54 protein-coding genes and 6 pseudogenes are annotated in these 54,849 nt (G+C 67.1%); 38 read left to right on the forward strand and 22 right to left on the reverse strand.

Annotated elements, in window-relative coordinates:
• Positions 1-81 precede the first annotated feature (81 nt).
• On the reverse strand, positions 82-708 hold the full coding sequence (locus tag ACZJYS_RS04225) for a hypothetical protein (protein ID WP_493176024.1): 627 nt from the start codon (positions 706-708) through the stop codon (positions 82-84).
• 233 nt (positions 709-941) lie between these two features.
• Between ACZJYS_RS04225 and ACZJYS_RS04230 the strand changes: the two genes are divergently transcribed.
• The 3 genes from ACZJYS_RS04230 to ACZJYS_RS04240 are packed head-to-tail and all read left to right on the forward strand — an operon-like array spanning position 942 to position 2,584.
• Positions 942-2,012: a hypothetical protein gene (locus tag ACZJYS_RS04230; protein ID WP_493176026.1), complete on the forward strand. Its 1,071-nt coding sequence runs from the start codon at positions 942-944 to the stop codon at positions 2,010-2,012.
• Positions 2,013-2,042: 30 nt separating this feature from the next.
• Positions 2,043-2,216: a hypothetical protein gene (locus ACZJYS_RS04235; RefSeq protein WP_493176028.1), complete on the forward strand. Its 174-nt coding sequence runs from the start codon at positions 2,043-2,045 to the stop codon at positions 2,214-2,216.
• A complete protein-coding gene (locus tag ACZJYS_RS04240) occupies positions 2,177-2,584 on the forward strand; it encodes a hypothetical protein (protein ID WP_493176030.1) in 408 nt (135 codons plus the stop codon). Before ACZJYS_RS04235 ends, ACZJYS_RS04240 begins: the two co-directional genes overlap by 40 nt.
• 37 nt (positions 2,585-2,621) lie before the next feature.
• Here the strand turns inward: ACZJYS_RS04240 and ACZJYS_RS04245 are convergent, their stop codons facing one another.
• Positions 2,622-2,774, reverse strand: coding sequence for a DUF4113 domain-containing protein (locus ACZJYS_RS04245; RefSeq protein WP_493176111.1), 153 nt, complete (start codon positions 2,772-2,774; stop codon positions 2,622-2,624).
• Positions 2,775-2,912: 138 nt separating this feature from the next.
• Between ACZJYS_RS04245 and ACZJYS_RS04250 the strand changes: the two genes are divergently transcribed.
• Positions 2,913-3,383, forward strand: a complete 471-nt coding sequence (locus tag ACZJYS_RS04250) for a hypothetical protein (protein ID WP_493176032.1) — start codon at positions 2,913-2,915, stop codon at positions 3,381-3,383.
• 104 nt (positions 3,384-3,487) lie between these two features.
• On the opposite strand, the gene ACZJYS_RS04255 is transcribed toward ACZJYS_RS04250, so the two are convergent.
• Positions 3,488-3,679: a helix-turn-helix domain-containing protein gene (locus ACZJYS_RS04255; RefSeq protein WP_493176034.1), complete on the reverse strand. Its 192-nt coding sequence runs from the start codon at positions 3,677-3,679 to the stop codon at positions 3,488-3,490.
• Positions 3,680-3,881: 202 nt separating this feature from the next.
• On the opposite strand from ACZJYS_RS04255, the gene ACZJYS_RS04260 reads away from it, so the two are divergent.
• The 3 genes from ACZJYS_RS04260 to ACZJYS_RS04270 all read left to right on the forward strand — a co-directional run bounded on the left by ACZJYS_RS04260 (position 3,882) and on the right by ACZJYS_RS04270 (position 5,459).
• Positions 3,882-4,517, forward strand: a complete 636-nt coding sequence (locus ACZJYS_RS04260) for a hypothetical protein (RefSeq protein ID WP_493176036.1) — start codon at positions 3,882-3,884, stop codon at positions 4,515-4,517.
• Between the two features lie 268 nt (positions 4,518-4,785).
• A complete protein-coding gene (locus ACZJYS_RS04265; protein ID WP_493176038.1) occupies positions 4,786-5,076 on the forward strand; it encodes a hypothetical protein in 291 nt (96 codons plus the stop codon).
• A complete protein-coding gene (locus ACZJYS_RS04270) occupies positions 5,076-5,459 on the forward strand; it encodes an HNH endonuclease (RefSeq protein WP_493176040.1) in 384 nt (127 codons plus the stop codon). The genes ACZJYS_RS04265 and ACZJYS_RS04270 overlap by 1 nt, the downstream gene beginning before the upstream one ends.
• 651 nt (positions 5,460-6,110) lie before the next feature.
• On the opposite strand, the gene ACZJYS_RS04275 is transcribed toward ACZJYS_RS04270, so the two are convergent.
• A complete protein-coding gene (locus tag ACZJYS_RS04275; RefSeq protein ID WP_493176042.1) occupies positions 6,111-6,686 on the reverse strand; it encodes a hypothetical protein in 576 nt (191 codons plus the stop codon).
• A 331-nt stretch (positions 6,687-7,017) separates the two neighbouring features.
• Here ACZJYS_RS04275 and ACZJYS_RS04280 point away from each other — a divergent pair, with 331 nt between their 5' ends.
• The 6 genes and pseudogenes from ACZJYS_RS04280 (at position 7,018) to ACZJYS_RS04305 (ending at position 12,203) form a co-directional block, all read left to right on the forward strand.
• Positions 7,018-7,455 carry a DUF488 domain-containing protein gene (locus ACZJYS_RS04280; RefSeq protein WP_493176044.1) on the forward strand — a complete coding sequence of 146 codons (438 nt, stop codon included), beginning with the start codon at positions 7,018-7,020 and terminating at the stop codon, positions 7,453-7,455.
• On the forward strand, positions 7,427-8,233 hold the full coding sequence (locus ACZJYS_RS04285) for a DUF8758 domain-containing protein (protein ID WP_493176046.1): 807 nt from the start codon (positions 7,427-7,429) through the stop codon (positions 8,231-8,233). The genes ACZJYS_RS04280 and ACZJYS_RS04285 overlap by 29 nt, the downstream gene beginning before the upstream one ends.
• A gap of 295 nt (positions 8,234-8,528) precedes the next feature.
• Complete coding sequence (locus ACZJYS_RS04290) at positions 8,529-9,254, forward strand: transposase (protein WP_493176048.1); 726 nt, start codon at positions 8,529-8,531, stop codon at positions 9,252-9,254.
• Between the two features lie 515 nt (positions 9,255-9,769).
• Positions 9,770-10,639, forward strand: coding sequence for an ABC transporter substrate-binding protein (locus ACZJYS_RS04295; RefSeq protein ID WP_493176050.1), 870 nt, complete (start codon positions 9,770-9,772; stop codon positions 10,637-10,639).
• A gap of 636 nt (positions 10,640-11,275) precedes the next feature.
• Positions 11,276-12,008: pseudogene (locus ACZJYS_RS04300) on the forward strand (IS5 family transposase).
• Between the two features lie 18 nt (positions 12,009-12,026).
• Positions 12,027-12,203, forward strand: a complete 177-nt coding sequence (locus ACZJYS_RS04305; RefSeq protein WP_493176052.1) for a hypothetical protein — start codon at positions 12,027-12,029, stop codon at positions 12,201-12,203.
• Positions 12,204-12,226: 23 nt separating this feature from the next.
• Here ACZJYS_RS04305 and ACZJYS_RS04310 read toward each other — a convergent pair whose 3' ends face one another.
• Positions 12,227-12,709, reverse strand: coding sequence for a CreA family protein (locus ACZJYS_RS04310; RefSeq protein WP_109519176.1), 483 nt, complete (start codon positions 12,707-12,709; stop codon positions 12,227-12,229).
• Positions 12,710-12,841: 132 nt separating this feature from the next.
• Between ACZJYS_RS04310 and ACZJYS_RS04315 the strand changes: the two are divergent.
• A pseudogene (locus ACZJYS_RS04315) lies at positions 12,842-13,018 on the forward strand (transposase); the annotation flags it as partial.
• Here ACZJYS_RS04315 and ACZJYS_RS04320 read toward each other — a convergent pair.
• The 5 genes from ACZJYS_RS04320 to ACZJYS_RS04340 form a co-directional block, all read right to left on the reverse strand.
• Positions 12,962-13,258, reverse strand: coding sequence for a hypothetical protein (locus ACZJYS_RS04320; RefSeq protein ID WP_493176113.1), 297 nt, complete (start codon positions 13,256-13,258; stop codon positions 12,962-12,964). The pseudogene ACZJYS_RS04315 and the gene ACZJYS_RS04320 sit on opposite strands and share 57 nt — an antisense overlap.
• On the reverse strand, positions 13,242-13,463 hold the full coding sequence (locus ACZJYS_RS04325) for a hypothetical protein (protein WP_493176115.1): 222 nt from the start codon (positions 13,461-13,463) through the stop codon (positions 13,242-13,244). Before ACZJYS_RS04325 ends, ACZJYS_RS04320 begins: the two co-directional genes overlap by 17 nt.
• A 327-nt stretch (positions 13,464-13,790) precedes the next feature.
• A complete protein-coding gene (locus tag ACZJYS_RS04330) occupies positions 13,791-13,979 on the reverse strand; it encodes a CsbD family protein (protein ID WP_493176054.1) in 189 nt (62 codons plus the stop codon).
• 190 nt (positions 13,980-14,169) lie between these two features.
• Positions 14,170-14,613: a transposase domain-containing protein gene (locus ACZJYS_RS04335; RefSeq protein WP_493176056.1), complete on the reverse strand. Its 444-nt coding sequence runs from the start codon at positions 14,611-14,613 to the stop codon at positions 14,170-14,172.
• Positions 14,507-14,752 carry an IS66 family transposase gene (locus tag ACZJYS_RS04340; protein ID WP_493176057.1) on the reverse strand — a complete coding sequence of 82 codons (246 nt, stop codon included), beginning with the start codon at positions 14,750-14,752 and terminating at the stop codon, positions 14,507-14,509. The genes ACZJYS_RS04335 and ACZJYS_RS04340 overlap by 107 nt, the downstream gene beginning before the upstream one ends.
• Positions 14,753-15,037: 285 nt before the next feature.
• On the opposite strand from ACZJYS_RS04340, the gene ACZJYS_RS04345 reads away from it, so the two are divergent.
• The 13 genes from ACZJYS_RS04345 to ACZJYS_RS04405 all read left to right on the forward strand — a co-directional run bounded on the left by ACZJYS_RS04345 (position 15,038) and on the right by ACZJYS_RS04405 (position 27,416).
• Positions 15,038-15,736 carry a DUF2064 domain-containing protein gene (locus ACZJYS_RS04345; RefSeq protein ID WP_493176059.1) on the forward strand — a complete coding sequence of 233 codons (699 nt, stop codon included), beginning with the start codon at positions 15,038-15,040 and terminating at the stop codon, positions 15,734-15,736.
• The gene (locus ACZJYS_RS04350; protein WP_493176060.1) at positions 15,733-16,677 is read left to right on the forward strand and encodes a radical SAM protein; all 945 of its coding nucleotides are present in this window, start codon (positions 15,733-15,735) and stop codon (positions 16,675-16,677) included. The genes ACZJYS_RS04345 and ACZJYS_RS04350 overlap by 4 nt, the downstream gene beginning before the upstream one ends.
• A 34-nt stretch (positions 16,678-16,711) precedes the next feature.
• On the forward strand, positions 16,712-16,933 hold the full coding sequence (locus ACZJYS_RS04355; RefSeq protein ID WP_493176061.1) for a hypothetical protein: 222 nt from the start codon (positions 16,712-16,714) through the stop codon (positions 16,931-16,933).
• 14 nt (positions 16,934-16,947) lie between these two features.
• Positions 16,948-17,466, forward strand: coding sequence for a redoxin domain-containing protein (locus ACZJYS_RS04360; RefSeq protein ID WP_379639173.1), 519 nt, complete (start codon positions 16,948-16,950; stop codon positions 17,464-17,466).
• Between the two features lie 17 nt (positions 17,467-17,483).
• On the forward strand, positions 17,484-18,611 hold the full coding sequence (locus ACZJYS_RS04365) for an FAD-dependent oxidoreductase (protein WP_493176062.1): 1,128 nt from the start codon (positions 17,484-17,486) through the stop codon (positions 18,609-18,611).
• On the forward strand, positions 18,608-19,321 hold the full coding sequence (locus ACZJYS_RS04370) for a glycosyltransferase (RefSeq protein WP_493176064.1): 714 nt from the start codon (positions 18,608-18,610) through the stop codon (positions 19,319-19,321). The genes ACZJYS_RS04365 and ACZJYS_RS04370 overlap by 4 nt, the downstream gene beginning before the upstream one ends.
• Before the next feature lie 229 nt (positions 19,322-19,550).
• On the forward strand, positions 19,551-20,162 hold the full coding sequence (locus tag ACZJYS_RS04375; RefSeq protein WP_493176066.1) for an RNA polymerase sigma factor: 612 nt from the start codon (positions 19,551-19,553) through the stop codon (positions 20,160-20,162).
• Between the two features lie 6 nt (positions 20,163-20,168).
• Positions 20,169-20,831 (forward strand): NrsF family protein, encoded by a 663-nt coding sequence (locus tag ACZJYS_RS04380; protein ID WP_493176068.1) that lies wholly within the window; start codon positions 20,169-20,171, stop codon positions 20,829-20,831.
• Between the two features lie 53 nt (positions 20,832-20,884).
• On the forward strand, positions 20,885-22,345 hold the full coding sequence (locus ACZJYS_RS04385) for a dihydrolipoyl dehydrogenase family protein (RefSeq protein ID WP_493176070.1): 1,461 nt from the start codon (positions 20,885-20,887) through the stop codon (positions 22,343-22,345).
• Positions 22,342-23,064: a TVP38/TMEM64 family protein gene (locus ACZJYS_RS04390; protein ID WP_493176071.1), complete on the forward strand. Its 723-nt coding sequence runs from the start codon at positions 22,342-22,344 to the stop codon at positions 23,062-23,064. The genes ACZJYS_RS04385 and ACZJYS_RS04390 overlap by 4 nt, the downstream gene beginning before the upstream one ends.
• A 202-nt stretch (positions 23,065-23,266) precedes the next feature.
• On the forward strand, positions 23,267-23,686 hold the full coding sequence (locus ACZJYS_RS04395; protein WP_146202014.1) for a hypothetical protein: 420 nt from the start codon (positions 23,267-23,269) through the stop codon (positions 23,684-23,686).
• Between the two features lie 499 nt (positions 23,687-24,185).
• Positions 24,186-25,865, forward strand: a complete 1,680-nt coding sequence (locus tag ACZJYS_RS04400) for a sensor histidine kinase (RefSeq protein WP_181378323.1) — start codon at positions 24,186-24,188, stop codon at positions 25,863-25,865.
• Positions 25,866-26,165: 300 nt separating this feature from the next.
• The gene (locus ACZJYS_RS04405; RefSeq protein ID WP_493176073.1) at positions 26,166-27,416 is read left to right on the forward strand and encodes a methyltransferase; all 1,251 of its coding nucleotides are present in this window, start codon (positions 26,166-26,168) and stop codon (positions 27,414-27,416) included.
• A gap of 126 nt (positions 27,417-27,542) precedes the next feature.
• Here the strand turns inward: ACZJYS_RS04405 and rsgA are convergent, their stop codons facing one another.
• From rsgA to ACZJYS_RS04420, 3 genes are all read right to left on the reverse strand, one after another.
• Positions 27,543-28,607, reverse strand: coding sequence for a ribosome small subunit-dependent GTPase A (rsgA, locus tag ACZJYS_RS04410; RefSeq protein ID WP_493176075.1), 1,065 nt, complete (start codon positions 28,605-28,607; stop codon positions 27,543-27,545).
• Positions 28,608-29,336: 729 nt separating this feature from the next.
• Positions 29,337-30,758 (reverse strand): amidase, encoded by a 1,422-nt coding sequence (locus ACZJYS_RS04415; protein WP_493176077.1) that lies wholly within the window; start codon positions 30,756-30,758, stop codon positions 29,337-29,339.
• Between the two features lie 70 nt (positions 30,759-30,828).
• On the reverse strand, positions 30,829-32,415 hold the full coding sequence (locus tag ACZJYS_RS04420; RefSeq protein ID WP_493176079.1) for an ABC transporter substrate-binding protein: 1,587 nt from the start codon (positions 32,413-32,415) through the stop codon (positions 30,829-30,831).
• A gap of 365 nt (positions 32,416-32,780) precedes the next feature.
• On the opposite strand from ACZJYS_RS04420, the pseudogene ACZJYS_RS04425 reads away from it, so the two are divergent.
• Together ACZJYS_RS04425 and ACZJYS_RS04430 are read left to right on the forward strand one after the other, a co-directional pair.
• A pseudogene (locus ACZJYS_RS04425) lies at positions 32,781-33,284 on the forward strand (transposase); the annotation flags it as partial.
• A 132-nt stretch (positions 33,285-33,416) separates the two neighbouring features.
• The gene (locus ACZJYS_RS04430) at positions 33,417-34,124 is read left to right on the forward strand and encodes a M10 family metallopeptidase C-terminal domain-containing protein (protein ID WP_493176081.1); all 708 of its coding nucleotides are present in this window, start codon (positions 33,417-33,419) and stop codon (positions 34,122-34,124) included.
• A 255-nt stretch (positions 34,125-34,379) separates the two neighbouring features.
• On the opposite strand, the gene ACZJYS_RS04435 is transcribed toward ACZJYS_RS04430, so the two are convergent.
• From ACZJYS_RS04435 to ACZJYS_RS04445, 3 genes are all read right to left on the reverse strand, one after another.
• Positions 34,380-36,785 carry a glycosyl hydrolase gene (locus ACZJYS_RS04435; protein ID WP_493176082.1) on the reverse strand — a complete coding sequence of 802 codons (2,406 nt, stop codon included), beginning with the start codon at positions 36,783-36,785 and terminating at the stop codon, positions 34,380-34,382.
• 644 nt (positions 36,786-37,429) lie between these two features.
• Positions 37,430-38,266, reverse strand: coding sequence for a nitroreductase family protein (locus tag ACZJYS_RS04440; protein ID WP_493176084.1), 837 nt, complete (start codon positions 38,264-38,266; stop codon positions 37,430-37,432).
• A 49-nt stretch (positions 38,267-38,315) separates the two neighbouring features.
• Positions 38,316-39,197: an MBL fold metallo-hydrolase gene (locus ACZJYS_RS04445; RefSeq protein ID WP_493176086.1), complete on the reverse strand. Its 882-nt coding sequence runs from the start codon at positions 39,195-39,197 to the stop codon at positions 38,316-38,318.
• Positions 39,198-39,352: 155 nt separating this feature from the next.
• On the opposite strand from ACZJYS_RS04445, the gene ACZJYS_RS04450 reads away from it, so the two are divergent.
• The gene (locus ACZJYS_RS04450) at positions 39,353-39,787 is read left to right on the forward strand and encodes a type 1 glutamine amidotransferase family protein (RefSeq protein WP_493176088.1); all 435 of its coding nucleotides are present in this window, start codon (positions 39,353-39,355) and stop codon (positions 39,785-39,787) included.
• Here ACZJYS_RS04450 and ACZJYS_RS04455 read toward each other — a convergent pair.
• Both ACZJYS_RS04455 and ACZJYS_RS04460 read right to left on the reverse strand, forming a co-directional pair.
• Positions 39,764-40,987: pseudogene (locus ACZJYS_RS04455) on the reverse strand (IS3 family transposase). The gene ACZJYS_RS04450 and the pseudogene ACZJYS_RS04455 overlap by 24 nt on opposite strands.
• Before the next feature lie 105 nt (positions 40,988-41,092).
• Positions 41,093-41,844, reverse strand: a pseudogene (locus ACZJYS_RS04460) (IS5 family transposase); the annotation flags it as partial.
• A gap of 149 nt (positions 41,845-41,993) precedes the next feature.
• On the opposite strand from ACZJYS_RS04460, the gene ACZJYS_RS04465 reads away from it, so the two are divergent.
• Complete coding sequence (locus ACZJYS_RS04465; protein WP_493176089.1) at positions 41,994-42,731, forward strand: IclR family transcriptional regulator; 738 nt, start codon at positions 41,994-41,996, stop codon at positions 42,729-42,731.
• A gap of 282 nt (positions 42,732-43,013) precedes the next feature.
• Here ACZJYS_RS04465 and ACZJYS_RS04470 read toward each other — a convergent pair whose 3' ends face one another.
• The 3 genes from ACZJYS_RS04470 to ACZJYS_RS04480 all read right to left on the reverse strand — a co-directional run bounded on the left by ACZJYS_RS04470 (position 43,014) and on the right by ACZJYS_RS04480 (position 46,598).
• Positions 43,014-44,591: an ABC transporter substrate-binding protein gene (locus tag ACZJYS_RS04470; protein WP_493176091.1), complete on the reverse strand. Its 1,578-nt coding sequence runs from the start codon at positions 44,589-44,591 to the stop codon at positions 43,014-43,016.
• A 77-nt stretch (positions 44,592-44,668) separates the two neighbouring features.
• Positions 44,669-45,583: an SMP-30/gluconolactonase/LRE family protein gene (locus ACZJYS_RS04475; protein WP_493176093.1), complete on the reverse strand. Its 915-nt coding sequence runs from the start codon at positions 45,581-45,583 to the stop codon at positions 44,669-44,671.
• Between the two features lie 10 nt (positions 45,584-45,593).
• Complete coding sequence (locus ACZJYS_RS04480) at positions 45,594-46,598, reverse strand: Bug family tripartite tricarboxylate transporter substrate binding protein (protein ID WP_493176095.1); 1,005 nt, start codon at positions 46,596-46,598, stop codon at positions 45,594-45,596.
• A gap of 128 nt (positions 46,599-46,726) precedes the next feature.
• On the opposite strand from ACZJYS_RS04480, the gene ACZJYS_RS04485 reads away from it, so the two are divergent.
• From ACZJYS_RS04485 to ACZJYS_RS04515, 7 genes and pseudogenes are all read left to right on the forward strand, one after another.
• A complete protein-coding gene (locus ACZJYS_RS04485) occupies positions 46,727-47,404 on the forward strand; it encodes an RraA family protein (RefSeq protein ID WP_493176097.1) in 678 nt (225 codons plus the stop codon).
• The gene (locus ACZJYS_RS04490; protein ID WP_493176098.1) at positions 47,401-48,399 is read left to right on the forward strand and encodes a hydroxyacid dehydrogenase; all 999 of its coding nucleotides are present in this window, start codon (positions 47,401-47,403) and stop codon (positions 48,397-48,399) included. The genes ACZJYS_RS04485 and ACZJYS_RS04490 overlap by 4 nt, the downstream gene beginning before the upstream one ends.
• Positions 48,400-48,518: 119 nt before the next feature.
• Positions 48,519-49,505: a Bug family tripartite tricarboxylate transporter substrate binding protein gene (locus tag ACZJYS_RS04495; protein WP_493176101.1), complete on the forward strand. Its 987-nt coding sequence runs from the start codon at positions 48,519-48,521 to the stop codon at positions 49,503-49,505.
• A 5-nt stretch (positions 49,506-49,510) separates the two neighbouring features.
• A complete protein-coding gene (locus ACZJYS_RS04500; RefSeq protein WP_493176103.1) occupies positions 49,511-50,587 on the forward strand; it encodes an amidohydrolase family protein in 1,077 nt (358 codons plus the stop codon).
• A complete protein-coding gene (locus ACZJYS_RS04505; protein WP_493176105.1) occupies positions 50,584-51,561 on the forward strand; it encodes a Bug family tripartite tricarboxylate transporter substrate binding protein in 978 nt (325 codons plus the stop codon). The genes ACZJYS_RS04500 and ACZJYS_RS04505 overlap by 4 nt, the downstream gene beginning before the upstream one ends.
• A 5-nt stretch (positions 51,562-51,566) precedes the next feature.
• Positions 51,567-52,445, forward strand: a complete 879-nt coding sequence (locus ACZJYS_RS04510) for an amidohydrolase family protein (RefSeq protein ID WP_493176107.1) — start codon at positions 51,567-51,569, stop codon at positions 52,443-52,445.
• A 392-nt stretch (positions 52,446-52,837) separates the two neighbouring features.
• Positions 52,838-53,589: pseudogene (locus tag ACZJYS_RS04515) on the forward strand (IS5 family transposase); the annotation flags it as partial.
• Positions 53,590-53,776: 187 nt separating this feature from the next.
• Here the strand turns inward: ACZJYS_RS04515 and ACZJYS_RS04520 are convergent.
• Entirely contained in the window at positions 53,777-54,655 is an 879-nt protein-coding gene (locus ACZJYS_RS04520) for a hypothetical protein (protein WP_493176109.1), read from the reverse strand.
• Positions 54,656-54,849 lie beyond the last annotated feature (194 nt).

Consider the following 54,849-nt stretch of genomic DNA (forward strand, 5'->3'; position numbering starts at 1 on the left):
TAGACGTGCCGCTTGAGGCAAAACGCCGCAATTCGAGTCACCACCGATCGGGGTCGATACTGGTTCTGGAACAAGCTGGATTTAGGATCTCCCCGCGCCGGTGATGGGCAGCAGTACGGCTTCCAAAGATTGGACAGTTGAGGAGAGCTTCTGCTCGATCGGGTCTGCTGGGTTCTCAGCCACCCCGTCCTCCTTGAGGCCAAGGAACTTCGCGCGCGCTGCCACCGCCTCCCGCCGGAATCGGTCTCCATGGCTCGTCCGGTCCTCTTCCAGGGGCTCGTAAGTGTCGATCAGCCGGGCCAGCCCTGAGAGCTCGGTCAGCGCCTTGGCAAGCTCGTCTGCGGCATCCGGCTTCGGTAGCTTGATGAAATATCCGGCGCGCCGATAGGCGGCGCCGAAGCGCCGCCAACTCTCCCACGCGCGCTGGAGGGCCTCCTCGCGGATGCGGGCAGACGTCTCCCGCGTCTTCGCAGGCGTCTCGACATCCTCCGGCGCCGCGCTGAACCCGCGTGCGCGGGCGGCCCGGGTCAGGTCGACGATCTCGTGCAGGGCGACTAGGCAGTCCTCGGCGCGCTCGATGGCCCGCTGACCCAGGGCTTGCTTGCGCCAACTGTTCAAGCCGTAGATGGCGGCACCAGCGAGTACCGCCGTCGGGAGGAATGTCCCGAGCCCCTGAATCCACGCGGCCGTAATCACACCCCCCGCCATTTGCATCCCCGATCAATCGCTCAACCAATGTCCCTGTAGCCGGACGGATGCGCGACGGCGATAGACCCCAGCGGCCGGTGCCGCCACGACACCGCTGTCTTGCCAACGCCCTCCCTAACCTCGTGATAACCGCCTTGTGCGGCCTCACCACCAACAGGGAGGAGCGCCGTGTTCCCAACCGCACGCAGCCTGCTCAAGTCCCTCTTCAGGGCAGCATCGCATCTACAGGCATCATGGCCCTGCTGCCGGTCGCCGCTATGGCGATGATGCCCGCCGGAGCCGTCGAGGCGGCCGCCAGCGCCGCGGGGATGACGCCCGAGGTCCTGCGCGTCATTACCCTCGGCCAGTCCACCGCGAACCTGCCTGGCTTGGTCGTGACCTTCGCCGTCCTCGACCTCGCCGTCCGCCTTGCCTTCTCGGCCGTCCGGACCGGTTGGCGCCGGTTCGGACAGGCCCGGCGACTGGCGCTGCCGGTCGCCATCATCCTCGCCGCCGCTGCCCTGATCCCGGGCGTCGCGCAGGCTGCCGACCAGGCTTCCGCGACACTGTCAGCGTCCGATGCCGTAGAACTCCTGAAGACGGCGCCCGGAGCTCACGACCTGAGCGTGGAATGGATGCGGCGGATGTTCCCGGCGACCATGCAGTTCTGGCTGTTCAACGGCTCCTCGGCGACGGCGGGCGGGAACACAGACGTGCTGATGCCGCTGTTCCAGGTGTTCAACCCCATCCTGTTCGCCATCGGCGGAGCGATGGTAGCCTGGCACACGGTCATGACCGGCTTCGACCGAGACAGCGACACCCTGAAGCTCTGGACCGACGCATCCCGCCAGCTTGACCTCCTCATCCGGGACAAGCGGGCCAACGACTATGTCTCCTCCGCTCAGGTGCGGGTGCGGGAGGATCGCTCCTCGCTCAATCCGCTGGCCGCGCTCCTCAAGCCTGCCGGTGACCTTGCGGCCCGCTGGGCAGTCGATGGAGCCGCCCTGGACGAGGTCGCGCCGATGTCGTCCATCTCAACGATGGGCGGGCACATGGTGCTCGCCGGTCAGGCAGCCCTGGTGACCTGGGCGGGTCTCAACGTCACGGCCGAGACCGCGAAGACGGCGCTCCAGAATGGCATCAGCAACGCCCCGGCTGCTCCGGCGGCGGGCGCCGCCAAGGCGCTTGATGTCCTGGCCCCGTTCGCCGTGACGCTGATCCGCGTCCTAATCTACATCGGCCTTCTCAACAACTTCATCCTGCCCATGATGCCCTACATCATCTGGCTGTTCGCCGTGATGTCCTGCGCGGTCTACGCAGCGTAGCTCGTCGTCGCCGCGCCGGTGGCGGCCTTCATGCACATCCGCTTCGACGGTAACGAGCTCATCAACGGCGAGCAGAAGGCCATCTACGGCATCATCTTCAACGCCTTCCTGCGTCCGACGCTGCTGATCTTCGGCCTCATCTTCTCGAAGCTCATCTTTGCGGTGTGGCCGGATACACCAACAAGACCTTCGGCGTCGCGATGAGCTCGGCGATGGGGGACACGATGGTCGGTGGCTTCGGGATCATCGCGATGCTCGGGATGCCGAACTACCAGCTTTGCATCCGCTCCTTCTCGCTCATCCACGAGCTCCCGAAGATGGTCAGCACCATGCTGCACGTCGATGATGGCCAGCGCGCCGAAGGCGAGCACAGCACCACGGTGCTGGCGGCCGTGAAGACCGGCACCAGGAGCGGCGGTGCCCAGGTCGTCTCTGGCGCGATGTCCGGCACCGGAAGCCAGGAGAAGGAAGAGGGCAAGCAGCCCAAGGGCGCAAGGAGCATCTCAGGCAGTGGCAACTACGCTGCCGTCGAGGAGCGGCCCCGGCCGCCGGAGCCGCGGAAGCGGACCTGAACCGACAGAAGGCCGGGACACCCTCCCGGCCTTCTTTTCACCATGCGCTCGCGACCAGGATCTCCTCCAACCGGGTGGTGTAGCGAGGCGACAGTCTCTCGGCCCGGGTCTTCCAAGCTCGCTCGATGCCGGTGGCCAGCGGCCGCACGGTCCCGGCGCCGAACCGCGCATCTGGTGGCGCGCTTCCCAGGGCTCGAGCAGCAGATCTAGCTCAGGGGCTCCGAGTGACAGTGAAAGAGATTGAAACGATTTGAGGCGTCGTGGAAAACGTTGCCTCTTCGTTATTCATCTTCGTATGATGAGCTACGACCAGCAATGAGGGCCAAACATGCCGAGCCTGATGATCACGGAAGACGAGTTCCAAACGCTGCCGCTGGAGTGCCAGAAGGTGCTCCTCGCCCGCTTCCTGCCCGGCGCCAGCCTGGATGCTGAGGACACTGGCGAGGAGGTGGGGCAGCCCTCGGACCCGGTGACCTCTGACGACGATCCGCCCGATTTCTCGCCTGCTCAGGCCAAGAAGGCCCTGCTCGCCTTCAAGGGTCGTACCAAGGACGTCATGCGGGAGATCGTGACCTACCCCGAGAGCGGCTTCCTGCTGCCGGACCTCGAGAAGAAGCTCGGTGTGGATCCGGGCGGGCTGAAGGGTTCCTGGACCGGCATCACCAAGGTCACGCGCCGCATTCTCGGGGATGAAGAGGCCTACCTCATCTCGTGGACAGAGCGGCAGGGCGGCGTCTGGCACGGCCGTCTGTCTCCCATGTCGTACCGCTCTCTGCGCAAGGCGTTCGGCCTCGCCTGACCGGTCCTAGATGGCGTCAGCCGTCCGCTGACGCCATCTCCCGCTCGAGCTCGGCCAGCCGGGCGGTCGTCAGAACGTCGACGTCGGGGTAGTGCTTGGCCATCTCAGCCCTCCTGGCTTGCGAGGAGGCCACGAACGGCAAGCTCGACCTTGCGCGGCATCGGCAGCGCGCCGGTCTCGTAGCGGCTCAGGGTGCTCTTGTTGATGCCAACGGCTGCGGCGAACTCGGCATAGCTGAGGCCACTGGCCTGACGGGCGTCGCGGAGGAAGTCTCCGGGGGCAGAAGTGTCAGACATGTGGGAATCTCCTCCTTGACATCATAGTTGCGTGGCGCAACCCGGATCAACATTCTCGATGCAAGGGAGAGTACGTGGCTGTCGCGTGGCCATATGTTGACAACATGTGCGCTGTGCGAAGGATTTTGAAACTGCTTCAACAATGGTCAGGAATTATCCCCCGCTCGGGTGCTGAGCGAGCGCTGGCGAGGTAGGTTGTTGCATGGATAACATCGAGGAGCGCTACTTTCAGACGGGCGCCAGCGAACCGATCAGGCTCGTTATCGTGGGCAAGGACCCTTATCCCAGTCGACGCACCGGGATCCCATTCTGCAAGCCCGATTGGATCAGCCAGGGCAGGCACAACTGCTCCGGACGTTACGTTTTGGAGTCCCTAGGCATTGATTGTTTTAAGGCATCGGAGAACTTCGGAACCCCGACCGAGCTCTTCCTATCACTGCGTGACGAGGGGATCGTCTGCCTCAACGCCTCCTATGAGTTCCTGGGAACGACACTGGGTCGGTCCCACAGAACTCAACTCGCATCGGCTTACCACGAGATCAACAAGGCCTTCCTGGACAAAGCACGTGACGTCATCCTTTGCGGCGAGGCGTGCGAGATGGCACTCGTTCTGGGAGCAGAGCTCATCGCGCCTGAGCGCGCCGCTGCATGGACCAAGGCTGTCCATCCAGACTACCGAAACAGTAAGTCGCGGTGGCCAAACATCCGTCTGGCATGGCGGGAGATGTGGTCTCCCTGCGCCATAGTGAAGCGGTACGGTCTGTCGTTCAGGTCCAATGGGCCTTTGACCGGGGTCACTGTGGCGGCGCTACTTGAGTGGCCCGGAGGCGGTCTCTGATCGGCCCCGAATGGGAATGCCGGACAGCCGAGCCGCCTCGAATAGGCCGAACAGGTTAGGAATGTCCGTGAGTTCCATCGCTCGCTGCGCAGAGATCCGGCCTTCCTGCCACGCCTCCAGGACGTCGGCGAGGGTGCACAGTTCACGGGGTGGCAGAACACGGCCGGGGGCGCGGGGCATGCGGGACATCTAGCATGCACCTTGGGCAAGAGCAGCTTATTCTGCTATCGTTCCGTGCCCGCGAGGGGCGGGCGTTGAGGGATTATGCATGGGCCTGCTGAGTTGGCTGTGGTCGCAAACCGCGCCGGAGCAAGTGCGGGAAGTTGAGCATCAAGCGCCAAGCTTCGAGCAGCGGCTGACCCGGATCGTCCAGAACTCCCGGGGACTGAGCAGCCGGACCCAGGAAGAGCGCCAGGCTCTCATTGAGGACGTCACGGAGGCACTCGACATCGTCGAGGCCGCCATCGGCGCACTTGAGGCGGCCGAACTCGCCGACCGCGCCAAGCGTACCCGGACGCGTCTCCGGACCATCCGCACGCGGGCTGAGCGAGCCGCCTGATGGGTAGCTTCAGCAGGCTCGCCGAGCAGATGGGCGACATTGAGCGGTTGGCCTGGGAGGAGGTCTGGCTGGTAGCCAGGGACTGCTCCATCATCATCCGTAGCATGCCGGATCACCGTCGCAAGCGTGTCGCGTCTGCGCTGATCGCGGAAATGCTGGAGAACCAGGGCGGGATCTGCCCGCTCTGTGACACGGCCATTGAGCGATCGACCCTCGGTGCCTACCACGTCGACCACATCATCCCCTTCACCCGGGGAGGGGGCTACGAGGCGGGCAATCTCCAGGTAACTCACCCTTCGTGCAACATGTCGAAGGGCGACAGCGTGATGCTGGAGGAGCTTGTCCCTTACCTGGAGCGCAAGGCCGAGGAACTGGGTTTCTAATCCCAAGTCACTGCTAACTAGAAACTCATCTGGCGGCCGCGCTGCCTTTCCAAGGACGCGGCCAAACGCAACTACAGATCACAGACTCCATCATGCTAACCGCTGCCGAGAAAGAAGAGTTCTACGCAACTAAGGACCAAGCCTACCATCTACTGCTCAGCGCCTGGTGTTACAAAGAAAAAGTCAACGCTTTCGGCGGTCGTGTCCGACAACAGACGACCAGATACATGCTGGAAGAGTTAACTGCATTACGGGCCATATCGAATGCGGTTATTTTGCACCTCTCAATCTAGACGATGACAAATCGGCCTACAGCCTCCACGCCATCAAAAAGACTATCAATCGCAGCAAGGGGGCCACGGAGAAAAACAAGAGCCGATTCAATGCGAGCCTTGCGGATTTTAGGTCGTCAATCAACACCGTGAAGGTGGAGCACCGGAACGCATACGTTGCGCACCGTACGGGTGAAGAATATCCCGATCCTATAATTCTTCCTAATTTGGAAGTTTTTTCCTTCCAGCCACTATCAAGGCGCTCAAGACGCTCGATCTGGCCTGGGGGACTGAAATGCAGTTCGGCTTCAACCCGGGGCAGGGTAGCCACATGATCGACTTCTGTGCCGAACTTGGAATACCAAGGTCTTCCGCTCTTTCAGAGTAGCGTAGCCGGGTCCGGCCAAGCACGCTCGTCTAGGCGGAGACGCTCTGCCCGTTGCACCATCGTCTTCCGGGTGAGCTCCATGCATTCGGCCAAGTACTCGTCTGCGACCCTATTCTGCTCCGGATCCGAAAGGTCCAGCAGGCCGCGTCCTTCGGCCTTGCCAATCTCGGTCGCGAAACTGGAAGACCACACGGCGCCGATGTTATCCGCGTCCTCAACATCGGTTGGGTTCAGGCTGCGAACGAACTCCAAAACCATGGCCCTGTGCTCATCTGCTACCAGTTGGATGCCGCAGCCCTTGATGTGGCTGACAACCACGCTCTGGAACTCGCTTCTGTCGTCGACTACAACGGTGACGTGCGACCCATTCTGGGCATCCAGCAAGCTGTAGATGATGTCCCTGAGTTCGCTGTCATGAGCTCCCTCGCCTATGTATTTCCCTATCGCCCACCGCTGAAAGTCCAGAACCTCAGGCGTCGGCGGCCGAACCCACCGAAAGCCGTTGCCATGATCTAGGACGAGCTCGCACGCACTTAACTTCGATCGGTCATAATGCTGCTCAGTCATGTGACACCTCCTGAAGCAATGCTCCGGCAGAGGCTGGCAACTGAGGGTAAAGATCGGGTTGCCGAGTGCACCAAGCCATCATGCTCCCGATCGCTGAGGTCATGCCGCTCTACGCGGCCCGGCGGCAGCGCACCGGCTTGGCGCACGTGACCTGGGCGTCGCTGTTGGCCACGCCTTCCGCCGTTGACGTCACCCGTGACCTAGATGCCGTCATCGCGCCATGACTTCCTCTGGGGTGCCAATCTCGTTGACACCCTAGAGTCCGGCCTTCATGACCCTTATCATGAGCAAACGGCAGCCGAGCTTCCTGGCGACGATAGGATACGAGGGCGTGGCCCTCGACGAGTTCATTGCTAGCCTCCAGGACGCTGGCATAGAGCGCCTGCTGGACGTCCGCGAGCTCCCTCTGTCGCGGCGGCGTGGCTTCTCGAAGACGGCACTTTCCGCCGCCCTGGCCGAAGCCGGGATCGAGTATGTCCATCTCCGTGGGCTCGGCGATCCCAAACCGGGCAGGGACGCCGCCCGTAACGGGGATATGCCGCGTTTCCGTCGAATTTTCGGTGCCCACATGCGAACCTCGAAGGCCCAGGCCGACCTGGCAATAGCGGCCCACTTGGTGAGCGGCGGCGGGGCCTGCCTTATGTGCTTCGAGCGGGATCACGCAGACTGCCATCGCAGTATCGTAGCCGACGCCATTTCTGCTACCGTGCCGGTAAAAATCAGGCACCTGAGAGTCGCCAGTGCGTCCGGCCAGCCCACCATCCGCTAATCTCCCGTCCTCGAATACGCTTGAGAGGAGCGGCCGGGAGAAAGTCCTGGTTCTCGTCAAAGCCCTGCCGCACGCTGGAAAGAAGCACGGCGAGACAGTCTGCTGCGCGGGCGTAACCCAAGACGGCCAGTGGCGGCGCCAGTATCCGGTCCACTTCCGGCGACTGAAAGAGCAGTTCGGTCGTTGGGATTGGATTGAGTACGACTGGATCAGACCGGGTGGCGAGGACCGTCGTGCGGAGAGCCGCAGGGTCCAGGAAGACACCATCAAGTGCTGCGGTGACATGCCAGAGCGTGAACGCGCCGAATTCCTGGACCGCATCATCGTCCCGTCCACCGAAGTGGCGGCGTCGCGTGGTCAGAGCCTTGCCCTTATCCGTCCCACCAAATCGCGGTTCTGGTGGAAGAAGAAGACGGCGAAGGAACTCGAGCAGGAGAAGCAGGCCTACGAGCGGGCGGCGCAGCAACTCTCCTTCCTGGACGCCGAGCTTGCAGCCCTGGCGCCCTGCCCATACGCCTTCAAATACGACTACGAAGCCGAAGACGGGAAGAGCCACAAGGCCACCTGCGACGACTGGGAAACCGCTGCCATGTTCTACAACTGGGAGCGGAAGATGGGGGCGGAGAAGGCCTTGGAGGAAATGGGCAAGGTCTTCAACGAGCGCTATCCGGCCAAGGGAATGGCGTTCGCGATGGGCACGCACTCTAGGTATCCGGACGTCTGGCTGCTTGTGGGTGTCCTGCGCCTCGACAAGGTGGCGCAACTCGCCCTGTTCTGACCAGGACACGGAACCTGCTCAGTGAAGGTGCGCGTTAGGCAATCGGGTGTGATGTGGACGCCCGCGAGCCAGTCGAAAGACGCCGGTTCAGATTTGAAGGAGATCCGCGGGTTCTTCCCGTCCGTCCCGAGCGTGCGCATGCGTACCTGGACTCGAGCGAAGCGCTCCCACCGAACGTCATAGCCCGGGAAAGTGGGCGGCATGAGTTCCCCGTCGAACGCTGCGGCGACCAGGACCTCACAGAAGCTAGAGGCTGTTATGGACCTGCGGGTGGGTCACGATCAGGCTGCGGGGCATGAGTGCCCGCAAGCCCTACCCCTCTGACGTTTCCGATGACGAATGGGCGCTGGTGGCGCCCTACCTGACGCTGCGGCCCGAGGTCGCCGGGCAGCGCGAGCACAGCCTGCGCGAGGCGTTCAACGGCCTGCGCTACGTGATCAAGACCGGCGCACCCCGGCGCTGGATGCCGAACGACCTGCCGCCTTGGGCGGCAGTCTGTCAGCAGGCACAGCACTGGCTGGCGGCAGGCTGCTTCGAAGCCCTGGCCGAGGATCTGCGGACGGTGCTGCGCCTGGCGGCCGGGCGAAAGGCGCAGCCCAGCGCTGTCATTCTGGACAGTCGGACGCTGCGCTCCTCTCCTGAGAGCGGCGAGCGGGCGGGGTATGACGGCGCCAAACGCAAGAAGGGTTCCAAGCTGCACCTGGCGGTCGGCACGCTGGGCCATCTGTTGGCGTTGCACGTCACGCCCGCCAGCGCGGATGACCGTGCTGAGGTCGGGCGGCTGGCCCGGGCGGTGCAGGCCTCCACCGGGCAGAGCGTCGTGAAGTTGCCGGAGGCCAGGCGCGGCTTCGTGCTTCTGCCGCGGCGCTGGGTGGTCGAGCGGTCGTTTGCCTGGGCCAGCCGCTTTCGGCGGCTGGTGAAGGACTACGAGCGCTATGCCACCACTCTTGCCGATCTCCGCCTCGTCGCCTTCGCCTGCATCATCCTCAAGCAAGCCGCTCGACTGGCCGCAGGTCCATGACAGCCTCTAGGCAATCGACGCGCCGGCCAACGCCACCCTTCCGCTGAGCCTTCCCATGCCTCGCGTGGAAGCCGTGCTCGCCGTCACCATGACGAGCTTCGCCATCTGAGACCGACGCCATCCTCTGGGCCTTCGCACTGGCTCGCTGGCTGGCGGCCGGGCAGGGCTCGCCCAATAGCTCTAATGCTCTGGCTAGGCCCGCTCATATCTACAGGCATGGCCCTCGTCCTGCTGCTCTGCTACGCGCTCCGGCTGGCGCTGGGGGCCTGCCCGGCCCTGGTGCTCGCCAGCCTGGCCGCCACGCTGCTCTGAGGCAAGCCATGACCGCACAAGACGCACAAGACCTGCACCCCTCTTGCCCTGGCTCCTGCTCCGGCGCGGGCCGCAGCCTGACGCGGCGCGGCTTGCTGCGGGCGGGGCGGGGGGCGGCTCTGGGAATACTGCCTGGGCTCGCCGTGCCGCCGGTGCTGGCCCAAGGTCCCCTCCGCATCACGCATGCCTTCGGCGAAATCCTTTTGCCGGAGCCGCCCCGGCGGGTCGTCTCGCTCGGCTTCCAGACGCAGGACACATTGCTGGCCCTCGGCGTGCAGCCCGTGGCGGTGCGCCGATGGTATGGCGACCAGCCAGCCTCCATCTGGCCCTGGGCCCAACCCTTCCTCTCCGGCTCCCTGCCTGTCGAACTGCCCACCGAAATCTCAGTCGAGCAGGTGGCCGCGCTGGCGCCGGACCTGATCGTGGGCATCGGCTCGGGAATCACACCGGCGCAGTACGCGCTCCTGTCGCGCATCGCGCCCGTGCTGATGCATGCGCCGGGGCAGGCGGTCTCCACGCCCTGGGCAGTGCTGACCCGCAGCCTGGGGCTGGCGCTTGGCCGGCAGGAGCTGGCGGAGGAACGGATCGGGCAGGCGCAGGGGTTGATCGACGCAGCCCGGGCCCGCCATCCCGGCTGGGAGGGCCGTACGGCGCGGATCGCCTATGCCTTTGGCGGCGAGGTCGGTGCATATGCCCGCGAGGACACGCGCGGCGCCTTCCTGGCGGAGCTTGGCTTCGTGGTGCCGCCGCTGCCGGACCAGGCTCTGCGGCGAGGCTTCTACGGAGTCCTCTCGCCGGAGGATCTCTCGCCCCTGGAAGTGGATCTGCTGATCTGGATGACGAGCGAGTCAAGCGCGGCCATCACCAACATTCCGATGCGACGCTTCCTAAGCGCCCACAGGGAAGGGCGCGAGATCCTGGCCAGCCGCATGGTGGCCGGCGCCCTGTCCTTCGGCAGCATCCTCTCAGTGCCCTATGCCCTTGCCGCGCTGGAGGCAGAGATCGTGGCGGCGCTGGACGGCGATCCGGCCACGCCAGTCGCCTCCGCCGTACGATCCGGCCTTGCGCCGTAAGGCCGGGCGGTCCGCTTCAACTCCGCACCAATATGCGGCCGCCCTGGCTCAGCGGAGAGGCCTCCTCTGCCGACACCGTACCCGCCAGCTTGTGGTGGTCCCATGAGCCCTGATTTTCCTGAGACTGCTTCACCTCAAAGAGATGACCTGGTGAACACCCGTCGGGCGCGCCGACAATGTCAATTCCTGCATAATCTGCCAATCGATAATAATTAGTCTATTGTTCCTGTGAGATTTTATTACCAATATACCGATAATATATCTATGAGTACAGGACAAAAACTGAGTCGCGATACTTTCCGCGCTGGGATACGCAAAATTTTGATCTGTGACGCTAAGTGTATGGCCCCGCAGGAGGATGATTATTGTTGGCAGTTATTTTTTCCGCCGGAAGGGTCCTCATCTGAATTTGGTTGTATTCTGGAGCATGCCTGGTGCCAGCCTTATGTTCTTTGCAGCCCAGTACGAGGGCGGCTATCAGCGGGCCGCAAACTCACTGGCTCTTCGTGAGTGGCCGCTAAAAGCGCTTGCACCCGTTATCCCTGCCTTACAGCGCCTTTCAAAACGGAAAAGCGGTAGGGCTGCGCCGATCTGAAGGGCATGGCGAAGCCCCTGATCTCGGATGAAGTCTGACCGGTGATTGAGCCGCTGCTGCCACCCGAACGGCCCAGGCCGCAGGGCGGACGGCCGGTCGTACCGCCCCGTGCTGCCCTGAGCGGCATCCTCTTCGTGCTGCGCTCCGGCATCCCCTGCGAGATGCTGCCGCGGGAGATGGGCTGGTAAAACGTATACGTTTTACCCGGCGTCACCTGCTGGCGGCGGCTGCGGGACTGGCAGGAGGCTGGCGTGTGGGACCGGCTGCACCGGGAGCTGCTGCGCCGCTTGCACCAGGCGGACCGGGTCGACTGGAGCCGTGCCTGCGTGGACAGCGCGTCCATTGCAGCCAAGAGGGGGGCGCCGGAACCGGGCCGAACCCGACGGACCGTGGCAAGGCAGGCACCAGGCGCCACCTCCTCACCGACCGGCGCGGCATCCCGCTGGCCTTCCTGCTGATCGGCGCCAACACGCAAGCAGGCCCTTCGGCGACCTGCTCGATGCCGTGCCACCCATCCCAAGCAAGCCCTATGATCATCGCCGCTGCCGCCGCGCCTGCCTTCGGCGCGGGATCAGGCACCGGATCGCGCGCCGCGGCATCGAGAGCAGCCGGAGGCTGGGCAAGCACCGGTGGGTCATCGAGCGCACATCCGCTTGGATCAACCGCTTCCGTCGCTCGGCCATCCGTTACGAGCACAGGCTCGACATCCACCAGGCCCCCACCGCGCTCGCCTGCTCCCTCATCTGCCTCAACGCGCTTCAGGGGCGGTTTTGAAAGGCGCTGCTAATCCGAATGGCCAATGCCATGGCGCGGCTGCGCTCCGTGGCGCTGCCGGAGCATGCGCGGCGGTCCCTGCTGGAGCAACTCGCCATGGTCCTTGCTGACGGCGAGAGGGGCATCGCCTCAGCCAGGGACCTGGAGATTCTCCAGGCCCACGGGCGGCACGCCCAGGAACGACTCGACCGCTGACCGTTTTGCCTCCTTCCAAAGCCTCAGTCTGGCCGTCCCTGGCTCCAGGAAACCTGCCGGTCAAAGAGCGGCACGGTGGAGACCGCCATCTTCGCGCTGCCGTCCTTGATCTGGCGTGCGTAGGACACGTAGATCAGCGTGTTGTTCTGGCGGTCATAGATGCGGCGCACCCGGAGGGACTTGAACACCAGGCTGCGCCCCTCGCTGAACACCTCCTCGCCGCCCTTATCCGTCTCGATCTCGCCAATGACGATGGGGCCGGTCTGGCGGCAGGCGATCGAGGAATTGGACGGATCCTCGAACCAGTTCCCCTTCGAGACGCGGTCGATGAAGCCGCGGCTGAAGTAGGTCAGATGGCAGGTCACTCCCTGCACCTCGGGATCGGTGAGCGCCTCGACGACGATGTCGTTACCTGTCCAGTCCGTGCTGATTTCACCGACCTGCTCGGCGTCAGCGGGCGCGGCGGCGATCAGTACGGCCGCGGCGGCGAGGAAAAAGTGTCTCATGATTTGCAATCCCTTAGGGTTTGGCGCCGCAGCGCCAGGAATGATTCGTGCCGACTGAACAGGGGCTGACCATGCCAGTTGCAGGCGGGCTAAGGCCTGTTAGAGCTTGATGGCTGTTCACATGTTCCGGGCATGGTGGAGAGCAATGGCAATCAGGTTTTCACGGATGCGACCTGGGCGATCTGCGAGCCACTGATCGGGGAGGCCAGGCCCCACGGTAAGACACCACCAAAGGACCTGCGCCGGACCATCTCAGCGATCCTCTGGCGGCACCAGAACGGCGCCAAGTGGCGCAGCATTCCCGACGATCGTCTGACGCATGACAAGGTTGAGCCCCAGCAGGTAGGGGCTCATGTCCTTGGTGAACGGCTCAGTGTGCAGGTAGCCGGCGTCGTAGAGCGGCACGCGGAAAAGCTCGAGCAGAAGAAAGCCGAGCAGCACGAAGGCCTGCAGTGGGTAGATGCGCACCAGCCAGGCAAAGGCGAACGGCTTGAAGCTCTCCCAGCGCACACCCTCGACGAACTTCCGCCCATCAGCATGGCTGGTCACGAAGCCGCTCAGCAGGAAGAAGAAGCCGACCCAGAGATAGCCCTTCTCGAAGAACTCGGTGTGGATCGGTGAATACGAGGTTGGGCAGGAAGCTGCCAAAGTTGTGGAACACGACGACCAGCAGCGCGGCGAAGCCGCGGAACGCGGTCAGCGTCGTGAACTCCTTGCGACTGGCTGAATCCTGCCGCGAAACCATGCTCGACATCAATCTCCCTGTTGGAGGCTGACCGCGCGCCGCCACGCGGCGCCGGGCACCGGGCCGTGACCTTACAGTGGTTCGAAAAGCTGCCAGGCGGCTGCTGGCCGGCCGCCGCGGCGCTTCAGAAGCCGATGACCCCCGTCACCCAAAGCAAAATGACGATTACGCCCGGCACGCCGAGCAGCCAAAGCAGCAATGGCATGATTCATCCCCCTAAGCCTGCGGACGGGTCGAGGCGCCCGCCCTGGTTTGCAGCCGAGCATACGGCAAGAGCGGTGCAGCTTGGTTATCCGCCGGAGCGCCGCCCTGGCGGGTGCCAAGCGCACCCGGCGCTTAGTCCTTGTTCAGAGTGTCGCGAGCCTTGTCTTTGGCGGCGCCATAGGTGTCCTGCACCTTGCCCTCCGCCTTGTCGGCCTGGCCTTCGGCCTTCATCTTCTCGTCGCCCGTCATTTCGCCCGCTCCCTTCTTGAGCGAGCCCTTGGCCTGCTCCGCCTTGCCCTCAACGCGGTCTTTGTCGACCATGATGTTCTCCAATTCGGTTTGATTGCAGGAAACGCCAGCACGGCGTTAGTGTCACCAGCTCGTTGAGGCGGAGCCCATTGGCAGGTGAGCAAGTTCGCTGCTACTGCCGCACCCTTATCGGCGCTGCGCAGCCCTATGGCTGCATGCTGGGCTAACCACCGCGCCTCGCCATGGTTTCGCCGCAATTCCATCAAGCCGGCTTGCTGGAGGATCTTGGATCCTGCGGACGTCCGCAGCCAGGGCGAGGTCTGTATCTGTACCTACTATCTCCAGCACTACCTATCTGTCTGGTTGTGAGACATCCTTGGCGTTTTGACGATGGTGCAGACCTTGGCGATGTCCTGCGCCCCAGCTTGCCCGGCGGGTTTGGTTCTGCAGAGCTTTCATCGGGCGGCAAGGCGCTCCGCGACGATCTGGTTCGGGGTCCGGCCCTGCAAGACCCGCTGTCGTCGGACGTTGTAGGCAGCGTTTGAGCGGCGTCAAATGCGAGGATCTGAGCGCGCTTGCAGTTCCAGGGCAAAAGGTCGTCAAGCCTGGAGGCAGAATGGCCAGCGATGCGGGCGAGCACATCGGCGAGCCAAGCGCGGGGCTCCACCCCATTCAGCTTCGCTGTGGCGATAAGCACGTAGATCATCGCGGCGCTTGCTGCCACGGTTGCTGCCTGCGAGCAGCCAAGTCTTTCTACAGTGGACCGCACTGCGGAACGCGCGTTCGGCGGCGTTATTTGTTGAATCGATCTGGCCATCGCAGAGAATTGGAAACAATACTTCCAACGGTGGACGAGACCCAACGCTTGGACGCGTAGTCCAATGCCTTCGCCAAATCGTTGTGGCGCGATCGATTCCGCACGGAAGCTTCGAGTATGCGGTGGCAGTCGATTATTTCTGTACTTCAATAGCCGCTCGTCACTATTAAAGGGCGATTTCAGCGCTCCCGCTTCGCCATATCATGAGAAAACGCGTTGTAGGTGCCGTGCTGCGTAACCTGGCCCGGCCTTTGGACGAACAGGACATGCAACCAGGCTTTCAGCCTCCCGGCGGCATAGGGGATAGCTATCGATGACAGCGGTCGCGATCTTCGCCAAGACGGCCGCGCTCAGCCCGGTCAAGACCCGGCTGGCTGCCGCTATCGGCCCTGACACTGCCACCGTTTTCCATCGACTCTCCGCCTGGGCCTGCGGCTCGGTGGTCACCGCCTGCGCGCCGCTTCTGCACGGCTACTGGGCCGTGGCGGAACAAGATGGGCTCGGCCATACAGACTGGCAGGGCCATCCCACCCTCTGGCAGGGGGAAGGCGGGCTGGAGCGGAAGCTCCACACCATCTACGCCGCCCTGCAGGAGCGCCACGGGCGCGTCCTGTTGCTCGGTTGCGACGCGCCGCAGATCAGCCCGGCCAAGCTGCTCGCGGCGGCGCGCGCACTGGAGACCGGGCCGCATCCCTTTGTCATGGGCCGCGCGGAGGATGGCGGCTTCTGGCTGTTCGGCGGGCGCTTGCCCATCCCTGCGGAGGTATGGATGACCGTTCCCTATTCGCAACCGGACACGGCGGAGCGCCTGCTTGCCGCCCTCGTCCCGATCGGCGGCACCGGCTTCCTACCCACCCTGCGGGACGTGGACGAGGCAGGCGACCTCGCCCCCCTGGCCACCGCCCTTGCGGCCCTTCCGCAACCCTTACCGGAACAGGTGCGCCTTCGTGCCTGGATCGAGGCGCTTCCGCGGCAGGCTGGCGTCACGTACCTGGAGGATCAGGCATCATGATGCCCGACACCCTTTCGCCGCCACCCAAGTTTCGCGATCCGGCCGTGACAGCCAAGGGAGAGGCGCGGGCGAGGGTCTCGCTCTCCGCTCTGCGGACGCTGTGGATCAACACCGGCACGCTGTGCAACCTCGCCTGCGCCAACTGCTACATCGAGAGCAGCCCGCGCAACGATGCGCTGGCTTATATCCGGCTGGACGAGGTTGCGGCCTACCTGGATGAGATCGCCGCCGGCCACCTGCCGGTGGAGGAGATCGGCTTCACCGGCGGCGAGCCTTTCATGAACCCGGACATACTGCCGATGCTGCGGACAGTGTTGGAGCGCGGCTTCCGCGCCCTGGTGCTGACCAACGCCATGCGGCCCATGCAGCGCCACGCGGTGGCACTGGCGGCGCTGAACGCGGCGCATCCCGACCAGTTGGCGGTCCGGGTCAGCCTGGACCATTATGGCGCCCCCCTGCACGATGCGGAGCGTGGCAGCGGCACCTTCGGCAAGAGCCTGGTGGGGCTGCGCTGGCTGGTGGAGAAGGGTTTCGCCGTCAGTGTCGCCGGCCGCGCCGCCTTCGGGCACGAGCCGGAGGCCATGCTGCGCCAGGGCTTCGCCGCGCTCTTTGCCGCCGAGGGGCTGCCGATCGACGCCGAGGATCCGGGCGCCCTGGTGCTCTTCCCCGAGATGGATCCGGAGGCCGATGTTCCGGAGATTACCACGGCCTGCTGGGGCATCCTGGGCAAGTCGCCCCAGAGCGTGATGTGCAGCTCGTCCCGCATGGTGGTGAAGCGGCGCGGCGCCGAGCGACCGGCGGTGCTGGCCTGCACCCTGCTGGCCTACGACCCACAGTTCGAACTGGGCGGAACCCTGGCCGAGGCAAGCCGGCCCGTCGCGCTGAACCATCCGCACTGCGCGCGCTTCTGTGTGCTGGGCGGCGCTGCCTGCAGCCGCTGACCTCCATCCCGGGCCCGGGAGAGAAACGCACCGAATGACGCTCTATCGCCGCCCCCTGCTGCGCGCTGTCGCCGGGCTGCTGCCTCTCGAAGGCGAGGCGCGCGCCGCCGGCCTGCCGCGCGTCTGCCACGACGCGCTCGCCAGCGGCCTCTGGCCCTCGCGGAATGTGCTGCCGAAGGCGGAACGCCGCCAGCAGGGCATCCCGCGCGCGCCGCGGCCGTTGCTCTGGCCAGCACCCCGACGCTTCCCCTGCTGAGAGGAGAACCAGCCATGGCCGACACCACCCAGTTCATCGCCGGTGCCGCTTTCCCGTCCATGACCTGGGCGCAGACCGATGGCGGCCGGCTGGACCCTGCGGGGATGCGGGGCTGGCGCCTGCTGGTCGTCTATCGCGGCGCCCATTGCCCGCTCTGCGAGAGCTATCTCGGCACCCTGGAGGGGCTGCTGGGCGAGTTCCGCGCGGCGGGCATCGCCGTCGCCGCTGTGTCGGGCGACCCGAAGGAGAAAGCTGAGGCAAAGGCGGCGGAGCAGGGCTGGAGCTTCCCCGTGGGCTACGGCATGACGGTGGAGGAGATGCGCCAGCTCGGCCTCTACGTCTCCACGCCCCGCTCGCCCGAGGAGACGGACCGGCCCTTCCCCGAGCCGGCGATCTTCGCCATCCGTCCGGACGGCACGGTGCAGATTGTCGATGTCTCCAACGCCCCCTTCGCCCGGCCCGATCTCGCGGCGCTGCTGAAGGGGCTGCGCTTCATTCAGGCCAAGGACTACCCCGTGCGCGGCACCGCCTGAGGCGGCGCGGCCAGCCGATGCCGGCGCGGCTGCTCCTGGCGGGGGCGGGGCACGCCCATCTGCACCTGCTGCACCGCGCGGCCGCGCTGCGCGCGGCGGGCCTCGCCCCCGTGCTGATCAGCCCGGCGCGGTTCCACTATTCGGGCCTCGCCGGCGCCGTGCTGGCGGGCGCCCTGCCGGAGAGCGCCAACACCGTCGATGTCGCGGCGCTGGCGGCGGCGCGCGGCGTGCCGCACCTGGACGGGCTGCTGGAGCGGGTGGATACCGCAGCCCGTCGCGCCTGGCTGGCGGATGGACGATGGATGGATTTCGACCTCGCCTCCTTCAATCTCGGCAGCGTCGCGGCGGCACCGGCGGCGCTGCTGGACGCGCCCGGTGTCTGGGCGGTGAAGCCGCTCGGCGGCCTCGCCACCCTGCGGCGGCGGCTGGTGGCGGAGATCGAGGCCCGGGAACGCTGCCCTGCCCTGGTGGTGGCCGGCGGCGGCGCCTCGGCGCACGAGGTCGCGGCCTCGCTCGCCGCGCTGGCCCGGCGGCACGGGGTGGCGCCGCGCGTGGCGCTGCTTGGACCCGCCCCCGGTGGCAAGGATGGCTGGGCGCCGCCCGCCGCGCTGCGGACGCTGCGCCGGAACCTCGCCGGGCAGGGCATCGCCCTGGTGGAAGGCCGTGCCGTGGCCCGCAGGCCCGGCGCCTGCGTGCTGGAGGACGGCACCGACCTGCCCTGCGACATGCTGGTGCTGGCCACCGGGCTGCGCGCGCACGCGCTGGTGGCGGAGCTCGGCCTGCCGGTGGATGCGCGCGGCCGGCTGCGCCTGACCTCCGCCCTGCATTCCGTGGCCGACCCTGCCATCTTCGCGGCGGGGGACTGCGCCGTGGTCGAGGGCCATCCACGGCCCATGGTGGGCGTGTTCGGCGTGCGCGCCGCGCCGGTGCTGCACCACAACCTTGCCGTTCATGCCGCCGGCGGGAGACCCGCCGCCTTTCGGCCGCAGCGGCGCTGGCTGGCCATTCTCGACCTCGGCGATGGCACCGGGCTGGCCGCGCGCGGGCGGCTCTGGTGGCATGGGCGCGCCGCGCTGTGGCTGAAGCGGCGGCTCGATCTTGGCTTCGTCCGCCGCATGCGCGCCGCCGGGGAGGCGCAGCCGTGACGGAGGCCCCGCATCTCTCCGTGGTCATCCCCCTGGCGCCGCGAGAGGCGGAGCATGGCGGGCTGCTTGCTGCCCTGCATGCCCTGCCGCCGGGGCAGGAGGTGATCCTTGTGCGCGCCGCCGGGCAGGCGCCGCCCGATCCTGGCCCCTGGCCGCCTCACCTGCTGCTGCGCCATGCCGAGGCCCCGGCCGGGCGGGCACGGCAGATGAACGCCGGCGCCCTCCTGGCGGGCGGCGAATGGCTTTGGTTCCTGCACGCGGACAGCCGCCTGCTGCCTGGCACGCTGCCGGCGCTGCTGCGCTTCACGGCGCGCGGCGCCCCGGCACTGGGCTGGTTCGCGCTGCGCTTCCGCGCCGACGGCCCCTGGCCCACGCAGCTGAATGCCTGGGGCGCCAACTGCCGCTCCGCCTGTCTCGGCCTGCCCTTTGGCGACCAGGGGCTCGTGTTGCCGGCAGACAGCTTCCGCGCCCTCGGCGGCTATGACGAGGCGGCGCCCTATGGCGAGGACCATCTGCTGGTCTGGGCCGCCCACACGGCGCGGCTGCCGGTGCGGCCGGTGGGGGCAGCGCTCTCCACCTCGGCCCGTAAATATGCCTGCCGAGGCTGGCTCGGCACGACCTGGCTGCACTGGCGCCTCACCGCCCGCCAGGCCTGGGGGGCGTGGCGCCGCCTGCGCGCCGCCCGTGCCGCCGCGCCGCCGCGCCGCTAGGCATCCGCGCCTTGTGCGAGCCTGTCCCTGGCGCCGCCGTCTCGCAATGCCAATCCTCGTCGGGCTGCTTGCCACGGCGTGAGCAGGCACAATTTCCGGGGTGCCGCGTCCGACGCCAGGTAACCTCGCCTCCCGGCATGGCGAACAGGCAGGAGAACCCGGTCATGGGACCATCCGGAGCGCCTGTGGCGGCGCGCCGCGCGGCAGCGGGGATCGAATGTCGGGCGCCATGGCCATCCCATCCTGCGCGGGCCTTGGCCTGTTGAGCGGGGCGCGGGCCACGGCGCAGGACCGCCACCCGCATTGGGCGGCGCTGATGGCGCGGGCGCAGGCGGGCGACGCGCGCGCCTATGAGGCGCTGCTGCGCGAATGCCTGCCGCTGCTGCGCGCCGTCTGCCGCGCCCGCCTGCGCGAGCCGGCCGAGGCGGAGGACGCGGTCCAGGACACGCTGCTCAGCCTGCACCGGGTCCGCCACACCTACGACCCCGCGCGCCCTTTCCGCCCCTGGCTGATGGCGATCGCGGAGCGGCGGGTGGCCGACCGGCTCCGCAGGCTGGCGCGCCAGCGCGGGCTTACCCCTCCGGTGGAGGAGGCGGAGGAACCGCGCGAGCCCGGCCCGGGCGCGGAGCAAACGCTGGCCGACCGGCAGGACACCGCGCGGCTGCGCGAGGCTGCCCAGGGCCTGCCGCCGGCCCAGCACACCGCCGTGATGCTAACGAAAATTGAGGAGCTTTCGCTGGCCGAGGCGAGCCGCCGCTCCGGCATGTCGGTCGGGGCGCTGAAGGTCGCGACCCATCGCGCCCTACATGCCCTGCGGCGGCGCCTAAGCGGGGAGGATTGACGAGCGATGCGCAGCGAGGAGCTGATCTCCAGACTGGCAAGGGATTTGCGGCCGGTGCGGCGCCTGCCCGGCCCGCTGGCTCTCACCGCGGCCTGGGTCGCGCTGGCTGCCTGCGTGGTGGGCACGGCGGTGCTGCTCATGGGCCCGCGCGAGGACCTAATGGCACACCTTGCCGCGCCCGACCGCGCCCTGCCGCTGCTGGCGGCGGTGGCCACCGGGCTGCTGGCGGGCTTCTCGGCCTTCCAACTCGCCCTACCCGATCGCGACGGGCGCTGGGGGCTGCTGCCGCTGCCGGCCGTCCTGCTGTGGCTGACGGGCATGGGCTGGGGGTGCCTGGCGGACCTCGCGCGGATCGGGCCGGCGGCCCTGCGGCTCGGCGCCAGCTTCGCCTGCTTCGGCTTCATCACCGCGCTTGGCCTGCCGCTCACGGCCGGCATCGCCTTCATGGCGCGCCACGCGGCTGCGCTGCGGCCGGGACCCGTTGTGGCGCTGGGCGGCCTGTCCGCCGCCGCGCTGGCCAGCGTGGGGCTGAGCTGCGTCCACCACCTCGACACCGCGCTGATGGTGTTGGCCTGGCACGGGGTCGCGGTGCTCTGCGTCACCGCCGTGGCGTGGAACTGCGGGCCGTGGCTGCTGCGCCGCCTGGGCGCCGCCGCGCCGCGCCTGTAACCCGCGCGCCGGCGGCACCGAAGAGGCAGGCGGACCAGCACGGAAGAACCACCATGGATGATCCCCAGGCCAGCCGCGGCCGCCGCCCGGAGAGCCGAGGCGGCGTGCTGCAGACAGATCTTTGCGTGCTGGGCGCCGGCTCGGCCGGGCTGTCCGTCGCGGCGGGCGCGGCGCAGATGGGCGCCGCCGTGGTGCTGGTGGAGCCAAACCTGATGGGCGGCGACTGCCTCAACACCGGCTGCGTGCCCTCCAAGTCGCTGCTCGCTGCCGCCCATGCGGCGCAGGCCATGCGCGAGGCTGGCCGCTTCGGGATACGACCGCACGAGCCGGTGGTGGATGCCGCCCGCCTGCACGCGCATGTGCATGGCGTGATCGCTGCCATCGCGCCGCATGACTCGGTGAAGCGGTTCGAGGGGCTCGGCGTCACCGTGCTGCGCGCCGCTGGCCGCTTCACCGGGCCTGACGAGGTGGAGGCGGGCGGCACCCGCGTAAGGGCACGGCGCTTTGTGGTGGCCACCGGCTCCTCCGCCGCCATGCCTCCCATCCCCGGCCTGACCGATGGGCCGGTGCTGACCAACGAGACCATCTTCGGCCTCGCCGAGATTCCCAGCCACCTCGCCATCCTCGGCGGCGGGCCGATCGGAGTGGAGATGGCGGTGGCGTTCCGCCGCCTCGGCAGCGCGGTGACGCTGGTGCAGCATGGCACCATCCTGCCGAGGGACGAGCCGGAGGCCGTGGCCATCCTGCGCGCCGCGCTGCGGCGGGAGGGGGTCGCGCTGCTGGAGCACGCGCGGGCCACATCGGTGGAGCACCACGCGGGCGGCGTGCGGCTGTGGCTGGAGGGCGCGGGGGCGGTGCAGGCCACCCACCTGCTGGTCGCCGCCGGACGTCGCGCCAACACCGCAGGGCTGGGGCTGGAGACGGCAGGCATCGCCACGCATGAGCGCGGCATCAGGGTAGATGCGGGGCTGCGCACCGGCAACCGCCGCGTCTTCGCCATCGGCGACGTAGCGGGCGGGCCACAGTTCACTCATGTCGCGGGCTACCACGCGGGCATCGTCATCCGCCGTGCGCTGTTCGGCCTGCCGGCCAGGGTAGACTACGCCGCCCTGCCCTGGGTCACCTATGCCGACCCGGAACTGGCCCATGTCGGCCTGACCGAGGCCGCCGCGCGCGATGCCGGTCACGCCGTGACGGTGCTCGCCGAGCCGCTCGCCGGCAACGACCGCGCCCAGGCGGAGCGGACGACGGAGGGCATCATCAAGGCTGTGCTGGGGCGGCGCGGCCGCGTGCTCGGCGTTACCATCGTGGCGCCGCGGGCGGGCGAGATGATTGCGCTCTGGGGGCTGGCGATCCAGAAGCGCCTCGGCATCGGCGCCATCGCCGCCTCGCTGCCGCCCTACCCGACCATGGGCGAGATCTCGAAGCGCGCGGCAGGCGGCCACTACACGCCGCGGCTCTACGGCGAGCGGGCGCGGCGCCTTGTCGGGCTGGTGCAGCGGTGGCTGCCGTGAGCGGCCGCGCGGCGCGGCTGCTGGGCAACCGCCGGCTGTGGATCGGCCTCGGCCTCGTCGCCGCCTTCCTGGCCCTGCGCTTCAGCGGCTTGGGCGAGGTGTTCTCCCTCGATACCCTGTCGCGGCATCAGGAGGCGCTGGCGCGGCTGGTGGCGGAGCACGCTGTGCTGGCGGCGCTGGGCTACCTCGCGGTCTATGTCGGCGTCGCGGCCTTGTCGCTGCCCGGTGCCACGGTGCTGACCCTGGCGGGCGGCTTCCTGTTCGGCGCCGTGGCCGGAACGGCGCTGACGTTGGTGGGCGCCACAGCGGGCGCCACGCTGCTGTTCCTGATGGCGCGGCGCCTGTTCGGCGCCAACGCTCTGGACCGGCTGGGTGAGCGGGCGCGGCAACTGGGCGAGAACATGCGCGGCAATGCCGCCTCCTACCTGCTGATGCTGCGGCTGGCGCCGGTCTTTCCCTTCTTCCTGGTCAACCTGGTGCCGGCCTTCGTGGGCGTCAGGCTGCCGGTCTTCGTGGCTACGACGCTGCTGGGCATCCTGCCCGGCACGGCGGTGTTCAGCCTCGCTGGCGCTGGGCTCGGCGAGGTGCTGGCCGCAGGCGGCACGCCAGAGCTCTCCGGCGTGCTGACGCCGCGCGTGGTGGGTGCGCTGCTGGGCCTGGCCGCGCTGTCGCTGCTGGGCATCCCGCTGAAGGCACGACTGTCGCGTGGACAGAGCTGAGAGGCATCGTCAACCCGGCAAGGCGCGATCCGTTGGGGAGGATTGGCCATAAGCCGGAAAACTCCCGCAAGGACCGGGCCGGTTTTCCGGTTTAAGGCCAACAGGACAAATAGAAGTGCAGTCGCTCAAATCTCACGCGATAACCCCTGGCAACCGCCTGTGGTGGTCACACGTTGCTCCGCTGACCGGAGGATCCAGGATCATGCGACAGCTCCTCGCCCGTAGCATCCTTTTCCTTGGTCTAACGCTCCTGGCTTCCTGCGCAGGCCACGGTCCTGCGGGGTTCGACCAGACTATGTCCACCTATGTTGGCCAACCGGAAGTGCGCCTGGTTGAGGGGCTGGGCGTGCCCCAGCGTGTCTATGAGACAGAGGGCCGGCGCTTCCTGGAGTATGACTTTGGCAGCAAGGCTGTTCCTGCATCCTCAGGTTTCAGCTTCGGCCTTGGTGCAGGAAGCTTCGGCGGTGGTCGTTACGGACGTGGTGGCGGTATCGGCACTGGGATTGGGATTGGCATTCCGCTTGGTGGTTCTGGCTATGAGGCGGCTCCGTGTATTGTCACGTTCGAAGTTCGCGACGACCGAGTGCTGGATTTCCGTCGCCAAGGAGAAAGCTGCCGCTGAAGCAGCGCCAACTGTCGGCGTTTCTCCATCGGCGTGTGTCAGCACGGCAGGGTCCTCAACAGGCCATAATGGGATCTGCTCACTGCTTATCAGGCACAATGATCAGCGCGGCCATACTCGTCTGAATGGCCACCCCGGTCGCCACGTTTTCCAGAACGTGGCATAGCATCTCGTGACGGCACTAATGGAGCCAGCTAACGCTTTGTGCCCGCGTCTTTAAACTGCGGCTGGTCAGCTCTGCGAAGAATCTCCTGCCGGATGCAAATATCGCAAACTTGCATGTCATGTGCGGCACCAGAAATCGATATGAGCCTCTTGCATCAAAAATTGCCAGTTACTCTTTTCATTAAAAAGTGAGAACAATTTGAACGGGAAGGTACGACATTAAAGGGAGGCGCCGGACGTTGTACGGGCGTCCGTAAGGTGAACCCCAAGTTATGCAAATATTTCGGTGGCGGGTATGCGTCGGCTAACGCTGCGAACGCGACTGATATGTCTTGTGATTGCGGGTGTCTTTCCGCTGCTCGCCTTCAACCTCGTCAGCATCTATGACCGCTATCGAGACGACCGTGCGCGCGCCTCCCAGCAGGCGCTCGACCTTGCACGCGGCTTGGCGCTGTCCGTCGAGGGTGAGATCCGCGCCCGCATTGCTGTGCTCCAGGTCCTTGCTCTGTCGCGCTCGCTCGTGGACGGGGATCTGACCACCTTTCGTGCGCAGGCTGAAGCCGTGGTCGCTCAGCAGGCGCCAGGCTCCAACATCCTGCTTCTGCGCGAGAACGGGCAGCAGGTACTCAATACGGCTCTGGCGCCCGGCGCGCCCTTACCGGTGCGACAGTACCTGGAAAACCAGCGCCAGGTCTTTGCCACCGGTCGCCCGTCTGTCTCGGACATCTACTTCGGAATTGTGCTGCGCCGGCCCCTCGTGGCTGTCGAAGTGCCGGTGCGGGACGCGGATGGGCGGGTCGTCTTGGTGCTCGCGCTGAACCCCACGCTCGATGCCTTCGAGCCCCTGGTTCGACGACAGCTTCCTGATCCTGGATGGACCATCGCGATCTTTGATCGGGCCGGCATCGTCGTTGCCAGCGTGCCGTCTTCCGAGCGCTATATTGGGAGCCCAGTGGCGCCCGACATGCGGAAGGCCTGGTTGTCAGGCAATACGGAGGTGATCGCCGAATCCTCGTCTCCGGAGGGAGCCCGCACGCTGACCTCTTTCAGCCGGGTACCCGAGCTGGGCTGGGGCGTTGCGGTCGCGGTTCCGGTGGCAGACCTTGCACGACCGGCGCGGCGGGCCGCTGTGACATCACTCTTCGTGGGGCTGGCGCTGCTCACTCTGGGGCTCGCCTACACCCACTGGATCGCTCGCGGCGTCCTGCAGCCGATTCGGGACCTTCTCCGCCGCACCGCCGCACCGGACGACAACGATCCTGGTCCGGCGCCAGCCGGCCTGGGCCTGCCGGAAGCCGATGCGCTGGCGCTCGCGCATCTCGACGAGGCTCGCCGCCGCCGTGCGGCGACCGCCGCCCTGGTGGACAGCGAGCGCCGCTTGCGGCTCGTCGTCGCCGAGTTGGACCACCGTGCCAAGAATGCTCTCGCAACCGTGCAGTCGCTCGCTTTCCAGACCGCGCGCAGCGATGCCGGTGCAGACCCTGCGCGCTTCACCGAGGCTTTCACCTCGCGCCTGCAGGCTCTGGCGCGGGCACATGACCTGCTGACGGCCTTCTCGTGGGAAGGTGCCGCGCTGGGCGCCGTCGTGACGGCCGGCTTGGCTCCCTGGCTCGCTGCGGACGAGGCGGCAGCTGAGCCGCGCCTCGTGGTGAGTTGCCCCTGCGACCTTCCGATACCGCGGACGGCACCAGGCCAGGCTCAGGCGCTCGCCATGGCTTTGCATGAGTTGGCCGTGAATGCTGTCAAGCATGGTGCCCTATCCGTGCCCGGAGGTCGCGTCGAAGTCAGGTGCTGTGCCGCTCCGGCCGGCCTGAGTGGGGAAATCGAATGGACGGAGACGGGTGGGCCGCTTGTTTGCGGACCGCCTACAAGACGAGGCTTCGGAACCCGGCTCCTTGAACGTGCCCTGCTGCACGACCTTGGACCAGGAGCAAGGGTTACCCTGGACTTCGCCGCAAGCGGCTTGCGGGCAGTAATCCGCTTCTCGCCCCGAGAAACCAAGCACGAGCTGTGAAGTGTCTCAGCAGCGCAAAGCATGCCGGACAAGCTATGTAATTTTAGAGCGATTCCATACTGGGTGGCGGCGGCGAGGATCTGACCCCTTGAGCCGGGTGCCCGTCAGGCTACCGGCTAGCATTTGCCGCGATAGACAGCTATGCGCCCCTTTCCGGCAACAACCTTAGGTCGAGGATGCCTGAAAGCGGGCTTTCGGCACCAGTAGACGGTGTCCCCCTCTCGCCTTATGGCTCGTAACCTATCCCATCCTGCTTCGACCTCGCTCCCCGCCACGGGAGAAGCCGCCCGGTTCAGAGCCATGGTCCGCTGTGGCGTCGGGCGGACCGCGTTAGATTCGATTTTCCACGTAAGAGATGCCGCTGATGCCCCTCTTTGTCTCCTTGTGCGCCGTGCGCGCGTCGCAGTGCGCATGAGTGTTCCCCGCCTGGAATGGACCGCAGGCACCGCCGCTCATGACGCGGCCTGGCTGTCCGGGGCGGGCGCTCTCCCTCCCCGCCGCGTCGTCGCCGTCGATGACACGATCCGCGCCGACGATGCCTTCCGTCTGGCCTCCGAGAGCGTCGGGCTGCTGTGGGGCGGCGATTTTCAGAACGCCCGGCAGCTGCTCCAGGCGATGACGCGCCGCCTCAACAAGCAGACGGAACGCAGCCGCCTGCCCGATGACATGCCCATGCGCGAGCGCTTCAACCGCTACCGGCAGGGCCAGGCGCGCCGGGCGCGCACCCTGGGCATGGTGCTGATCCCGCTCGATGCCGCCCAGGCGATTCCCCTGCGGCGCGCGCCGGATGTGCGCGCGGCCCTGCGCCATGCGCTCGACCTGCCGGAAGGCAACGCCATCGTATCGCTGCGCGAACTGCAGGGCATGGTGGGTGCCTATGAATGGCACCGCAACGGCGTGCCGGTCCCGGCTCTGGCAGGCGAGACGATTCACCCGGATTTCGGCGTGTTCTCACCGATCCGCGGCGAATACCTCGATCTGGTCGCACGCGCACCATTGCCGATGGGCGGGACCGCCTTCGATATCGGCACCGGCACCGGCGTGCTGGCCGCCATTCTGGCCCGGCGCGGCATGCCGATGGTCATCGCCTCCGACCTGTCGCCACGCGCCCTGGCCTGTGCCCGCGCCAATATCGAGCGGCTGGGCCTCTCAGGGCAGGTGGCGGTCCAGGAGGCCGACCTGTTCCCGCCGGGGCGCGCCGCCCTGGCGGTGTGCAATCCGCCCTGGCTGCCCGGCAAGGCGTCCTCGACCCTTGAGCAGGCGGTGTATGACCCGGACAGCCGCATGCTGCGCGGCTTCCTGGGCGGATTGGCGGCGCATCTGTTGCCGGGCGGAGAAGGCTGGCTGATCCTGTCCGACCTTGCGGAACATCTGGGCCTGCGCAGCCGCGACCAGTTGCTGGGCATGATCGAGGCGGCCGGCCTGGTGGTCATCGATCGGCTCGACACCCGGCCGCGCCATGGCAAGGCCTTCGACGCCAGCGACCCGCTGCACGCGGCGCGGCTTCAGGAGACGACCTCGCTCTGGCGCCTGGGCGCGGCGAAACCCTGATAGCAGCGGGCGCGTCGCTGCGGCACAGGATGGCCCGGGCGTGTATGGAGCGAGCGGCGCGGTCGGGCAAAGCCGGTTTCCTTGCGCAATGCGCCCGGACCCCGGTGCCCTGGCCGCCGACAGGGCCTACGAGCGCAGGTCTTTCTTCGCGGACCGGTACACTCTCTGCAGCATGGCCTGACGGCGGCGTTCGACCTCCTGCGCCATCCGGTCCTTCTTTACCCCCAAGGCTGCCAGCTCCTGGCTCAGCTTCTGGAAATGCGCCCAGCGGCCGGCGTCGAGACGGCCTTCCTCCAGCGCCCCGCGCACCGCGCAGCCTGGTTCGCTGCTGTGCCCGCAGTCGCGGAACCGGCAATTCCGGGCAAGCTGTTCTATGTCGTCGAAGACCGTGCTGAGACCTTCATCCGCGTCCACCAGGCCCACTTCACGTATGCCGGGCGTGTCGAGGATCAGCCCTCCACCGGGGAGCAGGATGAGCTGCCGGTGGCTGGTGGTGTGGCGCCCCCGGGCATCGGCGGCGCGGATTTCCTGGGTCGCCATCCGCTCCTCACCCAGCAGGGCGTTCACCAGAGTGGATTTGCCGACGCCCGACGAGCCGATCAACACACAGGTCTCGCCCGGCGAGATGTGTTCCATCAAAGCGTCCAGGCCCCGCTCTTGCCGCGCCGAGACGACAAGCACCGGGCAGCCTGCCGCCAGGGCGGCTATCTCGGCGGCCTGGCTTTCGGGCTGCTCGCACAGATCGGCCTTGGTCAGCACCACCACCGGCCGCGCACCGCTCTGCCAGGCAGCGGCGAGGAAGCGCTCAAGCCGGCGCGGATTGAGGTCGGCGTTCATCGAGGTGACAACGAAGACGACGTCGATATTGGCGGCGATGACCTGCAGCGTCTGCACGCTGTCGGCCGCCCGGCGCACAAAGGCCGTGCGGCGAGGCAGGACGGCATGGATGGTGGCCTTGCCCTCGCCAGCCTTTGCCGACAGCGCCACCCAGTCGCCGGCGGCCGGATGACCTGCCTCCCGAGCCTCGTGGCGCAGGCGGCCGGATAGCCTGGCGCTCAGGTTGCCGCCATCCGTGACCACCAGATGCGCTTCGCGCTGCTGGACGATGATACGCCCGGGGAGGTGACCGGCGCGCGCATGCGGCTCGAAATCCAGTTGCAGCGCGTCGGACCAGCCGTACTGTTCGATCAAAGGCGGCACTCTCACGTGAAGTGGGCATCCTAGCACCGACAGGATGGCGAGCCGATCAATTTGGGCTTTGGCAGGTTGCAAGGCTGTTGGCCCAGCACCGCGCGGGTAGCGGTGCATTGCGCCGCCAATGGCCCGCTGCCAGGTCTTGCTCAGGGATTGGCGCTGTCCCGCCCGACAATAGCCCCGCCGGCCACCTGAGCACGACCATTGGTGACCCTAACCCGGGCAGGGGACAGGCAGCTTTTTCCTGCCGGCAGCCTGACAGTGCCTCTTGCTCTGTTGGAATCTTCCTGACCAACCTCTGAGGATCATGAGGTTGTGGGTGGGGACGCGCAGGACGAGTTCACGCCGCTGAGCCTGATGGCCGCGCGCGGTCAGGGCGGAGCCGAGGCGGCGCTTGTGCTGGCTGAAGCCGCTCGCGATGCGCCAGCGCTGGTTGTAGATGGGGCGAGGGAAGTGCTGGCGGAGAGCACGCCGGCAGGGCGTTCTCGGCCAGCGCCGTCCAGTGTTCCGCCGGTTCAGGGCAATGATGCTGCGCCCGATGCCGGGAGGTCCGGCTGCCATAGGCCGGCAAGCTTCGCCGCCCGACAGCCAGCGCTTCACGCGTGACCCGTACCGCCGGCTTCGTCATCCCACGCATCGATGACCTCGTAACCAGATCCCAGATGCCGTCCCAGCGCTCCAGCCCACCATAACGCTTCAACAAAAAAAAGGCACTGTGAATGGGCTTCAGCAGCCAAGCCCCTCCAAATTCGCCAGCAAGTGTGGATGCGGCACCGGCTGCTGCAGCAGAGCCTCGGCCGCCAGGCAACTCTCCAACACCAGCCTCTCGCCATATCTGGGCCCTACCACCTGCAGGCCAACAGGCAAGCCCGCTCTCGACACGCCACAGGGAATGGACGCGGCAGGCTGCCCGGTCAGGTTGAAGGGCAAGGTGTAGGCCACGCCGTCGCGCCAGCGATCATAGGCCGGGGAGTGATACACAGTCTCGACCGGCGGCGCGACATGTGGCGCCGTTGGAGTCAGCAGCAGGTCGTGGTTCTCATGCAGCGCTGCAAAGCACCGATGGAGCCGTGCGCGTGCCGCTTCGCCGGCGAGCAGCCGCTCGGCGCTCAAGTCGAGGCCCCGTTCGGCAATCCGGCGGAACTCAGGGTCAAGCTCGTCCCAGCGTTCCCGCGGCACGCCTCGCAGCAGATGCGCGAAGCCTGCGATCCAGAAATCCTCAAAGACAGGCTGCAGTGGCTGGATCACCGGCCCGACATCTTCGATATGAGCACCCGCCTCGCGCAGACAGGCCATGGCCTGCTCCAGGCAGGCGCGCACGTCCCGGTCGGGCTCTACCCCGCCGAGGTTTGGTGCATAGGCCAGGCGCAGGCCCTGCAGCCTCGGGCGCAGCGCAGTCAGCCAGTGCTCCGGCGGCTCCGGCAGGGCGTACCAGTCGCGACGGTCCGTCCGTGCCATGACTTGCAGAGCAAGTGCCGCATCGGCGACGTTGCGCGTGAGCGGCCCGCCCGCATTCAATGTCGCAAAAATGCCCTCGGCCGGGTGATGCGGCACCCGCCCAAAGCTAGGCTTGAAGCCGAAGAGGCCGCAGAAGCTGGCGGGAATGCGAATGGACCCACCGGCATCGTTGCCGTGGGCGATGGTGCCAATGCCGGCAGCCAAGGCCGCCGCCGCCCCGCCGGAAGAGCCGCCGCTGGAGCGGTCGAGCGCCCATGGATTGCGTGTGAAGCCCTTGAGCCGACTGTCCGTGATGCCTTTCCAGGCAAACTCCGGCGTGGTCGTTTTTCCGAGGATCACCGCCCCGGCCTCTCGCAGGCGCGCAACCACGGGCGCATCTTCGGCTGCCGGGATGGCCGAGGAGGTGGTCGACCCGTTACGCGTCGGCCATCCCTTCATGTCCACATTGTCTTTGATCGTGACGGGCACGCCATCCAGAGGGCCGCGGGTCGCCCGCTGCCGCCAACGCTGGGCGGCCTCCTGCGCTGCGTGGAGGGCACCCTCCCGGTCCACCGCCTGGAAGGCGTTCAGCGCCGGCTCCAGCACCTCAAGACGTGCCAGATGCCGCTCGGCAACCTCCACCGGCGACAGATTGCCTGCCGCGTAACGCTGACCCAGCGCCGTGGCTGACAGAAAGCAGATCTCGTCCAACTCCACCACCCTCCTGGCCTTCGCCTTCTGCCGCGCGAGATCTCCCGCGCGGCCTCTCCCGTACGGCGGCTCAGGCCGGACGGACGTTCCAGAACTTGGCAAAGCCGCCAAGGACCCCAGTGATGTTATTGCGCCACGCGCTCGGCTGCCGCATCTGCCCGAGAGGGTAGAAGGGCACGTCTGTCATGCACTGGCGCTGAATATCCTGGCAGATCCTGGCCCGTGCAGCATCGTCGGGCGCCTCGTACCAAGCTTCGTAGAGCTCCTCCGTCCGCGAGCTCGTGGACCAGCCGGCATAGCCGGCCTCGCCGGTTCCGCGCATGGCAATATGTGTGGCCGGCGTCATCCAGTCCGTGCCATTCCAGTTCGTCACGAAGCAGTTCCAGCCGCCCTGCTCCACAGGGCCCTTGTTGGTGCGCCGCTGCAGCAGCGTGCCCCAGTCGGTCGATACGTATTCCACGTTCATGCCGATCTTGCTGAACATGTCCGCCGCCACGTCGCCGAGCGGCTTGATGACGGCGTAATCGCTGGGCACAAGCAGCACGACTTTCTCGCCCGCATAGCCTGCCGCCTTGAGATCCGCTTTGACCTTGTCGTAGTTGCGGGGGCCGCGCAGCGGCTCCAGCCCGGCATCGCTCGCCATCGGAGTGCCTGGGCAGAAGACGCCGATGGGCGTGTGGTACATCGAAGGATCGTCTCCGACGATCGCCTGCATGTAGGATTCCTGGTCGATCGCGCGCATGACGATGCGGCGGATCTCTGGATTGTCGAAGGGCGGCTGGAGGTGGTTGGGCCGCATCATCGACAGGATGCCGGCCGGATCCACCACCTCGACCTTGATCGAGCGGCTGCGCCGCAATACGGGCAGGAGGTCATGATTGGCGTGCTCCCACCAATCCTGCTCACCCGACTGCATCGCCGCGGCCGCGGTGGAAGCATCGGTGATCGTGGTCCATTCGACGCGGTCAAAATAGGCAACCTTGGGACCGGCCGTGCCGCTCGGCGTGCCGCTCTCTCGCGGCTTGTAGCCCGCGAATCGCTCATAAACGTTGCGCGATCCCTGCAGCCGCTCATCCGCCTTGTAGCGGAAGGGCCCGCTGCCGACGATCTCGGTGATCTGCTGCATGGCGTCAGTCTTGGCCAAGCGCTCTGGCATCATCGCCGGCATGTAGACGGGCGACTTGCCCAGTGCATCAGGAAGAAGCGGAAAAGGCTTCTTCAAACGGAAGCGGATAGTCCGGTCATCAGGCGCAGAAAGCTCATCCGTTGCCCGCATCAGGGCGCCGCCAAAGGCATCACGCTGTGCCCAGCGGCGGATGCTGGCGACGCAGTCCCGCGCAAGCACTCTTTCTCCATCGTGCCAGAGCAGCCCCTCCCGCAGACGCAGCGTCCAGAGCTTGCCGTCATTCTCAACAACGTGGCCTTCGACCATTTGAGGGGCGGCGGCGTAGTTTTCGTCTTGTCCGTAGAGCGTGTCGAAGACCATGAAGCCATGGTTTCGGGTGATGTTGGCCGTGGTCCAGTGCGGATCAAGAAAAGCCAGGTCTACATGCGGAACGTGGCGCAGCGTGCGGCCTGCAGCACTCCGGGAGACCTTTGGCATTGTCAGCGACAGCGCGGCTGTTCCAGTTGCCAGTAGGAGCGAGCGTCGATGCATGAGTTTTCCTCCCAATTGTGGAGCAGAGTGTCTGCTGACAGGAGGTTACCGCCGTGCAGATGCAGCGCAACCGCGCCAGCTCCTAAAAGTACTTCGTCGGCAGCACTGTGAGGTCGAGACCGGCGGCCTCGGTGGCTTCCTGACCGATGGCTCCGGCCGGCCATCCTGTTCGAGGCGCACCGCTTCTCGTGCGAGAGCGGCGGGCTTCACCAACGTGGAGGCCTTCGTGGCCGCCATGGCGGAGAGCGACGCGCGGCACTTGGTGGCGCTGGACTGGGCCGCCTTTGCCTGCGGCCACACAACGGCACCGCCTACCGCGAGAACCGCTATGACACCCGCCTGGCGGCCGGTCGAAAGGCGCAGCCAGCGCTGCCATCCTGAACAGCCGCACGCTACGCTCCTTGCCGGAAAGCGGCGAGCGGGCGGGCTATGATGGAGCCAAACGCAAGAAGGGTTCCAAGCTGCACCTGGCGGTCGGCACGCTGGGCCATCTGTTGGCTCTCCATGTCACGCCCGCCAGCGCGGATGACCGCGCTGAGGTCGGGCGGCTGGCCCGGGCGGTGCAGGCCTCCACCGGGCAGAGCGTCGAACTGGCCTATGCCGATCAGGGCTACACCGGCGCGCGGGCTGCCGAGGCTGCCAGGGTGCACAGCATCGAGCTGGAGGTGGTGAAGCTGCCGGAGGCCAGGCGCGGCTTCGTGCTTCTGCCGCGGCGCTGGGTGGTCGAGCGGCCGTTTGCCTGGGCCAGCCGCTTTCGGCGGCTGGTGAAGGACTACGAGCGCTATGCCACCACTCTTGCCGATCTCCACCTCGTCGCCTTCGCCTGCATCATCCTCAAGCAAGCCGCGCAATTGGCCGCAGGTCCATGACAGTCTTTAGAGTATCACAGAGTATTTACTACCTATGCGTGCGCATTAGCCAATTTAAACAACCCGACGAAGGGGTTCTATGGCTAGAAATCGTCATAGAGCTTCCCTTCCTTCGCCGAGAGAAACCAGACCATGCCGATCTTCTACGGTTCCGCAAACGCTGACATCATCAATCTCTCTACGCGTACGGCAGACTACACGATCTACGGCAACGGTCTGGATGACTACTCGGCGTCCTCGAGCAACAACACGATCCACTCCGGCTCTGGCAGCGACACAATCTATGCCGGCTATGGCAGGGACATCGTGCGAGCCGGTGCTGGCAATGACACGATCTTCGGTTATGGAGCCGATGGCCTGACGGCCGGTGCCACCGCGGCCTATGCTGAATACGACGGCAGCGATGTTCTGAATGGGGGCGCTGGCAACGACAGCATCTTCGGTGGGGGCGGCAACGACCATCTCCTGGGCGGCACCGGCCATGACATTCTCCATGGTGAAGGCGGGAACGACATCGTTGACGGAGGAGACGGCAACGACATCATCTCGAGCGGCGAAGGCGCCGACATTCTGCGAGGTGGTGCCGGCAGCGATGTCTTCATCTACACGTACAGCGCCACCGGCGCTTCGGATGCGAATGGCGGCCGTGACATTATCCGGGATTTCCAGTCCGGGGCCGACAAGGTCGATCTCAGCGGCTACAATATTTCATCGACTGACCTTACCATCAACCAGACCGCCAAGGGCTTGTTGCTGAGCTTCCTTGCCGTCTATGAGACGGGGGAGATCCTGCTCGAGGGCGTGAGCGGCTTGCATGCGGGCGATATTATATTCGCTTGAACCTGATTTCCGTTCGCCGATTTTGATGAGGCCTATCAGTTGCGCCTCCTGATTATCTGGCCTGATCACCAGACAACGTGACAATGCCCTTCCACGGTGTGCTGCTGGTTAGGGCTTGTGTGCGCGTGGATCTGCATCACACGGTCGAGGCGCTGCTGCCGTTTCCACAGCGGCCTTTTAGTTAGTGCAGGAAAAGGCGTGGTCGCTGCCCTGGAGCATGTCCTTGGTCAGCGACCACTCTCAAGCAGCATTACCTCACCCGAACATGTAGTCGGAGCTGGCGAGGTTTGTGACGCCTTGCAGGGTGACATGGTCCACCGAGCCATCGGCTGCCTTGATGGCGAAGACGCTGCTGCCCTCGTGGTAGATGCTGGCGCCCTTGCCGAAGCCTTCCAGCACCAGCATGTCGCCGCCGGCGCGTCCGGCACCCTGGAAGTCGGTGACCAGGTCGTGGCCCATGCCCTTGCCGATGACGAACTTGTCGTCGCCGCCGCCGCCGGTCAGCACGTCATTCCCGCCGCGGCCGTTCAGGACGTTGGGGGAGCTGTTGCCGATGATCCGGTTGGCCTGGGCGTTGCCCGTCGCCGCCGTCCAGGAGGTGCCGGTGATGATGAGGTTCTCGACATTGTCCGGCAGGGTGTAGCTGCTCAGCCAGGTCTCCACCGTGTCGGTGCCCTGGCCGGCCAGCTCCACCACCTTGTCGCCGGCGGTGTAGACGACATAGGTGTCGTCGCCCTTGCCGCCCTTCATGGTGTCGTTGCCGCCGCCGGACTTGAAGGCGTCGTGGCCATCGGTGCCGGTCAGCGTTTCGGTCTTGCTGCTGCCATAGAACCACTTGCTGGGCGCGGCGCTGGCGGGCAGCATCTTCGGCGCCTCGTCGGGCGTGCTCGGCGCGGGGGTGGTCACCACGGGCGCGGTCGGCGCCGGGTTGCTGGTGGCCGGCGGGTTGGCCACGGGCGGGGTGGTGACGGCCGGCGCCTTGATGTTGACGAGCTGCACATCATCCGCCGCCAGGCTGGAGAGCTGCACGCCCTTCAGGGTGAGGAACTGGCCGTCGCCGAGGTTCAGCACCGCGTCCGCGCCGGATTGCTGGCCGGCGGCCTTCACGGCGGCGAAGTCCTTGAAGGCGAAGCCGTCGAGCTTGATGACGTCGCTGGCGCCGGCACCGCCCCGGAAGTCGGTGATGGTGTCGTTGCCCTCGCCCTTGGCGATGATGAAGGTGTCGTTGCCGCCGCCGCCGGTCAGGATGTCGTTGCCGCCCTTGCCGTTCAGCACGTTCGGGTTGAGGTTGCCCTCCAGGCGGTTGGCCAGGCCGTTGCCGGTCAGCGTGTTCCAACCCGTGCCGGTGAGGATCAGGTTCTCGACATTATCGGGCAGGACATAGTTGTTGAGCCAGGTCCTGACCGTGTCGATGCCCTGGCCGGCCAGCTCCACCACCACGTCGCCGGTGGTGATGACGTAGGTGTCGTCGCCGGCGCCGCCCTTCAGCGTGTCGCCGCCGCCGCCGGTGATCTCGTCATGGCCGGCGGTGCCGGTCAGCGTCTCCTTGGCGGAGCTGCCCTTGATGGACTTGGCCGGCGCGGCGCTCACCGCGGCCTCGCCATTCGTCGGGGCCGGGCTGGTGGGCGCAGGGGTGGTCGGCGCGGGCGTGGTGGGCGCAGGCGTGGTGGGCGCAGGCGTGGCGGTCACCGGGTCGTCGGCGCCCGGCGGCTTGCCCGCGGTTTCGTCGCTGCTGCCGTTCTCGGTGGGGATGTTCGGCGTGGTGCCGGGCTTGGGCGGCGGCGTGGTGTTCTTGCCGCCGAAATCCGGCCACGTCATGTCGCCATCGCCCCAGTTGCGGAAGGCCTCCTTGAAGACCGCGCCGGTGCGGGGGTCGGAGCCGTCGGACAGCTTGCCGGGGTAGGCGGCGTCGGAGTCCCAGTAGCTCTGCAGCACCGGGTTGTGCTTCTCGAACCACTCCTTGGCCAGCTGCACGAAGGGGCCGGCATTGTCGCCCTTCACGCCCCACTCGGAATAGGCGGTGGGCTTGTTGTGCTGCTTGGCGAAGTTCTCCAGCCACTGCAGGCCGTACTTCTCGTTGACGATCCGGTTGAAGGCGGCGACCGGGTCGTTCCCCTGGTATTCCGGCTTGTAGTAGAAATCCATGCCGATGACGTCGACATACTCGTCGCCGGGATAGATCGTCGCCGGGTCGATGCCGCCATTAGCGTGGTTGATGTTCCACTCGAACTGGAAGCGGTCGGACACCTCCTTGAAGGTGCTGGCCATCTGGCGGAAGGCGCCCTTGAAGGCCTCTTCCTTGCCGATGGCATTCCAGAAGAACCAGTCGCCATTCGCCTCCCAGCCGGTGCGGACCATGATCGGCCCGTCCCCGGGGGTGCCCTTGAGGAGCGTCTCGGCCACGCTCTTATAGTACTGGTTGTAGGCCCCGCTCGCGGCCGTGCCGAGATTGCCTTCCTTGCTGATCAGCGGAATGGACCACTGGATGTCGACGCCGGTCGGCTTCCAGAGGCTCAGCTGCCAGTTCGCGGAAGAAGTGTAATCCTTCCAGTTGGAATAGCCGACCACTCCATGGACGTAATCGGGCGCATCGCCCAGCCAGCCAGTGAACTTGTTCAGAAGAGCCGGGTCGTTGCCGACATATACGCCAAGAGCGGTCATGGCTGACATCCTTCACACCGAGCAAGCCGGGGGGCTGCTCACTCACATGTGAGTGATATCGCTCACGGACGCGTGATCTTCCAAATAGAAATCGCGAATTTGTGAGTTAGAAAATGTAAGACGTACAGAACGAAAGAGTAATCTCAATATAAAGACCAATGTCGTTTCTGGAGCACAAATAGAGGGGGCGTGTAAATTGTGGAGCCGGCCTCAGGCAGCGCTGTTTCGTCTGTAGATGGCGAGGCCCAGCCAAAGCTTGATCTTGTCTTTTATGCTTTGAGGATCCACCGTCCGGGGGGGCTGAGGTGTATCACCAGCACCGATGAGCGGAATCGGCAGCAGAGAGGCCAGATTTCCTGAATAGCGCGGAGTAGTCCGCAGCTGCCGTCCGCCACGGTACTGATCTTCTCCTGATCTGGTGGACAGTGATCAGTCTGCGGTGCACTTCATCTGCTCTGGGATTCTGTAGCCTTTGGATGCCGGTTCGAGGTCTTCTCCGTCATGGCTCCATCCTCTCAAGAGTTGGAGCCTCCGGAGAACCCCGGAACGGTTCACCTCGGCAGCCTGCGCCTCATGATGCCTGTCGTGGCTCAAGCAGGTTGTCTCTCGTTTGGGCGTTATCCCTCCGCAACCGCGGAGGAGCATCATTCTAGGTCAAAGCCCTTCCTGCGCACGAAAGCGCCGAAGTCGGCGCGTTCGGGTACGGAGTACTGTCGGGCCTTATCTTCCGACCACCCGTACTCCTCTGCTTCCCCGAAGCGGTCCGTATAGCGCTGCGTGGCGTAGGGCTGCATGGCCCTCCGTCGCTTGTCGTACGCGGCGATCTTGTCCTGTATGCCGACCTCGGCATAGCGATCGTGGTGGACGGTGACATCGAGGCCCAGACGCGGGCTGAGGACGCCACCGAAGGACGGCCAGCCGACGCCCAGTCCGGCCACGGGGAAAACATGGTCGGGCAGCGCGAGGAGATCGGACACCTCCGCTGCTGTGTTGCGGATGGCGCTGACGGGGCACGTCCCCAGCCCCACTCTGTCCGCGGCGGCGATGAAGGTAGCGAGGACGATGGCCGCATCGACCGAAGCGTTGAAGAAGGGGTCGAGATGGTCGTTGACGAAAGGCTGCTGACGCCATTCGAACATCAGGCGATGGCGGCGATTATTGGCGCAGAAGACCAGAAACGCGGGCGCTTCCCGGATCCACGGATTGTCCGGGATGAGCGCGTGTAACCTGTCGCGCTGTGCCTTATCGGAGATGATAATGATGTCCGCCTGCTGCAGGTCCGACTTCGAGGGAGCTGAGAGAGCCACAGCGCACAGTGTCTCCAGAAGTGCAGGATCGACGGCCTTGTCGGCGTACCGACGGATGACGCGGCGATCAGCCATCGCGGCGAGGGTCTCCACGCCATCTGGCGCCGCCTGAAGCGCGGGCGATGAGCCGAAACGTGCCTGGAGAATGTTCATCAAACGCTCGAGCAACCTCACCTCCCACTCGTCGTGAGCGCCTCCGCCGGAGACGCGGCATGTGATCCGGCTAGAGCGCGATGGCCTCGCCGTCGGCCGGGACGCGCAGGTTTGCCACGAAACCTTCCCGCTCGGCAAAGGCCCGCAGGTCGGCGCGGCTCAGGATGCAGTGGTTCACGGCTTCCATGTGGCTGGCGATCAGGGTGGCCTTCGGGGCGGCGCGATGGACCGCCCGGACGTCCTCTTCTCCCATGATGATGGGGTCCAGGCCGATGAAGGTCGCATTGCCCGCGTTGAGCACGATCACCTCCGGCTGGTGCCGGGCGATCGCCTGCTCGACATGTCCGTTCCAGATGGTATCGCCCGCCACGTAGAGCGTCTTCTCCGAAGGGTGGCTGAAGACGACGCCGCAGACCTTGCCCAGGCGCGGCACCGCCTTGAGGGTGGCGTCGGTGCCGTGCTGCCCGCCCGTCTTGACGAGCTTGACGCCATTGAACTCCGATGCCTCAGTCAGGACGCGCACGTCCTTGAAGCCTGCTTCCCGGATTGCCGCCGCGTCCTCGTCATTCTGCGCGAAGAGGGGGAGCGATTTCCCGAGCCGCGCCTTGGCCTTTCCGTCCCAGTGGTCGGTGTGAAGATGGGTCACGATGACCGCGTCCACGTCGATGATATCGGTCACCGGGATCGGCAGGGGCACCAGGGGGTTACGGCGCTCGCTGTTGGCCGAGCCCGGGAACCCGGGAGACGTTCCCTGGTCGTCCAGCATCGGGTCCACCAGGAAGCGCACACCGCCGTAGTTGATGCGCAGCGTCGCGTTGCGGATCTGCGTCACCGTCGCCTGCTGGCGAGCGGCTTGTGAGGTGCGCGTTGTCATTCCGATGATCCCCATGGACAAGGCCGGGAGTGTCTTCCGGCGCGTGATCAGGAAGCCTTCCTTGCTGCTGTCGGTCATGGCTCAATCCTCCTTGCCAGCACCTAGGCTATGAGCGCGAGCGGCGGTCCACAGCCCATGAAGATACGGTAGCCTCTGGATAAACGACCAGGCGCGGCGGTAGCAGTGGCGGCACGGAAATAATGAGGGCCAGAAACGACATGCCAGGGCGGGACATGCCAGGGCGGAATGCCATCGAGATCGGCCTGGTGATCTACCCCGGCACTCAACTGGCGGCCGTGCTTGGGATGACAGACTTCCTGACGCTCGCTGGCCGCATCGCCGGGAAACAGGTGAACCGCCAACAGGCGCCCTCGCTGCGGGTCAGCCACTGGCAGATGCGAGACGGCGAGAACATCCCGGTCCGCGTGTTCGACACGGCTCCTGGCGCCGAGGGGACGCCGGACGTCCCGATCCTGCCGCCCCGGCTGGGTCCGCCCATCGAGGCGCACGAGGCGGCGCCCTTCGTGGAATGGCTGCGCGAGCGGCACAGCGCGGGCACCGCACGGGGCTCGATCTGCACGGGCGCCTTCCTGCTGGGCGAGACGGGTGTACCGCCTGCGGTTGGTGAGACACCTGAGTGGAGCCTATGCGGCGAGAGCCTCGGGTGAAAGCTGATCCTGGCGGACGGTGTCCGGTGTTCTAGAAGCCGTGACGCTCGATCAGCCAGGTTGAGTTGTAGGTGCGCCGGAACTCGAGGAGCGCCTGGCGGAGCTGCTCGACGGTGTCGAAGGTCCGGACCCAGAGGAGGTTCTCCTTGAGGGTTCGGATGAAGCGTTCAGCGCATCCGTTCCCCTCAGGCGCGCGGACGAAGGCGGGTGAGCTCTTGATGCCGAGGAACTTCAGCTCGCCCTGGAAAGCGTCGGACATGTACTGCGAGCCGTGGTCATGGCGCAGCGAGAGGCCTGCCGCGATGCCCTTGGCGAAGCCGCCGAAGTGCTGGCGCACGCCCTGCCTGAGGGGCTCCAGCGCCTCGAAGCGGGTGCCGCGCCGGGCGGCATGCAGGCCCACGCACCCGGCACTGTGGCGATCGACGGCGACGAACACCGCCGCCTGACCCTCTGCCGTCCAGGTGGTGGTTATGTCAGTGCCCCACATGATGTCCACCGCGTCAGGGGTGATGGTGCCATCGTGGTTGCGCGAGCCTCGAGGGCTGCAGACCCGCGATGGAGCGAGCAGGTCGTGCTCACGCATGAGCCGCAGCACCCGGCGCCTGGAGGTCCGGACGCCCTGCATGTGCAGCCTTGCCCAGACCTTGCGGTGACCCTCGCCATGAAAGGGGCTGGCCGCGAGGACGGCCCGGACCGCCTCCAGTAGCGCCGTGTCCGGCATCGGCCCGACAGGTCCTCGGCGCCTTGGCGGCTCCACCCGGGGCGGTGCGCGATGGCGGTAGATCGTGGCCCGGGCTGCCCGCCAGATCCGGCATACCCGGTTCAAGCCATAGGGCCTGCCGCTGCTGGGCGAGACCGTCAGGCTCATGGCCGTGACCTCCGCCGGGCCAAAGGGCGGCCACCCTCCAGGGCTGCGACCTTGGCCTCCAGCAGCTCGCGCTCGAGCAGCATCTCGCCCAGCCGCGCCTTGAGCCGCTCGCTCTCGAGCGCCTCCCCTGCCGTGGGCCGCGTCGCCAGGCTCGCCTCGCCAGCCGCCAGGAAGGCGTCGCGCCAGCCGCTCAGCGTCGCGGCCGTGATACCCAGTGCCTGCGAGACCGTCTCCAGGTCCTCGCCCCGCAGCACCGCGTCCCGCTTGCGCTGCCGCGACATCCGCCTACCCCGGCCAGGACCAGCGGCATCCATCCTCTCTGTCGTCATCATGCACCCCATCGGCGGAACCGTCCGCTTGCGGGGTGTCTCGATCAACCGTGAAGCGGAGGATGGGCGTATGTCCAGGCGTAAGCCTAGGCTCAGGACCCATTGTCCGAGCCAGAAGGTGACGGTAGCGGCGAGGGTGATGGCGCTGAAGAAGGTGTGGGCACAGCGGTCGTAGCGCATGGCGATGCGGCGCCAGTCTCTGAGTTTGCCGAACATGTTCTCGATGCGGTGCCGCTGGCGGTAGAGCTTTCTGTCATGCCGGATGCGCTTCTTGCGATCGCGACGTGAGGGAATGCAGGGCTCGATGCCCTGCGCGGTCAGGGCCTCGCGGAAGCGGTTGCTGTCATAGCCTTTGTCACCGATCAGGACGCGGGCGGGCGGCAAGGCGCTGAGCATCAGCGCGGCACCCTTGTGGTCGCTCATCTGGCCTTTGGAGAACAGCATGATCAGTGGGCGGCCATGCCCGTCCGAGACAACGTGCAGCTTGGAATTCAGGCCGCCCTTGGTACGTCCGATATGCCGGGGAACAGCCCCTTTTTGAGCAGGCTGGCCGCCGTGCGGTGCGCCTTGAGGTGAGTGGCGTCGATCATCAGTCGGTCCGGCTGGACCTTGCGCCCGGCCAAGCCTGCGAAGATGCGGTTGAAGACCCCCATGCGGCTCCAGTGGACGAAGTGGTTGTAGAGGGTCTTGTGCGGGCCGTACTCGGCAGGCGCATCGCGCCAGCGCAGACCGTTGCGGATGATGTGGATGATACCGCTGACGACCCGCTGGTCGTCGACCCGCGGCACACCATGCGAGAGCGGGAAGTAGAGCGTGATCCGCTCGATCTGTGCCTTTATGAGCCAGAACAGGCCAGCCATGGCAGCACCTCCGGCCGCCATGGAATCACAGCAGGATCAAAGCGCAAGAGGTCCGTTAATAGGTCCTGAGCCTAGCCGCCTCCCGCCGGTCCCGACGCTGCCGTCCGGATGCTTGATCGGGGCACATGCCGGGCGTTAGACCTGCGGCCATGACCAACAAACTTCGTCCTGCTCCCGCGCTGGAGGGCGTCGCCTCGGCGGAGCGCCTGCTGACAATCCTCAGCGCCTTCCGCAAGGGCGACGCTGCGCTCTCCCTGGCCGAACTCTCAGCGCGGACCGGGCTGGTCAAGACGACCATCATGCGCCTGGCGGTTTCGTTGGAGGCCTTCGGCTATCTCTCGCGCACGGCGGAGGGGCAGTACCGGCTGGATGCCGAACTGCTGCGCCTGGGCATGATCTACCAGCAATCCTTTCGGCTGGAGGCGCATGTAATGCCGGTGCTGGAGACGCTGGTGGAACGCACCGGCGAAAGCACCTCCTTCTACATCCGGCGCGGCGAGAGCCGGCTTTGCCTGTTCCGCGTGGACTCGCCGCATCGCCTGCGGCTGCATGTCCGGCCGGGCGACAGGCTGCCGATGGACAACTCTGCCATCGCGCAGGTGCTGCGGCTGTTCACCACCTCGCCGCTGCCGCCGGAAGCCGCTATGCTGGACTTCCCGCTCTACACCGCCGGCGCCAACGATCCGCATGTGGCCGGCATGGCCATGCCGGCCTTCGGACCGGAGGAGACGTTCGCCGGCGCGGTCTGCGTCACTGGCCCGATCACCCGCCTGACGGCGGAGGCGGCTGAGGCGATCCGCCCTGCCTTGCGCGAGGCCGCGGCACGGCTGACCCGCAGCCTGGGCGGCCGGATGCCGGAGATCCCCTCCCCCTCCAACCCTGCCTGACGATCCGGAGCCCTCCTTGGAGGATGGCCGGCCACGGGGCTGCGCGGGCAGGAAGGCTGGAGGCGTGAACGCCCCTGGATCCGCCCTTCTGCCATCAATCCTGTTCCGCCCGTACCAATGGCCGCCCCGGCGGGGCCAGGTGCCAGAGCGGTTCCCCAGTTCTGCGTGAGCACGCGGAACGAGCGCGGCAAGACCCGGAGAAAGGAAAGAAGACGAGGACCGGGGGAGGATTTCTCTCCCCCGGCCCGGCTCCCGGCAGGATGCGGGAGCCGGGCCGGGCTCTCAGACCCGGCGCACGTTCCAGAACTTCACGAAGCCGTCGAGCACGCCGCCGATATCGCGGCGCCAGGCCATGGGCTGGAAGATCTGGCCGGTGGGCAGGAAGGTGGCATCCTTCCAGGCCTGGGCCTGCATCTGCTCGGCCAGCGTCTTCTGCGCAGCCGGGTCGCGCTCTTCTATCCAGGCATCGCGCAGCCGCTCCGCTTCCTCGCTGGTGGGCCAGCCATACCAGCCCTTCAGCCCATTGGCGCGCGCCACGCTGGTCACCGCTGGATCGAGGATGTTCAGGCCCGAGACCATGGATGGGAAGACGCTCCAGCCGCCCTTCTCCACCGGCTCGCGCGAGTTGCGGCGCTGGAACAGCGTGCCGCTGTCCACTGCCTGCACGTCCACGTTCAACCCGATACGCTGGAACAGATCGATGCCGACCTGCCCGATCGGCGCGCTCACCGGATGGTCCATCGGCAGCATGAAGGCGACCTTCTCGCCCTTGTAGCCGGAGGCCGCGACCGCCTGCTTCGCGCGCGCGATGTCGGTCTTGCCGAAGAGGCGGTCGAAGCCGACATCGTTCGCCATCGGCGTGCCGGGGCAGAACATGCCGAGCTTGACGTGCCAGGTCTCCGGATCGCTGCTGTAGGCCTGCATGAACTCGGACTGGTCCACCGCGCCCAGCACGGCGCGGCGCAGCGCGGCGTTGTCGAAGGGCGGCTGGATGCAGTTGAAGCGCAGGATCGGTGTCAGGCCCTGGCGGTCCTTCACCTCCACCCGTATGTCCCGGTTGCGCTTCAGCAGGGCGACGAGATCGGGGGACGGGGTTTCCCACCAGTCGGCCTCCCCGGCCATCAGCGCGCCGGAGGCGGCGGAGACGTCCGGCATGACCGTCCATTCCACCCGCTCGAAATGCACGACCTTGGGGCCGGCGGTGCCGCCCGCGACACCATCGGCCCGCGGCACGTAGCCGTCGAAGCGCGCATAGACGGCGCGGGCGCCGGCCATGTGCTCGCTTTCCAGGAAGCGGAACGGGCCGCTGCCGACGATCTCCGTCACCTGCCTGGCGGCGTCGGTCCTGGCCAGCCGCTCGGGCATGATGGCGCACATGCTGGGCGAGGCCTTGGCCAGCGCCGCCGGCAGCAGCGGGAAGGGCTTCCTGAGGCGGAACAGGATGGTGCGGTCGTCCGGCGCGGAAAGCTCGTCCGTCACGGCCATCAGTGCCTGGCCGAAGGAGTCCCGTGACGCCCAGCGGCGGATGCTGGCCACGCAATCGCGCCCGGTGACGGTGCTGCCATCGTGGAATCGGAGGCCGTCGCGCAGCGTCAGCCTCCAGAGGCGGCCGTCATCCTCGACCGCGTGGCCCTGCACCATCTGCGGCTGCGGCTGGAACTGTGCGTCCAGGCCGTAGAGCGTGTCGAACACCATGAAGGCGTGGTTGCGCGTCGGCGTCGCGGTGGTGGCAACCGGGTCGAGCAGCGACAGATCAACAAAGGGGATGAAGCGCAGCACGCTTTTCTCCCTCGCCCGCGCGAGGTTCGGCAGGGCCAGCGTCGTGGCGGCTGCCGCGCCCAGGAAATGGCGTCGCAACATGGTCTGGACCTTCCTCTCGTGCCCTCTCCGGGGCGTTTGGTTGCTGGCGACGCGCGCCGCGCCGGCGCGCGTCGCGTTCAGGCCGGCAGGATCTGACCGGGCGCGGACAGCTCGGCGCGCAGGATGCTACCGGTCTCGGACTCGGTGATGAACAGGCTGCGCCGGTCCGGACCGCCGAAGGCGAGGTTGGTGGTGGACCACCCCGCGCAGGAGGCGATGCGCAGCAGCGGCTCGGCGCGCGGCGAAAGCCGCCAGACCGTGCCGAAGCCGGCATGCGCGACCAGCAGGCAGTTCTCCTGGTCGAGCGCCAGCCCGTCCGGCCCGCTCGGCCCGCCATGCATGTGGCAGAAGATGCTGGCCTTGGTCACGCTGCCGTCCGCGTGCAGCGGCAGGCGCCAGATCTGGTTGGCACGGGTGACGCCGACCAGAAGGTGGCTCTCGTCCGCCGCCAGCACGATGCCGTTGGGGCTCGGGATGGTGTCGATCAGGCAGGTCAGCCGGCCATCGGGCTCCAGACGCCAGACGCGGCCCGTGGGGTCCTGCAACCCGGTCTGTCCCTGGTCGGTGAAGTAGATGTCGCCAGCCGCCGAGAAGCAGAGATCGTTGACGCCCTTGAAGCTTTCCGAGCGCGCCGTCTCCAGCAGCGGCGTGACGGCGCCCGATGCCGGGTCCAGCACCAGCAGGCCGCGCTTGTAGTCGGTGATGACGAAGCGTCCATCGGGCGCGATCTTCATGCCGTTCGGCCAGCCGTCATACTCGGCCACTTGCTGCCACTCGCCCCCGGGCGAGACGCGGAAGATGCGCCCGAAGGGGATGTCGGTGACGTAGAGCAGGCCGTTCCGGTCGAAGACCGGGCCTTCCAGGAAGCTGTCCACCGGCTTGCCGGCGCGGTTGGCGTCGCTCCAGGCGGTGCGGCGCAGGTGGCGGAAGCGATCCGGCAGGCGCGAGAAGAGCGTGGTCTCGATGCGGGGCGGCGGGGCGAAGAAGCTCACGGCCGGACCCTCACTGCCGCTCGATGCCGGCGCTCTTGGCGACTTCGGCCCAGAGAGCCTGCTCCTGCTGGATCAGCTTGCCGAATTCGGCGGGCGGCATGCCGCCGGGTTCGGCCGCCAGCGTCTTCAGGAAGGCCAGCATGTCCTGCTCGCGCAGGGAAGCCGCCATGGCCTGGTAGAGCTGGTCGATCACCGGCTGCGGCGTGCCGCGCGGCGCGACGAGGCCCGACCAGTTGATGATGCTGAAGCCCTTCAGCCCGGCCTCGTCGAAGGTGGGCGTGTCCGGCAGCGCATCCACGCGGTGCGCGCCGCTGATTGCCAGCGGTCGCAGCAGGCCGCCCTTGATGCCACCGAGGCCGGAGCCGAGCGAAGGCATGGCCATGTCCACCTCGCCCGAGATGGTCGCCCGCACCGCTTCCCCACCGCCCTTGTAGGGGACGTGGAACAGCTTCGCCCCCGCAGCCTGCTGGAAGGCCTCGGCCGAGAGGTGCAGCGAGCTGCCGACACCGCCGGAGCCGAAGGTGATCTTGTTTGGCTCGCGCTTCGCCGCCGCGATCAGCGAGGGGAGGTCCTGGTAGGGCGACCTGGCGTTGACCAGCAGCAGAACCGGCGAGAAGGCGCTGACGGTGATCGGCGCGAAAGCCCCGGCATGGTCGAAGGGCAGGTTGTTGAACAGGAAGGGCAGGGTCGCGTAGGTGTTGTCCATCGCCAGCAGGGTCTGCCCGTCTGGTTCGGCGCGGGCCACCTCCGCCGCGCCAATGGTGCCTGTGGCGCCCGCCTTGTTCTCGACAACGAAGGGCTGGCCTAGCCGGTCGGCCAGCTTCTGCGCCATGCGGCGCGCCACCACGTCCACCGCGCCGCCGGGGGCCCAGGGCACCACGATGCGCACCGGGCGGGATGGGTAGGAGGATGCTGCCAGGGCCGGGCGCGCGAGCGCGCCCAGGGCCAAGCCGGCACTGGCCAGCAGCAGGCGGCGGCGCGGCAGCAGAGGGGCAGCGGGGGTGGAAAGCGGCATTGGGCAAGCTCCTCCCAGAGCGGATGGCCGGTTGGCCAGAATTTCGAAATGACGTTGCATTTTTTCTCCGGCTCCGCAAGGGTGCCGTCCAGGCCGCCGCAGGGCGGCGGATCGCTGGAGGAAACAGAATGGCCTTGGGCTTCAGGATTTTGCCGCGCAGCCGCGCGGTTTCCGCGGAGTGGGTGGAGCGCTTCCGCGACCTGCCGGTGGCCAATGTCAGCGACGTCATGGCCCGCATGACGGCCGGCGGTCCGCGCCTGCGGCCGATGCATGACGGCGCCCCGCTGCGCGGCCCCGCCTTCACGGTGAAGACCCGCCCCGGCGACAACCTCATGATCCACAAGGCGCTGGGCCTCGCCGCGTCGGGCGATGTCATCGTGGTGGATGCGGGCGGCGACCTCACCAACGCGCTGATCGGCGAGCTGATGCTCGCGCAGATGGTGCGCCGCGGCCTCGGCGGCATCGTGATCAACGGCGCCATCCGCGACAGCGCCGCCATCGCCGCGCAGCCCTTCCCGGTCTTCGCCGCCGGCGTCACGCATCGCGGCCCCTACAAGGACGGCCCCGGCGAGATCAACGTGCCGGTCGCCATCGACGGCATGGTGATCGAGCCCGGTGACCTCATCCTCGGCGACGATGACGGGCTACTCTGCGTGCCTTTCGGCAGCGTCGAGGCGATCCATGCCGCCGCCATGGCCAAGCAGGCGGCCGAGCACAAGCAGATGGCGAACATCGAGGCGGGCACGCATGACGCCGCCTGGGTGGACGCGGCGCTGCGCCGGCTCGGCTGCGAGGGCGTGGAATGACCCGCCCCGTCGTCCTGATCACTGCCGCCTGGCTGGCGCCCGAGGCCGTGGCGATGCTGGAGCAGGCCGGGCTGGAGCCGGTCTGCACCACGGGCTATCCGGGTGAGGCGGAGCTGCTGGAAGCCATCGCCACGCACCGGCCCGTGGCGCTGCTGCACCGTCAGGGCCGCATCGACGGCACCGTGATGGATGCCGCCGCGCCGGATCTGCGCGTGGTGGCCCGCCATGGCGCCGGCATCGACGGCATCGACGTGCCCGCCGCGCGGGCGCGCCGCCTGACCGTGACACGCGCCGCCGGGGCGAATTCCCGCTCCGTCGCCGAGCACGCGATGGCGCTGATGCTGACCCTGCTGAAGGACCTGCCCGACGTCAGCGCGAAGATGCGCGACGGCCTGTGGGAGAAGACCTCCCGCATGACGCGCGACATCGAGGGCATGACGCTCGGCATCGTCGGCCATGGCGCGATCGGCTCGAAGGTGGCGCGCTTCGCCGCGGTCTTCGGCATGCGCGTGCTGGCCTATGACCCCTATCTGCCCGAGGGGCCGCTGCCCGGCCCGGCGGAGCGGGTGCCGACGCTCGACGCATTGCTGGAACAGGCGGAGGTGCTCTCGCTGCACTGCCCGCTGGAGCCGGAGACGCGCGGCATGATCGGCGCGGCCGAGCTGGCGCGGCTGCCGCGGGGCGCCATCCTCGTCCACACCGCCCGCGGCGGCATCGTGGACGAGGCGGCGCTGCTGGCGGCGCTGGAATCCGGCCACCTTGCCTGGGCCGGGGTGGACGTCTTCTCCACCGAGCCGCTGCCCGGGGACAGCCCGCTGCGCCGGCACCCGCGCCTGGTGCCGACGCCGCACCTCGCGGCCAACACGCCGCGCGGCGCCGTGGCCATGGCGACCAGCGCGGCGGACAGCATCATCACCGTGCTCGCCGGCCGCCGCCCGGCCACCGAAGGCGCCGTGGTGGTCGAAGGGGGCCTTGCCGCTCTGAACCCCGCCTGAGCGCCGGGGGCCGCGGCCCCAGGACACCAGAGAAGGACCATCGTGCGGGGGGCTCCCCCTCCCGCGCGCAGCGCCAGCGCATGCCTGGCGCCAAGACCAATGCGAGAGGAGGAACAGGAATGACCGATACGCCGAAGCTGGGGCGCCGCGCCGCCCTGCTGGCAACCCCGAGCCTGCTGCTTGCCGCCCGGACGGCCCGGGCGCAGGCGGGCGAGTGGCCGAACCGCCCGGTGCGCGTCATCGTGCCCTGGCCGCCGGGCGGCACCGCCGACGTGGTGGCCCGACTGCTCTTCGCCGCGGCGGCCGAGGCCACCGGCCAGCCCTTCGTGATCGAGAACCGCGCCGGGGCCACCGGCACCATCGGCGCCGCCGCCGCTGCCCAGGCGGCGCCCGACGGCTACACCGTGCTCTACGGCTCCACCGGCCTCTCGGTGGAAGCCGCGCTGTTCAAGAACCTCAGCTACAGCGCGCAGCGCGACTTCGTGCCGGTGTTCCGCTCCATCACCGTGCCGCAGCTCCTGCTGGTGAACCCGAAGGTGAAGGCCACCACGCCGGCCGAGCTGATCGCACTGTCCAAGGCTACGCCGGGGGGGCTGAACGGGGCCTCGGCCGGCATCGGCTCGATCCAGCACCTGGCGCTGGAGCTGTTCGCGCGCGAATCCGGCGCGCCGGTCAACCACGTGCCCTATCGCGGCGGCGCGCCGATCTATGCCGACCTGATGTCCGGGCAGGTCGACCTGTATCTCGGCAACGTCAACGGCCCCATCGCCTTCCTCAAGGAGGGCACGCTGCGCGCCCTGGCGCATACCGGGCGGGGCCGCCTCGCCTCGCTGCCGGACTTGCCGCCGCTCTCCGACACGCTGCCGGGCTTCGAGACCTACGAGTGGAACGGCGTCTTCGTGCCAAAGGGCACGCCGGATGCCATCGTCGCCCGGCTCAACGCCCTGCTGAACGCGGCCCAGGCGAAGCCTGACATCGCCGCCAAGCTGCGCGCGCAGGAGTTGCAGGCGGAGCCGAACACGCCACAGCAATTCGCGGAGTTCTTCCAGGCGCAGAGCCGGCGCTGGCAGGGCTTTGTGAAGGAGGCCGGGATCACGCTGGAGTAGGCGCCATGGCATCCACCCTTCATAGCCCGCACATCCCGGTGCGCGAGGAGTGGCTGGCGCGCGGGGCCGAGCCGCCGCTCGAGCCGGCGCTGCCCATCGTGGACCCGCACCACCACCTCTGGGATCGCCCGGGCGACCGCTATCTGTTCGACGACCTGCTGCGCGACACGCGCGGTGGGCACGACATCCGCGCCACGGTCTTCGTCACCTGCCGCTCGATGTTCCGTGCCGACGGGCCGGAAGCCATGCGGCCGGTCGGCGAGACGGAGTTCGTCAACGGCGTCGCGGCGCAGAGCGCCAGCGGGCTGTATGGGCCGCTGCGGGCCTGCCAGGGCATTGTCGGCTTCGCCGACCTGACGCTCGGCGAGCGAGTGGCGCCGGTGCTGGAGGCGCATCTGCGCGCCGCGCCGGAGCGCTTCCGCGGCATCCGCAACAACACCGCCTTCCACCCCGATCCCGGCATCCAGACCAATCCGGTCAAGCCGCGTGAGGGGCTGCTGGCCGATCCCACCTTCCTGCGCGGCGCCGGGCTGCTGCCGCGCTATGGGCTGACGCTGGATGTCTGGGCCTATCACACGCAGCTTGCGGAAGTGGAGGCTCTGGCGCGCGCCCTGCCCGACCTCACCGTGATCCTCGACCATCTGGGCGGGCCGATCGGCATCGGCCCCTTCGCCGGACGGCGGGAGGAGGTCTTCGGCGTCTGGCGGGCCGCGATGCGGCGGCTGGCGGCGCTGCCGAACCTGCGCGTCAAGCTCGGTGGCCTTGGCATGGCGCTGAGCGGCTTCCGCTTCCACGAGGCTGCCACGCCGCCAGGTTCGGTGGAACTCGCCGCCGCTTGGGCGCCCTACATCGAGACCTGCATCGCGCTCTTCGGCGCGCATCGCTGCATGTTCGAGAGCAACTTTTCCGTGGACAAGGGCATGTTCGGCTACAGCGCCTGCTGGAATGCCTTCAAGCATATTGCAGCCGCCGCCTCGGACGATGAGAAGGCGGCGCTCTTCGCCGGCACCGCCATCGAGACCTACCGCCTGCCGCCGCATCTCGGCCGGCCTCGCGCCGCCACTCAGGAGCCCCTCGCATGATCGTCCGACGCACCTTCCTTGGCGCCAGCACCGCCGCGCTGTTCGCCACGCCCGGGCTGGCCCGGGCCGCCTCCTGGCCAGAGCGGCCGCTGCGGCTGGTCGTGCCCTACCCGCCGGGCGGCGCGGTGGACATCGCGGCGCGGCTGATTGCGGACGGGCTGGGCGCCCGGCTCGGGCAGTCCGTGGTGGTGGAGAACCGCCCCGGCGGCGGCGGTACCATCGGCACGGCAGCGGTCGCCCATGCCGAGGCCGATGGCATCACACTCGGCGCCTCGGCGGTGAATACCCTGGCCATCAACCAGTTCCTCTACAGCAACCTGCCCTATGACCCCGAAAAGGACTTGGTGCCGGTCTCGCTGGGCTGGGAGGCGCCGCTGGTGGTGGTCGTGCCGGCCGAGCACGTGCCGGCGCGTACGCTGAGCGAGTTCGTCGCCTGGGCGAAGAAGCAGCCGCAGGGCATCACCTTCGGCAGTTCCGGCATCGGCACCACGGTGCATCTTTCCGGCGAGATGCTGTGCCGCAGGACCGGCATCCAGGGCCTGCACGTGCCCTTCAAGGGCGGCTCGGAGGCACTGACCGGCATGCTGCGCGGCGATATCCAGCTCGTGGTGGACAACGTGCCCACCGCGCTGGCCAATCTGCGCGGCGGCAGGCTGCGGGCGCTCGCCGTGACCTCGGCCGAACGCTGGCCAGACCTGCCGGACATCCCCACCATGGCCGAGGCCGGCGTGGCGGATTTCTCCGTCACTTCCTGGGGCGCCGTCACGGTACCGGCGGGCACGCCCGCGCCGGTGGTGGAGCGCCTGTCGCGGGCGATGCGCGAGGCGGCGGCGGACCCGGCCCTGCAGAAGCGCTTCGCGCAGACCGGCACCCGGGCGCTTGGCACCACGCCGCAGGAAGCCGCGGCGCGCGCGGCGAAGGAGCGGCCGATGTGGCAGGAATTGGTGCGTGTCTCCGGCGCCACGCTGGACTGAGCGGCATGCCGACCGTCTCCTCCCCGGTGCCCTGGTCTGCCGGCACGGCCCCTCCCAGCCTGGCGGTGCCGGCCGGAGCCACGGACTGCCACTTCCACGTCTATGACGCGCGGTGGCCCTCGGCCGCTGGCACGCCGCACCATCCGGATGCCACGGCGGAGCATTACCGGCTGCTGCAGACCCGGCTCGGCCTCTCGCGCGGGGTCCTTGTGCAGCCTTCCGCTTATGGAACGGATAACAGCCTGCATCTGCAGGCGCTGGAGGTGCTGGGGCGCGACCGCTTCCGCCTGGTGGCGGTGGTGCCGCCGGACATTTCGGACAGCGCTCTTCGGACGATGGACGATGCTGGCGTGCGCGGCATCCGCTTCAACCTGACCATGCCCGGCGTGCTCCGGGCGGAGGACCTGACGCAGTTGGCCCGGCGCGTGGCGCCGCTCGGCTGGCACCTTCAGGTGAACGCCGCCGAGGCGACGCTCCTGGCTGCCGAGCCGATGCTGGGCTCCCTGCCCTGCCCCCTGGTGCTGGACCATATCGGCCAGGTGCCGCAGCCCGGCGGCACCGCCACCCCCGCCTTCCAGGCAGTGCGAAGGCTGCTGGATGCGGGCAGGACCTGGGTGAAACTCTCGGGCGCCTACATCCGTAGCCGGAGCGGCGCGCCGAGATATGCGGATGCCGGTGTGGTCGCGGCGGCACTGGTCCGCTCCGCGCCCGAGCGGATGCTCTGGGGGAGCGATTGGCCCCACCCCACCCAGCCTCTAAATGCAAAGCCGGATGCCGCCATCCTGCTCGACCTGCTGGCGGAATGGGTACCCGATCCTGCTACACGTAGCCGCGTTTTGGTCGAGAACCCCTCCGTCGTCTACGGCTTCTCGCGCTCTGGCTGACGATATGCTGGGCGGTAGCGTGTCGGATACTGCGATGGCATCGTTCACCTGCCCTTTATCGGGGTCGAAGGCGGAGATGCCATTCATCCCAGCCTCCCCCGTGCGGCGGACCTCGTCGAGGTGCAACCATCTTTGTCGATCCGCTAAAGAAACAGCGTCGCAAAGCTCAGGATCACCGCGGCGAAGCAGGATGGCAGGTGAAGCATGGCGACGTCTCTTGGCGGCGACACACCAGCCTAACCACTCCCTCGCCTCGCCGCCTACGCATGCCTCAGATGGCCGAAGTCGAGTTAAGCCTGGGTTTTGGCAAGCATGTCCTAGGCTCAGGACCTATTAACGGACCTCTTGCGCTTTGATCCTGCTGTGATTCCATGGCGGCCGGAGGTGCTGCCATGGCTGGCCTGTTCTGGCTCATAAAGGCACAGATCGAGCGGATCACGCCCTACTTCCCGCTCTCGCATGGTGTGCCGCGGGTCGACGACCAGCGGGTCGTCAGCGGTATCATCCACATCATCCACAACGGTCTGCGCTGGCGCGATGCGCCTGCCGAGTACGGCCCGCACAAGACCCTCTACAACCACTTCGTCCACTGGAGCCGCATGGGGGTCTTCAACCGCATCTTCGCAGGCTTGGCCGGGCGCAAGGTCCAGCCGGACCGACTGATGATCGACGCCACTCACCTCAAGGCGCACCGCACGGCGGCCAGCCTGCTCAAAAAGGGGCTGTTCCCCGGCATATCGGACGTACCAAGGGCGGCCTGAATTCCAAGCTGCACGTTGTCTCGGACGGGCATGGCCGCCCACTGATCATGCTGTTCTCCGAAGGCCAGATGAGCGACCACAAGGGTGCCGCGCTGATGCTCAGCGCCTTGCCTCCCGCCCGCGTCCTGATCGGTGACAAAGCCTATGACAGCAACCGCTTCCGCGAGACCCTGACCGCGCAGGGCATCGAGCCCTGCATTCCCTCACGTCGCGATCGCAAGAAGCGCATCCCGCATGACAGAAAGCTCTACCGCCAGCGGCACCGCATCCAGAACATGTTCGGCAAACTCAGAGACTGGCGCCGCATCGCCATGCGCTACGACCGCTGTGCCCACACCTTCTTCAGCGCCATCACCCTCGCCGCTACCGTCAGCTTCTGGCTCGGACAATGGGTCCTGAGCCTAGTTCACCCACGACAACGAGGTTCACCCCCATCGCGCACTGGGAGATCGCTCCCCACGCCTGTTCATCCGTGCCACGCTAACAACCTGACCCTGTCCGAGCATTCAGGGGCAACAACAACTTCGAGACACCCACCGGACGGGAACAACTGCCGCTCCTGCCGCCCGCTCATGAGCCGCTCTTTGCCCGAGACCCAGGGCTCGTCGGCAACCCGGAAACCGGATAGGGCGAAGCCGAGAACAGGCATTGCTGCTGATCGAAGAGCCAGCGCAGAGCGTTGGGACATCCGTCGAAAAGGTATTGCCATCCGCGCACGAGTTCCACGAGTAGCTCCTCCGGGTTGAGCGAGGCTTCTCGGAGGTCGGGCCCTATCCCCGCAAATGTTACCATGCGCTGGCCGCACTCAAACTTGGCGAGGATGTCGTCAGATTCCTGCATCACGCGGCGGCTCAGATCCGCATCCCTAAATCCCCCAACGGGACGTGTATGCACCACCGTCACCCCGTCGATGATGCCGACGTGCTCGTAACCGAGGATCTTCGGCCAAGCGGAATCGAGGCCGAAGCCCCATCCTGTGGTCGAGAGCGCGAACGTTGGAAGGAGTTCCTCGAGAGTCGCTCGGCGGAAGCAGGGCACCATGATCTCTACGAAACCGGCCCGCCTTGCAAAGAAGCTCGCGTTCCGCATCGCGATGAAGTGGGCATAATGCGAGGTCTCGTGCAGGGCCGGCGCGAAGAGATGAAAGTCGAGCGCGCGCCCAACCTCGAACATATCCGTAATAGCGTCCTGTCTGGCGAGGATGTCGTCGTCGGGGAGCCAGATCTGGTCGTAGTCACGCCAGCCGGGCCATGCGTTCAGCAGCTTGGTCAGGCCGGTCCATTTCGGGCCGGGGATGACATCGCCAATCTGGCAATCCAGGTCCTCCTGCGGCCCGATCTCCTCGTAGGGACAGAGATAAAGGTCCCAGTCTCGCGGCTTGCCTGCATCGGTCCAACACCGGTGAAGCGATTTCCGACCAACCCGGGCGATAACGAGAGAGCGGCTCATGAGGCCTCCGCAAAATAGTCCGATCCGCCGACTGCATGCTCCGCAGTCCGATGACGAGGCATCAGCATTAACATAAGCTTCGTCAATGCCGGGGTTTCAGGCGGTCAACGCACAGAACCCTTCAAAGATTATCAATCAGTGTTATCAGCTTGGCCCTATGGGCTCACTCAGCGCGGGTGGGAAAGTCTGCTCTT

Source organism: Roseomonas sp. TS2 (assembly GCF_058833935.1).

Excerpts from the sequence above, each read along its gene's own strand:
- ACZJYS_RS04225 (WP_493176024.1), bottom strand. The coding sequence starts at position 708 with ATGGCGGGGGGTGTGATTACGGCCGCGTGGATTCAGGGGCTCGGGACA.
- ACZJYS_RS04230 (WP_493176026.1), top strand. The coding sequence starts at position 942 with ATGGCCCTGCTGCCGGTCGCCGCTATGGCGATGATGCCCGCCGGAGCC.
- ACZJYS_RS04235 (WP_493176028.1), top strand. The coding sequence starts at position 2,043 with ATGCACATCCGCTTCGACGGTAACGAGCTCATCAACGGCGAGCAGAAG.
- ACZJYS_RS04250 (WP_493176032.1), top strand. The coding sequence starts at position 2,913 with ATGCCGAGCCTGATGATCACGGAAGACGAGTTCCAAACGCTGCCGCTG.
- ACZJYS_RS04255 (WP_493176034.1), bottom strand. The coding sequence starts at position 3,679 with ATGTCTGACACTTCTGCCCCCGGAGACTTCCTCCGCGACGCCCGTCAG.
- ACZJYS_RS04260 (WP_493176036.1), top strand. The coding sequence starts at position 3,882 with ATGGATAACATCGAGGAGCGCTACTTTCAGACGGGCGCCAGCGAACCG.
- ACZJYS_RS04265 (WP_493176038.1), top strand. The coding sequence starts at position 4,786 with ATGGGCCTGCTGAGTTGGCTGTGGTCGCAAACCGCGCCGGAGCAAGTG.
- ACZJYS_RS04270 (WP_493176040.1), top strand. The coding sequence starts at position 5,076 with ATGGGTAGCTTCAGCAGGCTCGCCGAGCAGATGGGCGACATTGAGCGG.
- ACZJYS_RS04275 (WP_493176042.1), bottom strand. The coding sequence starts at position 6,686 with ATGACTGAGCAGCATTATGACCGATCGAAGTTAAGTGCGTGCGAGCTC.
- ACZJYS_RS04290 (WP_493176048.1), top strand. The coding sequence starts at position 8,529 with ATGAGTGCCCGCAAGCCCTACCCCTCTGACGTTTCCGATGACGAATGG.
- ACZJYS_RS04305 (WP_493176052.1), top strand. The coding sequence starts at position 12,027 with ATGGCCAATGCCATGGCGCGGCTGCGCTCCGTGGCGCTGCCGGAGCAT.
- ACZJYS_RS04310 (WP_109519176.1), bottom strand. The coding sequence starts at position 12,709 with ATGAGACACTTTTTCCTCGCCGCCGCGGCCGTACTGATCGCCGCCGCG.
- ACZJYS_RS04325 (WP_493176115.1), bottom strand. The coding sequence starts at position 13,463 with ATGTCGAGCATGGTTTCGCGGCAGGATTCAGCCAGTCGCAAGGAGTTC.
- ACZJYS_RS04330 (WP_493176054.1), bottom strand. The coding sequence starts at position 13,979 with ATGGTCGACAAAGACCGCGTTGAGGGCAAGGCGGAGCAGGCCAAGGGC.
- ACZJYS_RS04335 (WP_493176056.1), bottom strand. The coding sequence starts at position 14,613 with ATGATCTACGTGCTTATCGCCACAGCGAAGCTGAATGGGGTGGAGCCC.
- ACZJYS_RS04345 (WP_493176059.1), top strand. The coding sequence starts at position 15,038 with ATGACAGCGGTCGCGATCTTCGCCAAGACGGCCGCGCTCAGCCCGGTC.
- ACZJYS_RS04350 (WP_493176060.1), top strand. The coding sequence starts at position 15,733 with ATGATGCCCGACACCCTTTCGCCGCCACCCAAGTTTCGCGATCCGGCC.
- ACZJYS_RS04355 (WP_493176061.1), top strand. The coding sequence starts at position 16,712 with ATGACGCTCTATCGCCGCCCCCTGCTGCGCGCTGTCGCCGGGCTGCTG.
- ACZJYS_RS04360 (WP_379639173.1), top strand. The coding sequence starts at position 16,948 with ATGGCCGACACCACCCAGTTCATCGCCGGTGCCGCTTTCCCGTCCATG.
- ACZJYS_RS04365 (WP_493176062.1), top strand. The coding sequence starts at position 17,484 with ATGCCGGCGCGGCTGCTCCTGGCGGGGGCGGGGCACGCCCATCTGCAC.
- ACZJYS_RS04375 (WP_493176066.1), top strand. The coding sequence starts at position 19,551 with ATGGCCATCCCATCCTGCGCGGGCCTTGGCCTGTTGAGCGGGGCGCGG.
- ACZJYS_RS04380 (WP_493176068.1), top strand. The coding sequence starts at position 20,169 with ATGCGCAGCGAGGAGCTGATCTCCAGACTGGCAAGGGATTTGCGGCCG.
- ACZJYS_RS04385 (WP_493176070.1), top strand. The coding sequence starts at position 20,885 with ATGGATGATCCCCAGGCCAGCCGCGGCCGCCGCCCGGAGAGCCGAGGC.
- ACZJYS_RS04395 (WP_146202014.1), top strand. The coding sequence starts at position 23,267 with ATGCGACAGCTCCTCGCCCGTAGCATCCTTTTCCTTGGTCTAACGCTC.
- ACZJYS_RS04405 (WP_493176073.1), top strand. The coding sequence starts at position 26,166 with ATGGTCCGCTGTGGCGTCGGGCGGACCGCGTTAGATTCGATTTTCCAC.
- ACZJYS_RS04420 (WP_493176079.1), bottom strand. The coding sequence starts at position 32,415 with ATGCATCGACGCTCGCTCCTACTGGCAACTGGAACAGCCGCGCTGTCG.
- ACZJYS_RS04430 (WP_493176081.1), top strand. The coding sequence starts at position 33,417 with ATGCCGATCTTCTACGGTTCCGCAAACGCTGACATCATCAATCTCTCT.
- ACZJYS_RS04435 (WP_493176082.1), bottom strand. The coding sequence starts at position 36,785 with ATGACCGCTCTTGGCGTATATGTCGGCAACGACCCGGCTCTTCTGAAC.
- ACZJYS_RS04445 (WP_493176086.1), bottom strand. The coding sequence starts at position 39,197 with ATGACCGACAGCAGCAAGGAAGGCTTCCTGATCACGCGCCGGAAGACA.
- ACZJYS_RS04450 (WP_493176088.1), top strand. The coding sequence starts at position 39,353 with ATGCCAGGGCGGAATGCCATCGAGATCGGCCTGGTGATCTACCCCGGC.
- ACZJYS_RS04465 (WP_493176089.1), top strand. The coding sequence starts at position 41,994 with ATGACCAACAAACTTCGTCCTGCTCCCGCGCTGGAGGGCGTCGCCTCG.
- ACZJYS_RS04470 (WP_493176091.1), bottom strand. The coding sequence starts at position 44,591 with ATGTTGCGACGCCATTTCCTGGGCGCGGCAGCCGCCACGACGCTGGCC.
- ACZJYS_RS04480 (WP_493176095.1), bottom strand. The coding sequence starts at position 46,598 with ATGCCGCTTTCCACCCCCGCTGCCCCTCTGCTGCCGCGCCGCCGCCTG.
- ACZJYS_RS04485 (WP_493176097.1), top strand. The coding sequence starts at position 46,727 with ATGGCCTTGGGCTTCAGGATTTTGCCGCGCAGCCGCGCGGTTTCCGCG.
- ACZJYS_RS04490 (WP_493176098.1), top strand. The coding sequence starts at position 47,401 with ATGACCCGCCCCGTCGTCCTGATCACTGCCGCCTGGCTGGCGCCCGAG.
- ACZJYS_RS04495 (WP_493176101.1), top strand. The coding sequence starts at position 48,519 with ATGACCGATACGCCGAAGCTGGGGCGCCGCGCCGCCCTGCTGGCAACC.
- ACZJYS_RS04500 (WP_493176103.1), top strand. The coding sequence starts at position 49,511 with ATGGCATCCACCCTTCATAGCCCGCACATCCCGGTGCGCGAGGAGTGG.
- ACZJYS_RS04505 (WP_493176105.1), top strand. The coding sequence starts at position 50,584 with ATGATCGTCCGACGCACCTTCCTTGGCGCCAGCACCGCCGCGCTGTTC.
- ACZJYS_RS04510 (WP_493176107.1), top strand. The coding sequence starts at position 51,567 with ATGCCGACCGTCTCCTCCCCGGTGCCCTGGTCTGCCGGCACGGCCCCT.
- ACZJYS_RS04520 (WP_493176109.1), bottom strand. The coding sequence starts at position 54,655 with ATGAGCCGCTCTCTCGTTATCGCCCGGGTTGGTCGGAAATCGCTTCAC.